Raw genomic sequence first — 54952 nt, 5'->3', positions numbered from 1 at the left:
CGGCACCGTGATGTTCATCAAGCGCTCGCTCGCGTCGGGTTATGCCGGCATCGACAACCCGCTGTTCTATCGCGACAACACCATGATGCTGCTCGGCGACGCCAAGAAGGTCACCGAGAACATCGTGAAGGCGATGTAGCGCCGGAGAGCCGGCGCAGCGATGACATTCCTGAAATGGATCGCCATCGTTGTTGCCGCCGGCTATCTCGCCGGTCTCGTCCTGCTCTATGTGAAGCAGCGGGACATGCTGTTTCCGATTCCGACGACTGAGCGCAAGGCGCCCGCCGTCGCGGGATTTCCGCAAGCCGAGGAACACATCCTCACCACGTCCGATGGCGAGAAGGTCATCGTCTGGCACGTGCCGGCCAGGCCCGGCCGGTCCGTGGTGCTGTTCTTTCCGGGCAACGGCGACTTTCTCGCCGGGCGCGTTAACCGTTTCAAGGGCGTCACTGCCGACGGCACCGGCCTTGTCGCGCTGTCCTATCGCGGCTATGCCGGCTCGACCGGTGCGCCGAGCGAACTGGGCCTCCTGCAGGACGCCGCGGCCGCTTACGCCTTTGCGACGGAGCGTTATGACCCGCAGCGCATCGTCGCCTGGGGCTTCTCGCTCGGGACCGGCGTTGCGGTTGCAGTCGTATCCCAGCATCCGGTCGGAAAATTGATTCTGGAGGCTCCCTACACGTCGACGGTCGACGTCGCAGCTTCGCTCTTTCGGTTCATTCCGGTTCGCCTGCTGATGCGCGACACGTTTCACTCGGATGAGCGGATCGCGCGCGTCACCGTGCCGCTGCTGATCATGCACGGCACGAGCGATCCGGCGATTCCCATTGCTTTCGGCGAGCGCTTGTTTGCGCTGGCGCGCGAGCCGAAGAAGCTGATGCGGCTTCCCGGCGGGGGACACGAAAATCTCGATGATTTCGGTGCCCTGGAAACGGCGCGACAATTCATCAACGGCCCCTGAGGGCTGACGGGCGCGATCTTCTCGCGCATAATCGCGCTCCCAGTTGAAGGAATCGCCTGCATGAGTGCACACGGACCGATGCCGCGGTCGTCATGGATCTTCCCCGCCTTGGCGGTGCTGCTGTTCCTGATCGTCACAGCGACCGGCTACGGCTTCACCCTGTCGGCCGGCGGGGCTGCCTTTGCGATCGTCCTGCTGGTGATCCTGTTCGGGACCGTGTTCGCGGCCGTGCATCACTCCGAGGTGATCGCGGAGCGCATCGGCGAGCCCTACGGCACGCTGCTGCTGACGCTGGCGGTCACCATCATCGAGGTGGCGCTGATCACCACGATCATGCTGGGCGACAAGCCGGCGCCTGAGCTCGCGCGCGATACCGTGTTCGCGGTCGTGATGATCGTCTGCAACGGCCTGGTCGGCCTCTGCGTCTTCATCGGCGGGCTGCGTTACCGCGAGCAGGGCTTTCAGGTCTCGGGCGCCAACGTCTATCTCAGCGTGCTGACTGCAATGGCAACCATCACGCTGATCATGCCCAACTACACGCTGACTGCCCCGGGCCCGATCTATTCGACCATTCAGCTCGGCTTCGTCGATCTCGTGACGATCGTGCTCTACGGCGTGTTCCTCTATACCCAGACCGTCCTGCACAAGGACTACTTCGTCCACGAGAGGGCGGAAGGCGAGACCGGGGAGGCTCATTTGCCGGGCAGGATGCTGGCGCTCAGCATCGTGCTGCTGCTGATTTCGCTGCTGGCCGTGGTCCTCCTCGCCAAGAAGTTCTCGCTGGTGGTCGACGCCGTCGCGGTCCAGATCGGGGCTCCGCCGGCGTTCGCGGGCCTGCTGGTCGCGCTTCTGATCCTGATGCCGGAGGGGGTCTCGGCGATCGCTGCGGCCCGCAAGAACGACCTCCAGAAGAGCATCAATCTGGCGCTGGGGTCCTCGCTTGCGACCATCGGGCTGACGATTCCCGCCGTCGGTCTCGCCACCTACGTGCTCGACCAGCCGCTGGTGCTGGGCCTCAATCCCCAGAATACGGCGCTGTTATTCCTGACATTCTTGCTGAGCATGCTGACCTTCGGCACGGGCAGGACCAATGTCCTGTTCGGGCTGGTCCATATGGTGGTATTTGCTGTCTATGTGTTCATGGTCTTCGTGCCCTGAAGCGATTCCCCAGGAGAGTTCCGATGCTTGCCGCCAAATCCGAGGTTCAGATCGATAACGAAGAGGTCCGGGTGACCGAATGGCGGCTCGCCCCGGGCAGCGCGACCGGGCATCACACCCACGGGATGGACTACGTGATTGTTCCCGTCGCTGCTGGCGAAATGACCATCGTGGCGCCCAGCGGCGACCGTTCCAAGGCGCAGCTCGCGGCCGGAAAATCTTACTTTCGCAAGGCCGGCGTCCAACACGACGTACTTAACGAAACCTCAACCGAGATCGTGTTCCTTGAGATCGAGCTGAAGCCGTAAGGCTGGCGTTACCGTTTGCCATCGATCCGTCGCAGTTGATCCCTTACAATGCCCCAAAGTTCCCGCATCTGATCGCGCGGGGAGTGGCCGAGAAATGCTGAAATACCTCGCTAAAATCTCGATGGATATCCTACCCTCGGTGCTCGCGACGATCATCGGGGCCTACATCGTTAATCACTATATCAACGCCAAGCCGGCGGCCGATACCCCTGCGGCCGTAGCGGCGCCTGCCCAGGCCGGCAGCGACGGCAAGCCGACGAATACCGCCAACCTTCCCGCGCCCGGCGTCAAGGCCAAGGGCGTCTCTGAAAAGGGCGTCTCTGAAAAGGGCGTCTCTGAAAAGGGCGTCTCTGAAAAGGGCGTTTCCGAGAAGAGCGTGTCGGACAAGGCTGCGTCCGAGAAGCCCGCCGACAAGTCCGAGACCAAGACTGCAGACACCAAGGCGGCGGACGTTGCGCCCACCGACACCGCAGCGCACGGCCGCCCCCCGGCGCGCGAGAAGGCGGCCGCGAAGTCGACCCCGGCAGCCGCCGTTCCAGTGGTGGACGCCAATTCGGCGCCGGCTGCCGCATCGCCTGCCGCGACCCCCGACGCCAACGATCTGGCGCGTGCCGCCATCGAGCGTCTGCGCAAATCGCCTGAGGGCAGATCTTCCGAAGCCAAAGCTGCTGAGGCCAAAGCTGCCGAAGCCAAGGCCGCTGAAGCCAAGGCCGCTGAAGCCAAGGCTGCCGAAGCCAAGGCCGCTGAGGCCAAATCCGCCGAAACCAAGCCGGTCGAGCGGACCCCCGAGACCCCGCGCGTCGTCACGACGGAGCCGTCCACGGTTCGCCCGCTGCCGCCGCCGATCACGGTGTCCACGCCCTCACCCGAGGCGTATGGCAATGGCGGTTCGTCGCCGTCCTACACGGCCTCGGTCGGCAACGACGACCCGAATCGGATCACGCCGCCGGCTGACATTCCCGTGCCGATGATCGCGCCGCCGCTCGACCTGCGTGCCGATGCCGGCGCAACCATGCCGCGGCCGAGGAAGACCAACGTCGCGGACGACATGCTGTCGGGCATGAAGTCGATGTTCCACTCCGTCCTGCCGAAGAGCTCCACCTCCGATTGAGGCGGTGCCTAGAGCGTTTTCGAGCCAAGTGGACGCCGGATCGCGTGAACAAAGCGCGTCGAAACAAGAATATCTAGCTGTCAGCCGCCGACGCGGGCGAGGCCGCTGCGGGCGGCATCGTCGCGTGGACGAAGCGCGACGGCCTTGTTGTAGGACGCTGCCGCCTTGGCCTTGTCGCCCAGCCGCTCATAGGCCTGTCCCCGCGCGGTCCAGATCTGGGCATTGTGCGGATCGGCATCGGAGGCCTCATCGAGATCGGCCGCCGCTTCCTTGACCTTGCCGAGGGCGAGATAGCTGATGGCACGGCCGAGCAGCGGCTCGGCCTTTTGCGGATTGAGCCCGCTCGCAGCGCTGAAATCGGTGACCGCGAAATCGTGCTCGTTATTGCTCTGATAGATCAGCGCGCGGCCATAGAGCGCCTGTGCATTGTAGGGATCGAGCGCGACAGCGCGACTGAACTCGTCCAGCGCTGCGGCCGTCTCGCCTGACTTGGCCAGGGCTTGGGCCTTGACGGTGTGGGCCTGGGCTTCGCCGACACTGCCGGCGCTGACCGCGCTCTCCGGGACGGCGGCCGCCTTGGGCGCCTCCTGCGGCTTGTCCTTCTCCGGCATCAACGATCCCAGGTCGAAGGAGCAGCCGCACAGCGCAAACCCCATCAAAGCCAATGCGAACGGCCGCTGCCAGATCCGGCATAGCCGCGCCAAGCCACGCTGGGGGAAAGGGGAGGCCATCTACGGTTCGCTCGCGCGCTGGTGCCGCATCGGTAGTGCCCCGTCCCAGAAAGGCACCGCTCACAAACAATAACGCGGGCCAGGGGCCCGCGTCATCGAAAACAAAGTCTTGGAAAACCGAGATCTCAAAAGTTCGGCAAATCAGCGCGGACCGCGCGGACCAGCACCCGGGCCGCTGCGGCCGCCACGCTCGCCACCGGGGCCAGCGCCGAACACCGGCTTCGGCTTCATCGGCAGCAGGCCTTCACGCTGCAGCTTCTTGCGGGCCAGCTTGCGCGCGCGGCGCACGGCTTCGGCCTTTTCGCGGGCCTTCTTCTCGGAGGGCTTTTCGTAGTGACCGCGGAGCTTCATCTCGCGGAAAATTCCCTCGCGCTGCATCTTCTTCTTCAGCGCCTTGAGAGCTTGATCGACATTGTTATCGCGAACGAGAACCTGCACGCGGCATCCTCTTCAGTGGACAGGATTTGAATTCTGGTAAGACAAAGGGGATGGCAAAACGCGCAAGCCCTTAACCTTGAGCGCGCCGATGTATCAGACAAAACCTGGGATGTCCACCTGGCAAGCGGGTTTTTGGGCCAAGTTCAGCCATTAAATGCGGCGAAAAGACCCCTGTGCAGCCCCGATTTGGGAGATTTGGCGTCTTTGGCGGGGCTGCGACCGGAGCCTTGTTCCGGAAACTTTGAAATTAGGGGACGACACATGGATATGAAGAAATATGCCGCCGAGGCCATCGGCACGTTCTGGCTCACATTCGCAGGCTGCGGCAGCGCGGTGATCGCGGCCGGCTTCCCGCAGGTCGGGATCGGTCTGGTCGGCGTGTCCCTGGCTTTCGGACTGAGCGTGGTCACCATGGCCTACGCGATCGGCCACATCTCGGGCTGTCATCTCAATCCCGCTGTCACGGTCGGCCTTGCCGCCGGCGGGCGCTTTCCGGCCGGCCAGATCCTGCCTTACGTGATCGCGCAGGTCTGCGGTGCGATCGTTGCCGCCGAACTGCTTTACATCATCGCCAGCGGCGCCCCCGGCTTCGACGTCACCAAGGGCTTTGCGTCGAACGGGTACGACGCGCATTCGCCGGGTCAGTACAGCATGGTCGTCTGCTTCGTCACCGAAGTCGTGATGACCATGATGTTCCTGTTCGTCATCATGGGCGCCACCCATGGCCGCGCGCCGGCGGGCTTCGCCCCGCTCGCGATCGGGCTCGCGCTGGTGATGATCCATCTCGTCAGCATTCCCGTGACCAACACGTCGGTGAACCCGGCGCGCAGCACGGGTCCGGCGCTGTTCGTCGGCGGCTGGGCGCTGTCGCAGCTCTGGCTGTTCTGGGTCGCGCCGCTGATCGGCGGTGCGCTGGGCGGGGTGATCTATCGCTGGCTCAGCGAGGAGCCGAGCGGTGTGGTCGCAGGCGCGAAGACGGCCTAATCAAAAGGCGGGATCGCAGCAGACGCTGCGGTCCCGCTACTCGCCTTTCGGCGGCCTGACTTCCGTGACGTGGCCCATCTTGCGGCCGGGGCGCGGCGCGCCCTTCCCGTAGAGATGCACGGTAGCGCCCGGGACGGTCAGCCACTTCTCGTAGTCGTTGATCTCGTCGCCGATCAGATTGGTCATGGTGACGATCTCGCCATGGCGAACCGGCTTGCCGAGTGGCCAGCCGGCAATGGCGCGGATGTGCTGCTCGAACTGCGAGACCGAGGCGCCGTCGAGCGTCCAGTGTCCGGAATTGTGCACGCGCGGGGCGATCTCGTTGACCAGCACCTTTGGTCCCGTGCCGTTGGCGAGCACGAACATCTCCACTGCCAGCACGCCGACATAGTCGAGTGCGCTCGCGATCTTGCCGGCGATGCTGCGTGCTTCCTCGGCGAGCGCGTCCGGTATCTGTGCCGGTGCGCGGGAGATCTTCAGAATGTGGTCGCGGTGCTCGTTCTCGGTGACGTCGAAGCACTCGACCTGGCCTGCGGCCGAGCGCGCGGCGATCACGGAGATCTCGCGCTCGTACGGGATGAAGGCTTCCAGGATCGCCGATTTGGTGGCGAGGCTGGTCCACACCTTGGCGATGTCGTCGCCCTCGCGGATGATGGCCTGGCCCTTGCCGTCATAGCCGAAGCGGCGGGTTTTCAGCACAGCCGGGAGTCCGATCCTGACGATCGCCTCGCGCAACGAAGCCACCGAGGTGACGTCGGCGTAAGCGGCCGTGCCGATACCGAGCCGCGAGACAAAATCCTTCTCGGCGAGCCGGTCCTGGGTGGTCTCGAGGATCTTGCGGTTGGGCAGCACCGGACGGCGGGCATCCAGTATCATTGCGGCGGCCGCCGGCACGTTCTCGAATTCGTAGGTGATGACGTCGACATCGTTGGCAAACAGCTCGAGCGCCTCGACGTCGGCATATTCGGCGCAGGTCGCGTTCAGGACGACGTCGAAAGCCGGCGAGTCCGGATCGGGTGAGAACACCTGGCAGCGCAGGCCGAGCCGCGCGGCAGCCATGGCCAGCATCCGTCCCAATTGTCCACCGCCGAGGATGCCGATGGTGTCGCCGGGCTTCAGCTTCACCTGCTTTGCGTCAGTCACGCCTTGTCCTCCGGGCGCTCCGCAACCGCCTCGGTCTGTGCCTTGCGCCAGGCGGCGAGGCGGTCGGACAAAGCGGGGTCGGACAGGGCCAGCACGGCGGCCGCAAGCAGCGCCGCGTTGATCGCGCCGGCCTTGCCGATGGCCAGGGTCCCGACCGGGATGCCCGCGGGCATCTGGACGATCGAATAGAGCGAATCGATGCCCTTGAGCGTCCTGGATTCGACGGGAACGCCGAACACCGGCAGTTCCGTCAGCGCCGCCGCCATGCCCGGCAGATGGGCAGCACCACCGGCGCCGGCGATGACGACCTTGTAACCTGCGGCCTTGGCGCCCTTGGCGAACGCAAACAGCCGGTCGGGGGTGCGGTGGGCCGAAACGATGCGGGTGTCGGCGGCGACGCCGAGCGCTGCAAGCGTATCGGCGGCATGCCGCATCGTGTCCCAGTCCGACTGGCTTCCCATGATGATGGCGATCGGCGCGGTCATGACGTCAATTGTGCCCGGAAAACAGAAAGATAGGCCAGATTAACGGTTCCGGCCGGCGGCTCGCAAGGCGGTGGCAAGGAGAAGGGAATGGACTATCCTGTCTTGGTGAATCCCCGCAAGCCTTCATTGAGCAGGATGCCCATGAAGAAACCAACAAGGGCGAGTGCTGCGAAGGCCAAAAAGGGCCGGAAGATCAGTGCCAGCCGATCCAAATCTGCCCCCCCGCGTCCGGCCAAGCCTCCGCCGCGTCAAGCGTCGGCCGCCGCCGACACCAAGGCGACGATCCGGGGCCTGCGGAGCAAGCTCAAGGCGGCTGAGCGACGGGTCGCGGAACTGGAAGCTGCCGCCGACACTGACTTCCTGCTCGAGATTCCGAACCGGCGCGGTTTCGAGCGCGAGCTCACGCGTGCCATCGCCTACATGAAGCGGTATCGCGCCAGTGGCGCACTGGTCGTGCTCGACGTCGACCGGCTGAAACCGATCAACGATTGCTTCGGTCATGGCGCCGGCGACGAGGTGCTGAAGGCGATCGCGGGCGCGCTGACGCGGCAGGTCCGCGCCTCGGACGTGGTCGGCCGGCTCGGCGGCGACGAGTTCGCGCTGTTGCTGTGGAATCTCAGCGAGACCGATGCGAAGGCGAAGGCCGCGATCTTCGAGCAGGCGATCGACGAATTATCCTTCGTCTTTCGTGGCCAGCATGTGACCGCGGGCGCCTCCGCCGGTGTCGCGCTGCTGGGTGCGCAGTCCGATCCCGGCCGCGCGCTGGAAGAAGCAGATGCCGCCATGTATGTGCGCAAGGCGAGCCGGCGGCACGAGCCGCGGATCAGGCTTGTGAGCAGCGAACGCTAGAGGGTCGCGAGATCTTCCGGCACGTTACCGAATTTGCGCAGCAGCGTGGCGTCGCCGAATTCGCCGGTCATGGGATCGCCGCTGCGACTGAACGCAATCGCGCCGATGTGGCCGGTGCCGCGTGACAGAATCTCGGCGCGCCGCAGCGCGGCCGTCGAACTCTGGCATTCCTCGGCGGCGCCCGCGACAGGTGATCCGTCGTCATCGATCAGGAAGGGCATTGCAACGTAGTAGGTGACGTCCGACATGGCGTTGCTCCGGTCATCGACATCAGGCGGCGCTGCTGCGCGCCTTGTTGCGTGAGGTCTCGGGAATGCAGCCGGCCGAAATCGCCGCCTGCAATTCTTCCAGTTCCGCCTCCAGATATTCGTTGGCCATGATCAGCGCCTTGATGGTGCTGCGCAGATTGCCGTCGCACATCGCGATCGCCTGATCGCAGGCCTGTTCATAATGGCTGTTGTCGAGAAGGGCGGTTGCCGACATTTGCGTTGTCCTTGTTGTCGTTCTTGGGCGTGTCCTTGGGCGCTGGGTGTCCAAATGTTCCTATTTTGTTCTTTTGGAGTCAAGCGGATTCGGATGCGCCGAGCTGCCGCGAAAAGCGCCTCGCGGATCAGGCGATGATGTCGGGCGTGATCTGGTCTTCGATGAACGCGATGCGGTCGCGCAACAACAGCTTGCGCTTCTTCAACCGCTGCAACCGCAATAGGTCGGGGGCGGGCGATTGATGCAGTGCATCGATCGCCGCATCGAGATCTCGGTGTTCCTGCTGCAACCGGGCGAGCTCGGATTCGAGTTCGCGCTCGTCTTCATTGGTCATGTCTGCGGTGGCCGAAAAACCGATAGGCGTGAGATTAAGGCTGTGGATGCCCTGTGGAAATTATCGTCCTTGCGCGGCGTGATCGCAAGCGATCTGCGACCTGTGCGCGCCGATCTCCCGCAACATATTTCTGCGGATCGCTGCGGCGCTGCGCAAGCGCATTGATATCATGGATTTTTCCAACGTGGTTCCCTTACTCACGCTTCGTTACATATGAATTTTCAAAAATGACACTGCGACGACGGATACCCATCGACAGAACGAATCGGTGATGTACACTTCCTCGTCCGGATCGAATCCAAGGTTCACCCCTACCGAGGAGGTTTCGAATGACAATTCAGGCACATCTGGTTGAATTGGAACGGAAGCACAAAACTCTCGAAAACGAATTGCACGAAGCTCTCGTGCACCTTTCAACAGACGACCTGCAAATTGTTGAGTTGAAGCGCCGGAAGTTGATGGTCAAGGACCAGATCGAGCGTCTGAAGCACACCGGCGACACGCTTCACTAGTAACCCCCGTATCAGCGTAGAGTTAGATCACACCCTTTCAGGCAGGGGTGAGCGGTGTTGCGCTCATCCCTGCGGAAAAGGTGCGAAACCGTGCAAAGATATTTGCGCGGCGTCTGGAGCTATCTCCGTTCCGATGGATCGGAGCGGAGATAGCTCCAGATTTTTGTTTGGACGCGTTTTCTTGACGCGAACCGGTATCCACTTCGCTTGAAAACGCTTTAAATATTCGCGAGTTCGGCAACGTGATCCGCGATCGCGAGCGAGGACGTCAGTCCCGGCGATTCGATGCCGAACAGGTTGATCAATCCTTCGACGCCGTGATCGCGCGGGCCCTGCATCAGGAAATCCTGCGTGGCCACCGCCGGCGGCACGATCTTCGGGCGGATGCCCGAATAGCTCGGCATCAACGCGCCGTCAGGCAGCGTCGGCCAGTATTTGCGGATCGCCGGATAGAAGCGCTCGGCGCGTGACGGGTCGACCTCGTAGTCGATGGTCTCGATCCACTCGACGTCGGGGCCGAAACGCGCCTGCCCCGCCATGTCCAGCGTCAGATGCACGCCGAGGCCGCCGGGCTCGGGCACCGGATAGATCAGGCGCGAGAACGGCGCCCTGGCGTTGCAGCTGAAGTAATTTCCCTTGGCAAGATAGGCCGGCGGAATCCGGTCCACCGGCATGCCGTCGATGTTGCGTGCCACTGTCGTTGCTGCGAGCCCCGCAGCGTTGACGAGGAGGCTGCATTGCAGCGTCATCGGTGCCTCGCCGCCGGCCTCGACCTCGATCACGCCGGCTGCAGCCTTGGCGCGGACCAGCGGGGTGTGAAACGCGAAGGCCGCGCCGGCGTCCTCAGCCTCGCCGCGGAGCGAGAGCATGTAGGCGTGGCTGTCGATGATGCCGGTCGAGGGCGAGAGCAGCGCGGCGTCGCAGGCGAGCGCCGGCTCAAGCGCGCGTGCGGCCTCGCCTGTGAGCAGCTGCATGTCGAGCACGCCATTGGCCTCGGCATGCGCCTTGATCGATTGCAGCTTCTCGGTCTCTTTCGGATTGGTCGCGACAATCAGCTTGCCGCAATTTTTATGGGGGACGCCGCGCTCGCTGCAGTAGCGGTAGAGCGCATGCTTGCCGTCGACGCACATGCGCGCCATCCAGCTCCCGGCGCGGTAATAGATCCCGGCATGGATCACCTCGCTGTTGCGCGAAGAGGTGATGGTGCCGATGGCTTCGGCCTCCTCGAGCACGATCACCTCGCGCCCGGCCTGTGCAAGCTTTCTGGCCACCGCGAGCCCGACCACGCCGGCTCCGATGACGATGCAATCGACCCTATCCATGGTTGTGCAGGCTGTCCGCTGGAAGCGCCGGTGGCACTGGAGCTGAGAACGAGGGCGCGGGGCCGTTTTCCATTAAGGAAGCATTTATCATGTCAGGGCAATTGCCGTATTTGACGTCACATTTTTCTGTTGCGCGTACAGGCGTTTACCCGATCCAAACCGGCGAGGCCAGACAATCCGACGTTGAAATCGCGGGTGGCTGATGGCTGAAAAGAACTGGCACGCGGGCGGCATGCTGCCGATTGCTGTACAGGCCGTTGTGTGCCTGGCCGGCGCGGTCGCGCCTGCGCGTGCCTTTGCGCTGTCGGACAGCTTCGAGGCGCCGAGCGCTCTCGGCAAGCTCGATCCCAATCTGATCTGGGAGGCCCTGATCGGGGGCATCGTCGTCTGCGCGTTCCTGGCGGCAGTTGCGCTGTGGGTTCATTCGGCGCTGCGCCGGACCAGGCGGTTGCAACTGCGGCGCAACGCCTTCGTCTCCTCCGCCATGAACAATCTCAACCAGGGCGTGGTGATGACCGATGCGCAGCGGCGCATCATCTTCTGCAACGACCGCTATCTCGAGATCTACAGCCTGTCGCGGTCGGATCTGTGGGCCGACATGGACGGCTACGATATCCTCGAACTCAGGCGCAAGCGCGGCGTCCTCGGCGGCGTCTCCGACGAAGAGTTCTACGAGAAGGCGGCAAGCCCCAACGGTCTGATCACCGAGCTGCCTGATGGCCGCGCCATCCTGGTCAAATATTTCGTGCTGCCGAACGGCGGCTCGGTGGCGACGCATCTCGACGTCAGCGAGCAGCGCAGGCTGTCGCGGCAGCTCGCCTCGACCAAGCAGTTCCTGGAAACCGTGCTGGACAACGTGCCGGCCTGCGTTGCCGCCAAGAACATCGAGGACGGCTGCTACATCTTCGCCAACAGCGCCTATGAGCGCTTCTGGGGTTTCTCGCGGGACCAGGTCGTCGGCAAGAACGCGCGCCAGCTGTTTGCGCCGGTCTCGGCGGCCAGCATCGAGGCGACCGACAAGGCGGCGCTCAATTCGCCCGACGGCCAGTTCCGCAACGAGTTCGAGGTCGACCGCGGCGGCACGCGGCGCATGGTCGCCTCGATCCGGATCGTGGTCCGCAACGAGAACAACAAGCCGGAATTCCTGATGCTTGTGTTCGAGGACATCACAGACCGCCGCTCGCTGTCGCAGGAGCTGGAGAGCACGAAGAAGTTCCTGGAGCTCGTGGTCGACAACATCCCGGTCGCGCTGATCGTGGAGCAGGTCAAGGATGGTCGCTATCTGCTCGCCAACCGCAGCGCCGAGACCATCCTCAACCGCCGGCGCGAGGAAGCCACGGGCCTCACAGCGTCCGACATCTTCAATCCCAAGGAAGCCAAGCTGATCATCGCGCGCGACGAGGCCGCGATCAAGAAGCGCGGCATGATCACCGAGGAGCATCCGATCTCCACCAAGGACGGCCTGCGGCTGTTCCTGACCCGTCGCGCCACCGTGCTCAGCGATGCTGGCGAGCCGCAATATCTGATCAAGACCCACGAAGACGTCACTGACCGCCGGCAGACCGAGTCGCGCATGGCGCACATGGCCTATCATGACGGCCTGACCGATCTGCCGAACCGCGCCGCCTTCCTGCAGGCGCTGACCCAGATGATCGAGGCCTGCGAAGGCACCGGCGAGGAGTTCGCCGTGCTCTGCGTCGACCTCGACGGCCTCAAGGAGGTCAACGACGTCTTCGGCCATGCGCTCGGCGACAAGCTCCTGATCGAGGTGGCCCAGCGGCTCCAGGATTCCGCGCGCGGCGGCGTGGTGGCGCGCCTCTCCGGCGACGAGTTCGGCCTGATCATCGACGGCAAGCAGCCGGAGGCGGGTCTTTCACTGGCGCAGCAGCTCGGCGAGGCCGTGGCCCGGGAATTCCAGATCGACGGCCGGCCGGTCCGTGCCGGCGTCACCACCGGCATGTCGGTCTTCCCGCACAATGGCGCTGATGCCGCCTCGCTGCTCGCCAATGCCGGCGCGGCGCTGTTCCGCGCCAAGCAGAAGTCGCGCGGCACGATCAGCCTCTACCAGCCGGAGATGGACCAGCAGATTCGCGATCGCCGCGTGCTGCATCAGGACCTCTCGATGGCGATCAAGAACGGCGAGCTCTCGCTGGCCTTCCAGCCGCAGGGCGCCGCGGGCCACAGCGTTGCCGAGAGCGAGATCATCGGCTTCGAGGCCTTGGCGCGCTGGCAGCATCCGGTGCGCGGCCAGGTTTCGCCGGCCGAATTCATCCCGATCGCGGAGGAAAGCGGCCTGATCGTCGAGATGGGCGAGTGGATATTGCGGCAGGCCTGCCGCGAGGCGGCGTCCTGGCCGAAGCCGCTCCAGGTCGCGGTCAATCTGTCGCCGGCGCAGTTCATGCACGGCGACGTCGTCGGGCTGGTCCATTCCATCCTGATCGAAACCGGGCTCGCGCCCGGCCGGCTCGAGCTTGAGATCACCGAGGGCGTGCTGATCGAGGATTTCGACAGGGGTCTTGCACTGCTGCGCCGGCTGAAGGCGCTCGGCGTGCGCATCTCCATGGACGATTTCGGCAGCGGCTATTCCTCGCTGAGCTATCTCCAGGCGTTCCCGTTCGACAAGATCAAGATCGATCGCGCCTTCATCATCAATCTCGGCCGCAACCCGCAATCGGCGGCGATCGTGCGCGCCGTGATCGACCTCGGCCACGGCCTGGAAATGTCGATCGTCGCCGAAGGCGTCGAGACGGTCGAGCAGCTCACCTTCCTCGCCAGGGAGGGTTGTGACGGCGTGCAGGGCTATCTGCTCGGCAAGCCGCTGCCGATCGGGAAATATGCCGACCTCGTCGGCCGCACCGAGACCATGGAGCTTGCGCTCAAGACCGGCTAGGGATGAGAGCGTTACGTTTCGCTCCCTTTCGACGGTTTCATGGCGGATTACGATCTTGCGATCATCGGCGGCGGCCTGAACGGTGTCAGCCTCGCCCGCGATGCGGCCGGCCGCGGCCTGCGCGTGATCCTGTTCGAGCAGGGCGATCTCGGTGGCGCGGCCTCGTCGGCGACGCCGCGTCTGATCCACGGTGATCTCTCGGTGCTGGAGCGCCGCGGCTTCTGGCGGGTGCGCCGGGCGCTGGCCGAGCGCCGGATCTGGCTTCGGATCGCGCCGCATCTGGTCCGGCCGATGCGCTTTGCGATCCCCGCCCATTCCGATGAGCGGCCGCCATGGCTGCTGCGCGCCGGCCTCTATGTCTATGACGGCCTCACCAACCGGGGCGGCCTGCCGCCGTCAGTGACCCTGGACATCACGCATCATCCGGTCGGCGACGCGCTGAAGCGCCCGTTCGGCATGGCGTTCGAATATTCGGACTGCGTGGTCGACGATTCCCGTCTTGTGGTCCTCACGGCGTTGGATGCCGCCGAACGCGGCGCCGCGATCCGTACCGGGGCGCGCTGCGTCCGTGCCGATCGCACCGACACTTGGCGTCTTGCGGTTGTCGATCGCGGTCACCGCCGCACCATCACGACGCGGGCGCTCGCCAACGCCACCGGCGGCTGGACCGCGATGGTCGCCGACACCGTGCTGCGCCAGCCGCAGGCCGCGATGGCGGCAACGCAGATGAGCCAGATCGTCGTGCCAAAGCTGTTCGAGTCCGGGAATGTCTACGTCTTCCAGAACAATGATGGGCGGCTGATCTTCGCCCGGCCGTTCGAGCGCGACTTCACGCTGATCGGCACGGTCACGCACGCTTTCACCGGCGATCCCGCCATCGTCGCGATGCCCGGCGCCGACGTCAGCTATCTCTGCGACGCCGCCAGCCGCTATTTCCGTGAGCGCGTCACACCGACCGACGTGGTCCGGACGGTCTCCGGCGTCAACCTGACGCTGGCGTCCGCGCGCGAGCGCGACGGCACGACGCTGTTCCATGCGCGCCGGCGCAAGGCGCCGCTGATCACGATGTTTGGCGGCGATGTCACCACCTCGCGCCTGCGCGCGGAGCGGGCGGTGACGCGGCTGACGCCGTTCTATCCGATGTCGCCGCCCTGGACCGCCGGCGCAGCGTTGCCCGGCGGAGATTTCGCCTGGGATCGTTTCGACACCGAAGTCGACCTTGCCCGCGACCGCTGGCGCTTTCTGTCGGAGCCGGAGGCCCAGCGGCTGGTCGCGGCCTATGGCTCGCGATTGCCCACCGTTCTGGGCGAGGCCAAGACCCGTGACGAGCTAGGCCCGGCCTTCGGCCCCGAACTGACCGGTGCCGAGGTGCGCTATCTCATGGCCCACGAATGGGCGCGTTTTCCGGAGGACATCCTGTGGCGCCGCTCCAAGCTTGGCCTGACCATGTCCGCGGCGGACCGTGACGCGCTGGCGACGTTCATGGCGGATATCAGCTAGACAGCGGTAGCCCGGATGGAGCGAAGCGCAATCCGGGGAAGTCTCACCATCGACGGACCGCCCCGGATTACGCTCCGCTCCATCCGGGCTACGGGGCTGCAATGGAAGTTGCCTCCGAACCGGTTGAGCTAGGGACGATCGGCCGCTAGCGTGCGGCGGAATCGGGGTTGGCAGGGACCATGACTGACGAGTTGCCCAGGACAGACGTCGCAGCTGATGCGGCCGGCGCGGATGCGCATCCGGCGGCGGGCCAGCCGTTGCTGCGCATCGAGGGCGTGGCCAAGACCTTCGGGACGTTCCGCGCCGTGGACGGCGTGTCGCTCGAGATCAAGGCCGGCGAGTTTTTTGCACTGCTCGGGCCCAGCGGCTGCGGCAAGACCACGCTGCTGCGCATGCTCGCCGGCTTCGAAGCGCCGGACGAGGGACGGATCCTGCTCGGGGATAAGGACATCGCGCAGGCGCTGCCGCATGAGCGTCCGATCAACATGATGTTCCAGAACTACGCGTTGTTTCCGCATCTCTCCGTGCGCGACAACATCGCGTTCGGCCTGAAGCGCGCCGGCATGGCGCGCGCCGACATCGCCACGCGCGTTGCGGAAATGGTCGCGCTGGTGAAGCTGGAGGGGCTGGAGAAGCGCAAGCCCGACCAGCTCTCCGGCGGCCAGCGCCAGCGGGTGGCGCTGGCGCGTGCGTTGGCGCGCCGGCCGCAGCTGCTGCTGCTCGACGAGCCGCTCGCCGCACTGGACAAGAAGCTGCGCGAGAGCACGCAGGGCGAGCTGATGGAGCTCCAGCGCCGGCTCGGCATGACTTTCATCATCGTCACTCACGACCAGGAGGAGGCGATGACGATGGCGAGCCGGATTGGTGTGATGAAGGACGGCAAGCTGGCTCAGGTCGCGAGCCCGCGCGAGCTCTACGAGGCGCCACGCTCGCGCTGGATCGCGGAGTTCGTCGGTGACATCAATCTGTTCGACGGCGAGTCCAGATTGCGCGACGGTCATCGTCTGGTCATTGGCACGCGCGATGCGGGTCCATTGGTGGTGGCCGAGCCGCGCGAACAGGTCGGCGCGGGAAAATTTGCGGTCGCGATCCGCCCCGAAAAGGTCAAGCTGTCGCGCCGCGGTCCCGTCAGCGAGGCCGGTCATGAAACCGCGCTCAACCGGCTGGACGGCGTGATCGCCGACATCTGCTATCTCGGCGGCACCACCACCTACAAGGTGAAGCTCGATACCGGCGGAATGGTGCAGGCCACCGTCGCCAACAGTGCGCGCCTCGACGTCGACGCCTACAGCCTGAACCAGCATGTCGTCGCCTGGTTCGCGCCCGACGACTGCGTGGTGCTGCCGTCATGAGCGGACGTCGCATCTTCGCGCGGCCGGCGCGCTTCGCCGCGATCGCGCCCTATCTCTGGATGGTGCTGTTCTTCCTGGTGCCGTTCGCCTTCGTGCTCAAGATCAGCCTGTCGCAGACGGCGATCGCGCAGCCGCCTTACGAGCCGGTGTTCGACCTGACGGCGGGATGGGAGGCGCTGAGGGCAGCCTTTGCCGCGCTGTCGATCGACAATTTCAGGCTGCTCGCCTCCGACGACATCTATCTGTTCGCTTATGTGCGCAGCCTCACGGTCGCTCTCACCGCGACGGCGCTGCTGCTGTTGATCGGCTACCCCATCGCCTATGGCATGGCGCGATTGCCAAAACGCTGGCAGGCGGTGGCGATGGTGCTGGTGATCGTGCCGTTCTGGACGTCGTTCCTGATCCGCATCTATGCCTGGATCAACATCCTCCAGCACGACGGCCTGCTCAACCAGATCCTGCTGGCGCTGCATCTGGTCAGCCAGCCGGTGGTGTGGCTCTCCACCGACACCGCGATGTATATCGGCATCGTCTACTCTTATCTTCCGTTCATGATCCTGCCGCTTTACGCGACCCTCGCCAAGATGGAGCCGGTGCTGGAAGAGGCGGCCTCTGATCTCGGCGCGCCGCCATGGCAGGTGTTCTGGCTTGTCACCTTTCCGCTGTCGCTGCCCGGTGTCGGGGCAGGCGTGCTCTTGTGCTTCATCCCCATCGTTGGCGAGTTCGTGATTCCGGATCTGCTGGCTGGCTCCAATTCGCTGATGATCGGCCAGACCCTGTGGCTCGAATTCTTCACCAACAAGGATTGGCCGGTCGCCTCCGCGGCAGCCATCGTGCTGCTCGTCGTGCTGCTGGTGCCGCTGCTGCTGTACGAGCGGCTGCAGAAGCGGCAGCTGGAACAGGGGCGCTGAGGCGATGCGCGAGGTCTCCCGGCTGTCCCGCTTCAACATCGCCTCGCTCGCGCTGGGGATGGCGTTCCTCTATCTGCCGATCCTGATCCTCGTCATCTATTCGTTCAATGCTTCGCGGCTGGTGACGGTGTGGGGCGGCTGGTCGCTGCGCTGGTATCACGAGTTTTTCAACGACCGCGCGATGATCGAGGCGGCCTGGATGAGCCTGCGGGTTGCAGTCTCCTCCGCGACCATTGCGACGCTGCTTGGTACGCTGGCGGCAGTGGCGTTGGCGCGCGGTGAGCGCTTTCGCGGCCAGACGCTGTTCTCCGGCATGCTCTATGCGCCGCTGGTGATGCCGGAGGTGATCACCGGTCTGTCGCTGCTGCTGCTGTTCGTGGCGCTGAATGCCGAGCGCGGCTTCTGGACGGTGACGATCGCCCACACCACGCTGACGATGTGCTTCGTCGCGGTGGTCGTGCAGTCGCGCCTCGGCTCGCTCGACCGCTCGCTGGAGGAGGCGGCGATGGACCTCGGCTGCAATCCGGTCCGCGCGTTCGTCGCCGTCACGCTGCCGCTGATCGCGCCCGCGATTGTCGCCGGCTGGATGCTGGCCTTCACGCTGTCGCTCGACGATCTCGTGATCGCGAGCTTCACCACCGGCCCCGGCTCGGCGACGCTGCCGATCCGGATCTATTCGGAGGTGCGGCTCGGCGTGAAGCCCGAGATCAACGCGATCTGCACGCTGGTGATTGCCCTGATAGCGGCCGTCATCGTCATCGCCTCGCTCGCCTCGAAGCTGTCGAGTTCGCAGGGCGAGAGCGCGGCGCCGCTATGAACCGAGGGCGATCATGACATTCGCCTACCAGATTTTTACCCACACGCCGCTCTGGGTCTTCGTACTGTTCGCCTATCTGGTGTGGCAGGGTATCCAGGCGATGCAGCCGCGCACGACGCCGATCTGGCGCGCGTTGATCGTGCCGGTCGTGTTTATCGTCTGGGGAATGTCGCGGCTCGGGTTCGGACATCAGGCCATCGCATGGCCGCTGGTGGCTTGGCTTGCGGCCGCGTTTGTGCTGTTGCCGCTTGGCGTGCTGACGCCACGTCCGTTCGACGTGGATCACGTCACCGGACAGATCATCCGTCCTGGCAGCGCCTTTGCCCTGATCCGCAATCTCGTCGTGTTTGCCCTGCAATACGCGGTCGGTGTGATCTCGGCGATCGACGCGAGCGACCGCGCGCTCGCGATCATCATCGGGCGAGCTATCTCCGGCGCCACCGCCGGCTATTTCATCGGTTCGACGATCGCACTGCTGATCGCATATCGACGCAAACGCGCGGAAGGATGATCAGTGTGCGCGGTGCTCGGGCACCGCCTGGAATCTAGGTTAACAATTCATATAGTTTATCTCGCTATCGTCGCATCGCTTGGGGAAGAGGGGCGATGAGGCGGCTTTATATTGGTGTGGCCAGCACGGTTCTGGCGTTGTTCTGTCTGGCCGTTCGGCCGTCGGCTGGCGCGACGCAGATGGTGTCGCTGGTGTACAACGGCTCGCCGCAGTCGCCGCAGCAGATCGGCTCGGACGAATTCCGCCGTAAGCTCGCCGAGATCGCACAAGGCCGTATCATCCTCGATGAACGCGCCGGCAACGCGATGGGCAGCGAGACGGCGATCCTTGCCGCGATGCGCAGTGGTGTGGTCGACATGGCAACGCTGTCTGGCTCGGTCGTCAGCTCCGCCGTTCCGGAATTCGGCGTCTTCGACGTTCCGTTCCTGTTCCGTGATGCTGCGCAAGCCAAGGCGGTTGCGGATGGGCCGGTCGGCGCCCTGTTCGCCAAGCATTTCGCCGACAAGGGACTGGTGCTGCTCGCGATCGGCAAGCAGGGCTTTCGCAACGTCACCAATTCGAAGCGGCCGATTCAGTCTCCCGCAGACCTCCGCGGCCTGAAGATCCGCGTGCTGCCGAACGACGTCTATCAGATGACCTTCAAGGCGCTCGGCGCCGAGGTCGTGCCGATGGAGTTCACGCTGGTGTATTCCGCACTGAAGGACGGCCGCATCGACGGTCAGGAAAACCCGGTCGCGACGATCGCCGCCAGCCATCTCGAGGAAGTGCAGAAATATGCCAGCCTGACCGGCCATTTCTTCGCGCCGATCGCCTTCGTCGCCAATCGCGACGTGTTCCAGACCCTGAAGCCCGCCGACCAGGCCGCCATCATCGCCGCAGCCAAGGCCGGCGCGGAGGCGACCTGGAAGAGTGGCGTCGCGGAGGAGACGAAGAAGCTGGAGGACCTGCGCAAGGGCGGCATGGAGATCATCGAGAAGGTCGACCGCCAACCCTTCATCGACGCCGTGAAACCCCTGGAACCCGAATTCGAGAAGCGCTTCGGCAAGGATCTGCTCGCCCGGATCCGGGCTACGCCGTAATTCTCCGGGAAACATCATGAACCTGTCACTGCTTCTGTCGCGCATCGGTATCCGCCCGCGCATCTTCGGCGGCTTCGCATTGGTCCTGGGTTTCCTCTGCGTGCTGGCCCTGCTCGCCGTCATGCGGCTGTCCGAGATCGGCGGCACCGTCGGAGAGCTCGTCACCAGCGCCGATGGCGATGCCGGCATGGCGAGGGTGCATGCCGCGTTGCTTTCGTCGAACGTCACCGTCGAGAAATTCATCCGGACGCGCAATCTGGGCGACCGCGACAGCGCCATGAAGGCAATCGACGGCTTTGGCCAGACCTTCGATCAGGTCGACCAGCAATTCGCTCGCCTGCCGGCGATTGCCGCCGGCCGGAGCGCGCTGGTGGATGCTCTCGGGACCTATCGGAAATCCTTCACGGCGGTTGCTGCCGCGGTCGATCGTCTGCGCAACGCGAGCACCAAGAGCGAGGCGCTCGGCGCCTCGGCAGGCCTCGCCGTCGGTGCGGTCAATGTGACGCTCGCCAACCAGCCCGACCGTCTGCTCCAGCCGCTGCGCCTGGCCGGCACGGTGGATGCGACACGCGTCGCGATTCTGCGTTTCACCATCACCCAGGCCCAGGTCGACGCCGACGATGCCGGGCTGACGATCGGTTATGCGCTCGCCGCGGTGGCCGATAGCGAGGCAGAGATCGCCGATGCCGAGGCGCCACGATTGAAAAGTCTGATCGCGGCGCTGAAGAAGGTGCTCGCCGATCAATCGGCGACGTTGACGGAGCTCTCCGCCGCGATCGGCGAGCTGCGCAAGGCGCAGGCCGATCTCGTCAAATCCAGCAGCGCAATCGACGCCAAGGCGGCCGAGATCAGCCGGGCCCTCGGCGCGATGCGTACTGAGCAGAGCCGGCTGACGGCCGGATCGGTCGATCAAACCCGCAATCTCGTGTTCACGGTGGCCGCGTTCGCGCTCGTCCTGGGCGCATTGCTGGCCTGGCTGATTGGACGCAGCGTGTCGCGCCCGATCGGTCAGATGACCTTGCGCATGCAGAGCTTAGCTGCGGGCGAGCTCGATGATGCGATCCCTGGCGGCGGGCGCGGCGACGAAATTGGTCATATGGCTGGCGCGGTCGAGGTGTTCCGCCAGAATGCACAGACCGTCCGGCGCATGGAGCAGGATGCTGCCGCGCAGCGTGCCGCAGCCGAGACAGAACGTGCCGCGATGATGGCTCAGCTTGCCGATCGCTTCGATCGCGGCATGGAGGGCGTCATTGGCGGCGTCTCGAGCCGTGCCGAGGAGATGGGACATAGCGCCCAAAGTCTCGCCCGCGTTGCCGAGCGCGGCCGCTCGCTTGCCGAGCAGGTCGCCGCGACATCGGCCCAGGCATCCTCGAACGTGCAGACCGTCGCGGCGGCGACGCATCAGCTCGCCGCCTCGATCAAGGAAATTTCGAGCCAGGTCTCGCGCTCCGTATCGGTGTCGGACCAGGCCAAGGAAGAGGCGTCCCGTACCGAGGCGCTGATGCGCGCGCTGTCGGATTCCGCCGAGCGGATTGGTACCGTGGTCCAGCTGATCCAGGCGATCGCGAGCCAGACCAATCTTCTGGCGCTCAATGCCACGATCGAGTCGGCGCGGGCCGGCGATGCCGGCAAGGGCTTTGCCGTGGTCGCAAACGAGGTGAAGAGCCTTGCAACCCAGACCGCGCGTGCCACCGAGGAGATCGCCGGCCTTGTCAGCGAGATCCAGGGCTCGACCGGACAGTCGGTCGCCGCGATCGGCCAGATCGGCAAAACCATCGCCGAGATGACGGAGATCGCGACGACGATCGCCTCCGCCGTCGAGGAGCAGGGTGCAGCAACCAGCGAGATCGCGCGCAACGTCGAGCAGGCCGCGAACGGCACAGCGGCCGTGACCGACCAGGTCGGCGCCGTCCGCACCGTGGCCGGGGAGACCGATGCCGGCGCTGAAGCGACGCTTACGGCGGCTTCGGCATTGCAGGATCAAGCGCGCGCACTCAAGAAAGACGTCGCAGAGTTTCTGCAGACGGTGCGCAAGGCGGGGTGAAGACATCTCCCCGCGGCCGTCCTTCTACGGGCGTACCGCGGGAAGTGCTCGGCTGAGCATCAGGACTTCACCGCACCCGCCGTGAGCCCGCCCACCATGTAGCGGCGGAAGGCGTAGTAGACCGCGGCCGGCGGCAGCGCGTAGATGAAGCCGGTGGTCATCAACAGCTCCCAGGGCGAGTCGTCGGCAGCGAGGAAGTTGCCGAGCGCGACGGGCAGCGTGATCTCGCGATCGTTCGAGAGCAGCAGGAACGCGTAGAGATATTCGTTCCAGGCCAGCAGCACCGCATAGGTGCCGATCGCGACCAGCGAGGGCATCATCAGCGGCAGGTAGACCATGCGGAAGATCTGGAGCGTCGTCGCGCCGTCCATCACGGCGGCCTCGTCGAGCTCGACCGGCAGCTTGTCCGAGGCCTGCTTGAGCACCCAGATGGCGTAGGGGCTCGCGATCGTCACCATCGCCAGGATCAGCGACCAGTGATTGTTGAGCAGGCCGTAATTGCCCATGGTGCGGTACATCGGCACGGCGAGGAACGCGGCGGGGATGAAATAGGTGAAGAGCGCGAGGTTCAGCACGATGCGGCCGCCGGGCACCCGAAGCCGAGAGATCGAGAACGCCGCGGCGGTTGCGATGACCAATGTCAGCACGCCGACGGCCGCGGCGATCACCATCGAATTCCAGAACTGCGCGTAGAAGTCGCGCAGGAAATAATGCTGCTGCTTGAACACGATCTCGAAATTATGCAGCGTCGGATGGTCCGGCCACAGCTTGCCCGAGAACGCGTCCTCCTTCGGCGAGATCGCGAACAGGAACATGTGGTAGATCGGGATCATCGTCCACAGGAAGACGGGAATGCCGATCAGGAGCAGCCGCGCTTCGGTCGCGACGTCGCGCCAGGAAAATTCGCTCAACCCGGGAAGCTTCATCGCGACAACCGTTTCATCATGAAATACACGAGCGGCAGGACGAACGGCATCGCGCAGACGATGGAGGCCATCGCGAGCGAGAGCTGGTCGAGCCGGAGATAGCGGATACCGAGCGTCGACAGCACATGCGTGAGGTCGGCCGGGCCACCGCCGGTGAGCAGGTAGACGCTGTTGAAGTCGCCGAGCGTCCAGATCATCGAGAGCAGCGTGCAGGTGATATAGAGCGTCTGCATCGACGGCCAGGTGATGAAGCGGAATTTTTGCCACCAGCTCGCGCCATCCACCTCGGCGGCCTCGAACAGATCTTGCGCGATCGCAAGGCGGCCGGTGATCAGGATCAGCGTCCAGAACGGCAGCGACTTCCAGATGTGCACGCCGATCGCCATGGTCAGCGCCACGGTCGGGTCGTTCAGCCAGTTCGGGCCGTCATCGCCGGTGAAGGAGAAGATGAGGTGGTTGATCACGCCCCATTCGGGATTGAACATGAAGCGCACCGACAGGATGGTCGGGATCGACGGCACCGCCCAGGGCAGGATGAAGATCACCGAAAGCCATTTGATCCAGGGGCGCTGCTGCGCGAAGAAGCCGGACAGGAACAGCGCGATCAGCATCTTGATGTTGATGCCGATGACCAGGAAGATCAGCGTGTTGACCGCGGCGCGCGCGAAGATCGGATCGTGATAGAGCGCGACATAATTCGACGGGGCCCGCGCCAGCCAGAGCCCGTAGCAGACGGGATAGACCACGAAGGCGAGGAAAACCAAGAGATAGGGCGCGAGCAGCACGATGCCCCAGACCTGCGCCGGGGTCAGCCGAGGCGACAAGGGCGGAGAAGGGATCGCATGATCGTCAGAGAGCGTGATCGCCATTCTTTTCGACTCTTTGATCTTAACCTCTCTCCGCTTGCGGGGAGAGGTCGGATCGCCCTCGGCGATCCGGGTGAGGGGGTACAGGACTCACAGCGCGCGCAACTCGCGGAGAGAGCCCCTCACCCCGACCCTCTCCCCGTGAAGAACGGGGAGAGGGAGGGGATCGACCTTAGCCTGCAACCTGCTTGATGCGGGCGATCAGCTCGTCGACGGCCTTGTCGACCGGAACCTTCTCGCTGACGACCCGGTTCATCGCCTTGGCCCAGACGTTCTCGTTGTTGAGGATCGTGAACTTCCAGTTCTTGGTGAAGTCGAACGCCGCGGTGCCGCCGGTGAACTGGGCATGGACCGCCTTGCGATGCTTGTCGGCCTGCCAGAACGGGCTCTCCTGGCTCGCCTTGGTCACCGGGAACCAGCGGCCGAGCGCACCCTCGATGTAGGGACGAACGTTTTCTTCCTGGAGCAGGAAGGCGATGAACTGCTTGGCCTCGGCCTTGTTCTTCGCCGCGGTGAACACCAGCCCGGTCTTGACGTCGGAACGGTAGCGGATGGTCGAACCGTCCGGCGCCTTCGGGAAGGACGCCGTAACGATGTCCTGCTCATAGGCCTTCTTGCCGGCGTCACGCTGCTCCTGCGTCAGAGCCTGATTCTGCGAATCCTCGAACCACTTCGCCGCGATCGAGATCGTGAAGTTGTGGGTCATCACGATGGTCTTGTTGTGGAAGGCGACGTTGTTGTCCGGATCCTTCCAGGTCGTGGAGGAGGGCGGCGTGCAGCCCTTGATATAGGTGTCGGTGTAGTCCTTCAGCGCGCTGATCAGGTTCTCGCGCACCTTGGGATCGTCGACCGTGAGCTTGCCGTCGTCGTCGACCAGCTTGACGTGATAGGCATCCATGAAGGTGTAGAACGACTGGAAGGCGTCGGTGGATTCCACGCCCATCGGCTGACCGACACCGTAGACGCGCTGGCCGGTGGCCTTGCGGATTCCCGGCTGCACCTTGTCGCACCAGAACGTCCAGTAGCCGGCCCAGTCGGTCGGGATGTCGGCGAGCTTGAAGCCGGCCTTCTCCAGCATGTCGTTCCAGATCTCGACATGCATGCTCTGCTGCTTCAGCGGGAAGCCGTAATAGGCCTTCTTCTTGGTGACGTCGTTGTAGAGGATCGACGCATCCAGCGTGTTCTGCACGAAGCGATCCTTGATCGGCTCCATGATGTCGGAGAGGTCCTCGAGTTTGCCCTCATAGGCCCACTTGCCCTGCGCCTGCACGTCGTAGCTGTCGGAATAGGCAACGTCGGGCACGGTGCCGGCGTCGAGGGCTGCGACCGTCTTCGGAATCATGTCCTGGATCGCGTACTGCGACAATTCGACCTTGATGCCGGTCTTGGCTTCGAACTTCTTGATCGTATCGAGCAATGCGTCGTCTTCGGAGCGGTAGAAGCCTTTGCCCCACCAGACCGTAATCGTCTTCTGCTGCGCAAATGCGGGTGCAGCGGCTGCGAACAGCCCCGCCGCAGCGACCGCCAGTGTGACTGCGCCAATAACCTTGGATTTCACGTTTTTCTCCCTCAAGCCGCCGGTGTTTTAACCGGTCGGAAAAAACACTAGCGCATGGTGGTAGCGCAATCAACGCATCTTGTCGGATCTGGGTCGTGGGGTGTCGGGCCGAAGGAGATGCTTAATTCGCGCATCGATCCAATCGCCGCATCAATTCGCCCCGATCAATTCGCGCCTGATCGGCCGGTGCCGGCCGATCCGTCCTCAATAGGACTTGAGGCCAGTTGGGCTTGGCGCCAGTTGGACTTGGAGCTAGTTCGATTTCGCGTTCTCTTTGGCGTTCTCCGCCGTCGGCGAGTCCGCCGGTGCGGGACGCTTTCCGCTGCCGGTGATGCGCTCGATCGCGGAGCGCACGGCGTCGCCCGCCTTGCGGTCCTTCAGCATGTCGAGCAGGGGCGCGGAGGCAGGGGAGCGGCGGATCAGGCTCTCCGGATCGGGGAAGATCAGCGGATCATCCCAGGGGCCCTGCACCACGAAGGGCAATTCGAAGCCCGAGGCGCTGTTGAGGCTCGCCACGCCCTTCATGTCGTATTCGCGCGTCGGCACCGAGGCGGTGCCGGTCATGGTGATCTTCGCCGCGGACCCTTCGAGGCGGATGTCCTCGGCGGTTGCGACCCCGTCGGAGAATTTCACCGCGATGGTGAGGTTGTCGTAAGGGGTCGAGCCGCTGCGGAAATTGCCGCCGCCCGACAGCGGCCGCCGCTCCAGCCGCTTCAAGAGCTGCTCGGCGTTGAAGCCCGAGATCGCACCGTCATGCCCGGTGATGGTGGCGCTGCCGTCGAGCGACTGCACGAGGCCGAACGGGCTCGAGCCGGAGGCGAACAGGGAGACGTTGATGTTGCCGCGGCCGGACAGCTTGTTGAGGCCGAACAGTTCGGAGGCGCAGGCCTGGAGGTCGACGTCGGTGAACTGGAATTGCGCCTTGATGTCGGCGACGGTGTCGGAGCGCGCGATGCCGAATGAGCCCTTGGCGATGCCGCCATAGACCTGGGCTTCGCCCACCGAGAGCGCCAGCGTGCCGTTGCGCAAATTGGCGCCGATCGCGGTGCGGCCGAGCTTCGTCGGCCCGACCGTCAGCTTGGCTGCCGACAGGCGCATGTCGAGGTCGGTGGTCGACAGCCCGTTGAGATCGAACAATTGCCTGTTCCAGTCGCGCGCGCCGCTGGCGAGCAGGCGAAAGGTCGAGATATAGGGCGTGAAGTCGAGCGCGTCGGCGGCGAGTGTCGCCTGCAGCGTCTGCCGACCGTTATTGGCGTAGGTCATCACGCCCTCGGCGGTGTTGCCGTCGAGCTCGACATTGACGTTGGTGAGCGCGATCGAGGCGCCGACGACGTTGGCGCGCGCCTTCAGCGCGAAACGGCCGAAGCCGCCGCTGGCGGGCTGCGGCTGGCCGGTCCAGCGCAGCGCGCTGCGCAAGGACGGGCTGTCGATCGTCAGCGTGCCTTCCATCATCGGGCTGGTGCGGTTGGCGACGCTGCCGTCGAAGGCAACCTTGAGCGGGGCGCTGGCGATCCGCGCCTTCAACCCGGAACGGTCGCCGGAGAGGGCGGCGACGAAGTCGGAAAAGCTGATCGAGCCGTCGACGCGTTCGCCGCGCCAGTCGAACTGTCCGGTCGCGGCGAAGGAGCGCGAGATCGAGGGCCAGGCCAGCGACAGGTCGATGTCGTCGAACTGCTCGGTCGCGTGGGTGGCGGCGTCCTCGTAATTGAGCACGCCGTCCTGGATCCTGATCTCGGAGAACGACACCTGGCTGTCGGCCCCGGGCTTCATGGTGCGCGCGATGGTCTGGATGAAGGGCGTCCAGTTGCTCTCGCCGTCCGGCTTCAGGCTGACATGGATGCGCGGCCGCAGCAGCGTCAGATCGGCGATCTCGAACCGCTGCAGCAGCAGCGGCAGGAGCCTGAGATTGGCGGTGAGCACGTCGACATGCAGTGCAGGATCGCTGGTGCCGCCGCCCTTCAGGCCGACGTCATGGAAGGAGATGTAGCTCGCCGGTAGCACCGAGATGTCGATGTTGCCTGCGACGCTGAGCTCGAGCCCGGTGACGTCGCGGATCTGGGCTTCGACCGCCTTGCGCAGTGCGTCGCGGTTGATGAGCCAGGAGGTCGCGATCAGGGCGATCAGCGCCACGCCGAGCAGCGCCGCGATCGGCGTCCCGAGGCGCTTCATTCCTTGGGCCATGGTCAATGGCATGTCCTGATCGGGTTGGTCGTGGGAGCCTGAAAAGCGGGCCGGAGAGTTGCACGCCTCACGCCCAGTTTCCTTACGTAAAGTCCTTTTACGTTAAGTCCCGCAACTTGATGGGTTTTCTTGTCGCTTTCAAGGCCGCGGACGGTTCTGCCCACGGCGTGGGCAGCTTCTAGCACCACCCAGCGAAGCGGAGAACCCCCGTATCATTGACGGCTTTGGCGGATTTCGCCTAATAATCGCCGCCAATCAGGCGCGACGCCTCCAAGCCGAAGGTTTCCTGTATGAACAAGGTCTATCCCGACGCCAAGTCGGCCCTCGACGGCATCCTGAAAGACAACATGATGATCATGTCGGGCGGCTTCGGCCTCTGCGGCATCGCCGAGGAACTGTCGGACGCGATCCGCGAGTCCGGCGTCAAGGGTCTGACGGTCGTCTCCAACAATGCCGGCGTCGATGGCATCGGGCTCAGCCGCCTGCTCGAAACCCGCCAGATCAAGAAGATGATCTCGTCCTATGTCGGCGAGAACAAGCTGTTCGCCCAGCAATTCCTCGCCGGCGAGCTGGAACTCGAATTCAACCCGCAGGGCACGCTGGCCGAGCGCATCCGCGCCGGCGGCGCCGGCATCCCGGCCTTCTACACCAAGACCGGCGTCGGCACGCTGATCGCCGAAGGCAAGGAAGTGAAGGAATTCGACGGCGAGAAGTATCTGATGGAGCGCGGCCTGTTCGCCGATCTCGCCATCGTCCACGCCTGGAAGGGCGATACCGCCGGCAACCTGATCTACCGCAAGACCGCGCGCAACTTTAACCCGATGATGGCGACCGCCGCCAAGATGACGGTGGCCGAGGTCGAGCATCTGGTTCCCGCCGGTGAACTCAATCCCGACCACATCCATACGCCCGGCATCTTCGTGAAGCGCATCGTCGAGGTCGGCTCGGCCAAGAAGCGCATCGAATTCCGCAACACCCGCCCGCGTACCGCCGCTTAAGCGCATCAGGAGACTCACATGGCCTGGACTCGTGAACAGATGGCTGCGCGCGCCGCGAAGGAACTGCGTGACGGCTACTACGTCAATCTCGGCATCGGCATCCCGACGCTGGTCTCGAACTACATCCCCGATGGCGTCGACGTCAGCCTGCAGAGCGAGAACGGCATGCTCGGCATGGGCCCGTTCCCCTATGAGGGCGAGGAAGACGCCGACCTCATCAACGCCGGCAAGCAGACCGTGAGCGAGCTGCCCTCGACCAGCTATTTCTCGAGCGCGGATTCCTTCGGCATGATCCGCGGCGGCCACATGGACCTGTCGATCCTCGGCGCCATGCAGGTGGCCCAGAACGGCGATCTCGCCAACTGGATGATCCCCGGCAAGATGGTCAAGGGCATGGGCGGCGCGATGGATCTCGTCGCCGGCGTCAAGCGCGTCGTGGTGGTGATGGAGCACTCCGCCAAGGACGGCTCGAAGCTGCTGAAGAAGTGCAATTTGCCGCTGACCGGCGAGCGCGTCGTCGACATGGTCGTCACCGATCTCGCCGTCTTCACCATCGACAAGCACGGCGACGGCGGCATGGCGCTGATCGAGCTCGCCGACGGCGTCTCGCTCGACGAGGTCAAGGCCAAGACCGAAGCCGAATTCCGCGTCGCGCTGAAGAATACGTAAGGCAGCAGTCGCGAACGATTGCGAAATGGCTGGGCTTCGTCCCGGCCATTTTCGTTTTGCACCGGCGTTGGCTTTGCCGGTGGGAGCTTTTGGGAGCGCCGATATATCCACATCGTCATTGCGAGCGCAGCGAAGCAATCCAGAGTCTTTCCGCGGAGGGATTCTGGATTGCTTCGCTGCGCTCGCAATGATGGAGTGTGAGGCTACGCCGTCGGCTGAGCCACTACGACCTCGCCGTCCACATTTTGCCCCAACGTGCCGACACGCTCGCCACCCATGACGGCTCCTCGCGCACCAGGCGGAAGCCGAGATTGGCGGGCGGTGTGCCTTGGGCGCAGCCGCCGGCGCGGGCGTCGCGAATGAAATCGGTGACATAGGCGCGGTGCGCGCCTTCGGCGACGCGGACGCCGCAGTTCACGGTCGGTTTGCCGGCGTTGCCGGCCTCGTCGGTGCGCGAGCGCACGAAGCAGGTCGAGGTCCATTCCCAGACATTCCCGGCGATATCTTCGATGCCGTGCTCGTTCAGACCGAACTTGCCGAATGGATAGGCCGTGGTGTCGGAGAGGTCGCGTTCGGATTCGCGCTCATAGCGGCTGAGCCAGCGTCTTGAGGGATCGTCTGCGTCCACCGCCGCGCCATCATCCTTGAATCTGGAGCCTGCCGCAAAGGCCCATTCCGCATCGCTCGGCAGGCGCCACGTCTTGCCGGTCTTGTGCGACAGCCATCCCGCATAGGCCTGCGCATCGTGCCAGTTCACCTGCACAGCGGGGCGATCGGTGGCAATCGCGACGCCACGATCGAGCGCGTGGCAGGCGCCGTCCTGCACACAAAGCTGATAGTCCGATGAGGAGACCTGCTCGCGCATGATGTGCAGCGGCTTCGTGAAACGCATCGCGCGCAGCGGCGCTTCCGCCTGCTGCCCGCCACGCGTGAAATCGCCGGCCTCGCGATAGGAGAAATTGCCCGGCGCGACTCTGACGATCGCAGGCTCCGCGGCCGTGCCGCGCACGGCCACGTCCGAGACCAGCGGGACGACAGCGATCGGCCCTGCGAGCCCGGCGGCGCAGGCGAGTAGCAGCTTCAGTTTGAATGCGATCAGCATGGTCGTCCCCGAAAGTAAGAAGGGGCCGGTGATGGCCGGCCCCTTGTCGCGTCTAGTTGGTGGTGGCCGGGATGTCCGCAGGTGCCTTCACCTGGGTCATCAGATCGTCGTTCCACTTGCCTTCGACCTTGAAGTGCGCGGTGGCGCCGAGATCGGCGGCCTCGATCAGATTGTGCGTGACATAGGCGTAGATGCCGGGTTGCAGGAACTTGTACATTGCAGCTCCCGCCGAGCCGCCGCGGATGAACCAGGTCTCGAGCCCGGTCTCCGGTGCGTTGGAGAATTTGCCGGTCTCCCAGACATAGTCGCCATGGCCGCCGATCAGATGCGGACGGCTGTCGCGGTTGGCCTGCGAATGCACGATCAGCACGTTCTCGCCGACATTGGCGGTCAGCGCGTTCTTGCCGGTGAGTGCGCCGACCTTGCCGTTGAACACGACATGGGAGGGGATCAGCTTCTTCATCACCTCTTCAGTGTCGGTGAAGGCTTCGCCCGGCGAGTCGTAGGACTTGAAATTGCCCTTCTCGTCACGCGGCACATACATGTCCTGCTCGCCGATATAGTAGACCTTGTCGTATTTCAGCGCGTGGCCCTTGCCGTCGTTGAGGCCGTCGCGCGGCAGCACCATCACGGCACCGTTCATGCCGGAGACGACGTGCCAGGGAATCATCGGGCCCCCCGGCGCGCAGTGATAGACGAACACGCCGGTCCTGGTCGCCTTCCAGCGCAGCACGACCTGCTCGCCGGGATTGATCAGCGTCAGCGCACCGCCGCCGAGCGCACCGGTCGCGGAATGGAAGTCGATATTGTGCGGCATGGTGTTGGTCGCGGGATTGACCAGCGTCGTCTCGACGTAGTCGCCCTCATGCACCACCATCAGAGGTCCCGGCATCGAGCCGTTGAAGGTCATGGCCTGGAAGGTGGTGCCCTTCTCGTCGATGACGACCTTCTTCTCCTCGATCGTGAGCTTGAATTCGATGATCTTGGGGCCCTGCCTGGTTGCCTGCTCGTGCGCGTGCACGAAGGGCGGAGCGACCAGCTCCACTTTTTGGCGCGGCAGTTTGAGATCCTCGGCGGCGAAAGCGGGTGTCGCCAGCATCAGGGCGGTCGCGGCGGCGCTGATCAATGCGGCTCTGCGGGTGAACATCGGAAGCATCCTTCATCTGAAAGGGTTTTGATGACGGATGCAGTGTGCGCCGATCGCGGCAAGCGTGTTTGTGCTGCGACAAGCTTCTGCCGGATTCGCCTCCGGTAAAATCTTCAGGAAGGTCGAGATCCGACCCCGGCGCCCGGACTTTGAGCGAGCGCAAGGTCGGCGCCCCGAAAGCGGGTAAGTTGAAGATGATCCGGCACTCGCCGCGATCGGGATTTACGAATGGGTAAGATATGAGGCTTGATCTCGCAGCGAGCTATGGCGAGGAACGTCTGCCGCGGTATACGAGCTATCCCACCGCACCGCATTTTTCGCCTTCGGTCGGTGCTGACACTTATGCAAAATGGTTGTCCGAGCTTCCCTCCGGGGCCAGCGCGTCGCTCTATCTGCACGTGCCGTTCTGCCGCGAGATGTGCTGGTATTGCGGTTGCCATACCCAGATCGTCCGGCGCGACGATCTGATCGCGGCCTATCAGCGGACGCTGCACAGCGAGATCGCGCATGTCGCCGAGACCATCGGACGGCGCATCAAGGTCGAGCACATTCATTTCGGCGGCGGTACGCCGACGATCATGGGGCCGGAGGCTTTTGCCGAGTTGATGGCGGCGATGCGCCAAGCATTCTTCGTGCTGCCTTCGGCCGAGATCGCGGTCGAGATCGATCCCCGCACGCTGACATCGGACATGGTCGAGGCCATGCGGCTCTCCGGCGTCAATCGCGCGAGCCTGGGCGTGCAGAGTTTCGATCCCGTCGTACAGCGCGCAATCAATCGTGTGCAGAGCTTCGAGCAGACGGCTGATGTCGTCGAGATGCTCAGGCACGCCGGCATCAAGGGAATCAATTTCGACCTGATCTACGGGCTGCCGCACCAGACCGTCGCCTCGTGCCTGGACACCGTGCGGCGCAGCCTCACGCTCGCGCCCGACCGTTTCTCGGTGTTCGGCTATGCTCACGTGCCTGACTTCAAGAAACACCAGCGCATGATCAGCCAGGGCATTCTGCCGGACGGCCTCTCGCGTCACGACCAGGCCTGCGCGATCGCCAATGCGCTGAAGGAGGCGGGCTACGTCCAGATCGGGCTCGATCATTTCGCGCGACCCGGCGATGCCATGGCCGTCGCCTTCGAGGAGGGGACGCTGCGGCGCAATTTCCAGGGCTATACCACCGACAAGGGCGAAGTCCTGCTCGGCTTCGGTGCCAGCGCCATCGGACATCTGCCGCAGGGATATGTCCAGAACGAGGTGCAGATCGGCGCCTATGCGCAGAGCATTGCCAATGGCCACCTTGCCACCGCGAAGGGCTATGGGCTCACCGATGACGACCGGCTGCGTGCCGACATCATCGAGCGCATCATGTGCGAGTTCAGCGCCGATCTCGGCGACATCTGTGCGCGCCATGGCGCACGGCCCGAGGCGATGCTGAGTTCGGCGTCGCGTCTGAAGCCGCTGATCTCGGACGGCGTCGTGAGGCTGGACGGCGACCGGATCGCGGTTGCGAACGACTCGCGCTTCCTCGTCCGCAGCGTCGCCGCCGCGTTCGACGCACATCTGGATCCGGGAAAGCAGTTGCATAGCCGGGCGGTGTGAGGTCACCTCGCCCCGCTTGCGGGGAGAGGTCGGAATTCAAGCTAGCTTGAATTCCGGGTGAGGGGGACTCTCCGCGAGTCCAACTCTCACCGTGAATGCGGAGGTAGCCCCTCACCCCAACCTTCTCAGCGCGAGCGAAGCTCGTCGCGTCCCCGTAAGAACGGGGAGAGGGAGAAGAAGTAGCCAGCTTGTGCTCCAACAAAGAAACTCAGCCTCGTTCCACTATCGTCGCTTCGGAACGGAGTTGTCCATGCCCTTTCGATCCGACGATCTGGTCGATGACATCATGCGTACGGCGCCGCACACGATCCGCGTGTTTCTCGCTTTCAGGATGGTCTGCGTCGGCTGTCCGATCGCGACCTTCCACACGGTGGAGGACGCCTGCCGCGAGCACAGCCTCGATCGCGATAAATTCCTCGCCGCGCTCAGCGACTGCGTGCCGGCGTGAAACGGTCTGGAATTCGCGCGGGTGGCGCGCGGATTCCCGGGTGAGGGCGGGCTTGCGCCGTAAGCGGAAGCGGCTCTCACCCCTGCTTTCCTTCTTCACCTCTCCCCGTAAGAACGGAGAGAGGGAGAAGAGCTAAGCCGCGCCGCTGTCCGGGTTGCGCTCCGCCAGCACGACGATCCCATGCGGATTGCGCAGGATGATGCGCTGACGGCCGCTCTCGACGAGGCCCTGGCCTTCCCAGTTGCTCAGGATGCGGCTCACGGTGTGCAGCGTGGTGCCGGTCATCTGCGCGATGTCCTGGCGGCTGATCGGGAAGTCGATCTCGATGCCACGGTCGAGCTTCTTGCCGGACTGTTTTGCGAGTCGCAGCAGCGCATGCGCGACGCGCTGCTCGACCTGCTGGGTCGACATTTCAAGGATGCGGGTGTGGCTCTCCTGAAGCCGCGCGCCGACGGTCTGGAGCGTGTTGGCGGCAATTGCTGGAAACCGCTCGACCAGCCGCGGCCAGGCGGAGGTCGGCCAGATCAGCGCGACGCTGTCGTCGACCGCCATCGCGGTTGCCGGGTAGTGCGCGGCGCCGATCGCCATCGCGAGCCCGAAGGTTTCGCCGGGTGCAACATAGCGCACCACAATCTGCTCGCCGGTCGGCGTGGTCTTGGCTGCGCGGACATGGCCGTGCAGCAGCAGGAAGAAGGATTGTGCGTCCGCGCCCTGCTCGAAAATGGCGGTGTTCCTGGGGTAGCGCGCTGAGCGGGCCTCACGCAGGATCTCCTCGAGGTCATCAGGCTTGACGCCTTCGAACAGCGGCAAGTGCGCAACCAGCGATGTGTCGACCTTGGCCATTCCGCCTCCTTGGCGCTCGGGAGTGTGATGGCACCTGCAATCGTCCGGATGTTTGCGATAGCGCAAAACCGGCCAGTCGCGGCGGCAGTATTTTTCCAGGCAACGGACTGAATTGACAGGAGTTGCCCCATGGCTGGCGCCCGATCCCGCAACTTTGAGGGCTGGCCGCTGTTTGCGAACAGCTTTCGGCCCTTCTTCCTGCTCGCCGCCATCCAGGCCGGGCTGTCGATCCTGGTCTGGCTGCCGATGTTCTATGGCGAGCTGTCGGTGACATCGGCCTTCGCGCCGCGCGACTGGCACGTCCATGAGATGCTCTATGGCTTCCTGCCGGCCGTCATCACCGGGTTCCTGTTCACGGCGTTTCCGAACTGGACCGGGCGGCTGCCGATCCAGGGGACGTCGCTGGGCGCGCTGCTGGTGGTCTGGCTCGCCGGGCGTGCCGCGGTGACCTTGTCCGCCGAGCTTGGCTGGACGTTTGCACTTGTGGTCGACGCCGCCTTCCTGACTCTGGTCGTCGCCGCCGCGGCGCGCGAAATCATCGCGGGCGGTAATTGGCGCAATCTGCCCGTGGTGGCGCTCGTGCTCGTGCTGCTCGCCGGTAACGTCGGCTTCCATCTCGAAGCGCATTATGCAGGCGCGGCCGATGTCAGCATCCCCGTCGGCATCGGCGTGGTCGTGCTCATGATCTCGCTGATCGGCGGCCGCATCATCCCGAGCTTCACCCGCAACTGGCTGGTCAAGTGCAATCCCGGCCGCCTGCCGGTGCCGTTTGGCCGCTTCGACGGTGCGGTGGTCGGATCGAGCGCGCTGGCGCTGATCGCGTGGATCGTGGCGCCGTTGAACACGATCACCGCCGCAATGATGGCGCTGGTCGGCGCGCTGCATCTGGTCCGGTTCGCACGCTGGGCCGGCGACCGCACCTCGCGCGAACGGCTGCTGCTGGTCCTGCACGTCGGCTATGTCTTCGTGCCGCTGGGCTTCCTCCTGCATGCCATGGCCGGGTTCGGCGTGTTACCGCCGAGTGCGGGCATTCATGCCTGGATGGCGGGCGCTGCCGGAACCATGACGCTTGCGGTGATGACGCGCGCGAGCCTTGGTCACACCGGACAGGCGCTGACGGCTTCACCGGCGACGCAGGCCATCTATGTCGCGATTGTCGTCGCGGCGTTGGCGCGGGTCGCTGCCGTGGCGTGGCCTGTGCATAGCGATGCACTGCTGCACATCGCGGCCTGCGGCTGGGTCCTGGCCTTCCTCGGCTTTGCGATTGCGTTCGGCCCGCTGCTCGCCGGCAGCAACCGGCGCGCACTTGCCATCATGGGCGTGCCGGCTCCGGCACGCTAAAAGTTCTTGCTGGCGTAACAAGCGCCGTTGTCGATCCGAAACTATCATTCGAGGCGCGCCTGCTGTTGGCCGGCGTGGAAACGCGTTTGAGGAATGGATCGAAAATGATCGGCGAAGTCGTTGTGATTGGCGGCCTGAATCTGCGGGATGGCGTCTCGCTCGAGGAATATGGCCGACTGGGCGAGCGCATGTACAATATTGTGAGCGGGCTTCCGGGCTTTCTGTCGGTCAAGTCGTTCAAGGCCGACGACGGTGAGGAACTGACCGTGTTCCGCTTTGCGTCTGAGGCGGCACTCGAAGCCTGGCGCACGCATCCGGAGCATATCGAGGCGATGAAACGGGGGCATGCCGAATTCTATGCCAGCGGCCTATTGCAGATTTGCAAGGTCATCCGCGAAGTCGGCCCCTTCGAGCATGCATGATTTGAGTGTGAGCTAGGCCGCAGTCGCCGACGGCACCGCGTCCGGCTTTGCCAACGGCCGCACGCCCTTGCGCCATTGCGTGATGGTGCAGCCGAAGCGGCCGCGGAACCAGCGGGCCATCGCGCTTTGCGCGGAGAAGCCGAGCTGCGCGGCGATATCGGCCAGCGGCCGGTCGGGATCGTCGATCAACTGGATCACGAGATCGGCGCGTTGCGCGTCGAGGATGGCCGAGAAGCTGGTGCCGGCTTCGGACAGATGGCGGTGGATGGTGCGGCGGGTGCAGGCGAGGTGTTCGGCCACCCGCTCGACGGTGCAGTCGCCCGTGGCCAGCAAGGCCCGCACGACCTCGTCGACCTTCCCCTCCCAGCTCGCCGGCCGGGTCTCGATCGCCTCGATCCGCTTGCGCAGATAGTTCGCGATCAGCGGATGCGCGCTCGGGATCCGGCGCTCCATGTCATGCGCTGACAGCATGATCGCATCGTCCTCTGCGTTGAACGTCACGCGGCAACCGTAGAATTCGCGGTAGCGCTTGCGATCGTGCGGCGGCGGATAATGCAGATGCACTTCCAGTGGCCGCCAATCGCTGCCGAACAGCGACTGGATGATGCGGTGGACGCTGCCGAGCGCCATGTCGATCGATTGCCGTGGCGCGCTCGGCTGACGGCCGCGCAGATGCAGCGCGATGGCCACGGTCTGCTTGTCCCTGATGACGTCGAGCCGCATGCCGTCATGATGGATATGGATGAAGCGGGAGAACGCTTCGATTGCCTCGCCAACCGTGGCTTGTTCGCGCACGATCAGGCCGACCGCGCCGAAATTGGTCAGGCCGCCGCGCTCGGCCAGGCGCAAGCCGAAATCTTCGGCACCCGAGCTCTCTGCCGAGAGTTCGAGCAGGCGGCGCAGGCCTGTGACGGCAATGGGGGTATCCGGCTTGTCGAGGCAGGCCAGCGGCAGCCTGACCTTGCGCATCATCTGTTTGGGGTCGAGCCCGACCGACCGGGCGACCTCCGGGTAATAGCTCAAGCCTGCGCTGCGAATGAGGTCGGTCATGCCAACCGTTCCTGCCAGCCATTCCCGCAGATGTCCCCAAATGTAAAGTTTCTGTCCCGATCCGTCAAATCCGGGAACGGGGTGGAACATACATAAGTGAAACCGAAGCACTGGCGCGAATGCCGTGCGCACGACGGCGGGGCGCGATGGGGCCCCCGGCCGTCTCGGACCATTTGACCAAGACATTATTGGAACGGGATTATGCCGGGAAACATGCTTTCCAAGGGTGAGGTATTCGTCATCGACACTGACGCGGCCTCCCGCGAACAACTCTCCAACGCGCTCCAGCACAGCGCCTATGACGTGATCTGCTTCGCCGACGGCGCGTCACTGCTGTCGGAGGCCAAGGCGCGGATGCCGGCCTGCGTGCTGCTGGAGATGCCGCCGGATCGCTCCGGCCTCGACGTGCTCAAGCGATTGCGCGAGGAAAATTGCATGGCGCCGGTGCTGGTGACCTCGGCGAACGGCAGCATCGCCATGGCGGTCGACGCAATCAAGAGCGGCGCGACCGACTTCATCGAGAAGCCGTTTCGCACCCACGACATCGTCGGCCGGATCGATGCCGCCATCGACGAGTTCGGCCAGCCCGGTTCGAGCCGGCAGCGCTGGCTGCCCGGTTGCGAACCCCTGACGGGACGCGAAGGCGACGTGCTCGAGCATCTTGCCGCCGGCCTCACCAACAAGGAAATCGCCCGGCGCATGCATCTGAGCGCGCGCACGGTCGAGGGCTATCGCGCCAGCATCCTGAGGAAGGCCGGCGCCAAGAATGTGACAGATCTGCTTCGCCGCATCTTCGGGCAGGGTTCGCCCGCTCAGGCTTAAAGGCTTCGCCGCGGGACGACCACACGTTCCGCGGCCATGGTGCCGCCGCGGCGGCGCCCCACGGAAACCCCAATCGAACCAGTTCCTTGCCTGCCGCGTCCAATCATGTTGGCGAGGCATTTGATCGCGCGTCCGGCTGGCGGCGCCGCGATATCGGCAGGAGGGACTTTGATGCGCATCACCGCAAAATGTTTGGCAACGACGAGCCTGGTCCTGGTGACCACGGCATTCGCACTGCCGTCATGGGCCGCCGATGTGGACGCCACATCGGCCATCGATACCGTCACCGTTTATCCGGATGGCGCGACCGTTACCCGCGTCATTTCGGTGGACCTGCCGTCCGGTGACTCGACGCTGATCGCCAAGGACTTCCCGCTTGGTCTCGACACCTCCTCGATCCGGGTGGAAGGTGAGGGCGGAGCCAAGCTCACCATCGGCACGATCGACGCGCGGACGCCGCGTGCGGCGCCGGTCAATCTGCCCGAGCTGGACAAGCGCATCGAGGCGCTGAACGATCAGCGCGCCGACCTGCAAGGCGCGATCGACTCGGCCAATGCGCGGCGCAAATTTGCGGAGCACTTTGCGGAGGCGTCCCCTGCGGGCATCGGCGACAAGGGCGAGGCGCGGCCGATCGCCGAATGGCGCACGGCTTTTGCCGCGGTGGGCGAGGAAATTGCGAGCGCCGATACCGCCGTTCGCGACGCCACGCGCAAGATGCGCGAGATCGATCGGCAGATCGCCCAGCTTGACGTCGAGCGCAAGGCCAAGCCGCCGAGCAAGCTCGAAGTCCGCATGGACATCGCCGCGCCGGCCGCCACCAAGGCGATGTTGCGGGTCACTTACAATGTGCGCAACGCACGCTGGCTGCCGCTCTACGACGCCCGGCTGGATACCGGCGCGAAGGATCGCAAGCCGCAGCTCGAGCTGGTCCGCCGCGCCGAGGTTACGCAATCGACTGGTGAGGACTGGTCGAATGTTACGCTCGGTGTCTCGACGGTCCGTATCAGTCGCGGTGGCAGCGCGCCGGAGCTGAATTCATTGGTGGCGCAATATCCGCAAGTGCCGAAGCCGCGGGCGCTGGGGTCACTCTCCGACTCGGCGTTGCCTGCGCCAGCTCAGATGCAGCGAAAGGTGGAAGCTCCAGCCTACGCTAGCCGATCCAGGGAAGATCTTGCGGAACGCGCCGAAGAGCAGCAGGCGGTCGCCGAAATCGGCGATTTCCAGGCCACCTTCAAAATTCCCGGCCGCGTCAGCCTCGGCGCCGCCGAAGGCGCCAAGGCCTTGCGCATTGCTGCGATGACCGTGCCTGCCGACCTTGCGGTTCGCGCCGCGCCTGTGATGGATCCCACCGCCTTCCTCGAAGCCAGCTTCAAGCAGACCGACGACACGACGCTGCTGCCGGGCAAGGTCGCGATCTATCGCGACGGCGTCTTCGTCGGTCGCGGCAAGCTTTCGGCCTCGGCCAAGGACGACATCGTGCGGCTCGGCTTCGGCGCCGACGACAAGGTTAGAATCGAGCGCTCTGTGCTCAAGCGCAACGAAGGTTCGGCCGGCCTGCTGGTCACGACGTCGAAGACCGACGAACGTTCGTTCAAGACGACGATCCGCAACGGTCACGACTTCCCGATCAAGGTCGCAATCGAGGATCAGCTGCCGGTCAGCGAGAACGAGGACATCGTCGTCGAGATGCTGCCGTCGAGCACGCAGCCGACCGCGAGCAACATCCGCGACAGACGCGGCGTGCTGGAATGGTCGTTCGACGCCAAGCCCGGCGAGGTCCGCGACATCAACTTCGCCTGGCGCATCCGCTGGCCGAAGGACAAGAGCATGGTGATCGCGCCGGCGGGGTAGGTTGCTTGCCACGCAGGAAGTGCGCTCCCTCTCCCGCTTGCGGGAGAGGGTTGGGGTGAGGGCTCTCTCCTCTGGGGGAGAGTCTTCGTTGTTGAGATACCCTCTCCCCAGCCCTCCCCCGCAAGCGGGGGAGGGAGCGGACCTTCACTGCGGCGCAGGCGGCGCCGCCCGCATCGACTGCGGCAGCACATACGGCACGCCGTCGGCCTGATGGACCACGGCGTCGATCTCGAAGATGTCGCGGATGATCTCGCGCGTGACGATTTCCGCGCGCGGGCCGTCGGCGGCGAGCTTGCCACCGTTCAGCACGACCAGCCGGTCGGCGAAGCGGATCGCGAGGTTGAGGTCGTGCAGGATCGCGATCACCGCGGTGCCGCCGGCTGCGCGGCGTCGCGCCGCTTCGACCAGGTCGATCTGGTGGCGCAGATCGAGGCTCGAGGTCGGCTCGTCCAGCAGCAGGAGCCCCGGTCCATGCTCGGCCTCGCCGCAGGCGAGCTGCACCAGCACGCGGGCGAAATGGGTGCGCTGCTGCTCGCCGCCGGACAATGTCGGCAATTGCCGCTCGCGGAAATGCGATAGGCCAACCTCGTCGAGCGCAGCGTCGACGAGCGCGCCGGCGTCGCGCGGACTGCGATCGCCCGCGCCCATCAGCACGATCTCCTCGACCGTAAAGGGGAAGGTGACGTTGATGTGCTGGGACAGCATCGCCCGGCGCGCGGCAAGCTCGCGCGGCGTATAGAGGCTGATGTCGCGCTGCTTCAGCCGCACCTCGCCTTTGCTCGGGCGGAGATCGCCGGAGAGCAGCCGCAGCAAGGTCGACTTGCCGGCGCCGTTCGGACCGATGATGGCGACCATCTCGCCGGCTTGAACCGTCAGGCCGACGCCATCAAGCAGCGTCGCGCGACCGGCGCGTCTGCTTAAAGCCCGTGCCTCGATCACGGCGCTCATAGCGATGCGAGCCCGCGTTGCCGCAGCAAAATCCCGAGGAAGACCGGCGCGCCGACGGCCGCGGTCAAGATGCCGATCGGCATCTCCGCGGGCGCCACGACGGTGCGCGCCAGCGTGTCGGCACCGACCATCAGGATGGCGCCGAGCAGCACGGAAGCCGGCAGGAGCAGCCGGTGTGTCGGGCCGATGACAAGGCGCAGCAGATGCGGCACGACGATCCCGACGAAGCCGATGACGCCGCTGATGGAGACCGCAACCCCGGTCATGGCGGAGACCATCACGATCGAGATCCGCTTGAGACGCTCGACATCGACCCCGCCGTGAAAGGCGTCGGCCTCGCCGAGCACCAGCAGATCGAGGCCGCGGGCAATGTACACGCAGGCGCCAAGCCCGATGACGAGGATCGGCGCGAGCACGGCGGCCTTGGTCCAGGTCGCGCCGCTCATCGAGCCCAGCATCCAGAATGTGATGTCGCGGAGCTGGCGATCATCGGCGATGAACACGAGCAAGCCGATGCCGGCATTGGTGATCGCGGTGATGGCGATGCCGGCGAGCAGGAAGATCGCGATCGAGGTTCGCCCGGCGCGGCTGGAGATGCCATAGAGGATCGCGGTTGTTGCGAGCGAGCCTGCGAAGGCCGCAAGCGGCAGCAGCTCGGTCTGGAGGAAACGCAGCGTCTCGCCGAAGCGCGAATCGGTGAAGACGATCGCGCTTGCGGCCGCCAGCGCGCCGCCGCTGGAGACGCCGACCAGCGCGGGATCGGCGAGCGGATTGCGGAACAGGCCCTGCATGATCGCGCCGGCCGCGGCGAGAAGTCCGCCGACCATCGCTGTCGCCGCAATCCGGGGAATCCGGATCGACCACAGCACGAGCTGGTCGCGTACCGTCATGGCATCGGCGGCGGCGTTGCCTGCGAGGCCAAGCGCGGCGGGCAGGCGAGAGAGGGGAATGCCGGCTGCGCCGACCGTCAGCGCGATGATCGCGGTGACTGCGAGCACAGCGAGGAGCAGCGGAATGGCAATCGACGTAAATCGCCGTGCCGCGCCCACTCGTCGCGGGCTCCGCGCGTCGGTCCCGACCGCCACGCTCATTGCCGGCAGTTCGCCGCCGACAGCGCCGAATTGAATGCGCCGCCATCGGCCAGTGCCGGATAGAGCTTGACGGAGAGATCGCGCGCGGCCGCGGCCGTGCGCGGCCCGAAGCCGAGTAAATAAAGCCCGTCCATCGTAATGAAACTCTTGTTGGCCGCGACGGGCGTCAGCGCAAAACCGGGATGGCTATAGACCGCGCCGGCCTGGAGCGAGTCCTTGCCGCGTTCGATCGACAGCACGACATCGGGCCTGGCCGCGACGATCGCCTCGTCGCCAATGATCTTGTAGCCGTCGTAATCCTCGACCGCGTTGGCGGCGCCGGCGAGCTGGATGATCTCGTCGGCCGCGGTCTTGTGGCCCGCGACCATCGCGCGGCCGTTCTGGAGCGACATCACGAACATTACGCGCACCGGCTTCTTCACCTGGGCGCGCAGCGCGCGGAGTTGCGCAAGATCGGCGCCGACGGCGGTGCTGAGGCACTCGGCGCGCGCATCGACGCCCATGGCGTGCCCGACCAGCCTGATCTTCTCGATCAGGCCATCCTCGGAGAAGGTCTCGGGCACCAGCACCAGCGGCACCTTCGCCGTCTCCAGCAGGTCCATGGTCTCGCGCGGGCCTGATCCCTGGATCGCCAGGATCAGCGTCGGGTTGAGGCCGAGCACGCCCTCGGCCGAGATCTGGCGCATGTAGCCGACATTGGGTTTGTCGTGCAGCGCCGCCGCCGGATAGAGGCTGGTGGTGTCCACGCCGACCAGCCGGCTCTCCAGTCCCAGCGCATAGAGGATTTCGGTGATGGCGCCGCCGATCGAGACCGTGCGGGCAAAGTCGGCAACAGTGACGTCGCGATTGCGCGCGTCGTGCACGGTGATGCCGGCCGCGTGCGCGGTCGACGCAAGCGCGGTCGTGCCGGCGATCAGGAGATGTGCGAGGGTGCGACAAAATGTCATTGCAGGTTACTTCGTCAGGATCAGCTTGTTCTGTGAGGTGAGGCGGAGGCGATAGGCATCCTCGCCATGTGCGATGATGATCTCGCGCTCATGTGCAAACAGCTCGCGGCTGTCGATCCGGCTCCCTCGCACGGTCAAAGTTCTCGTTATTGCAGAAGGGCTTTGTATCGGCCCCGCCGCATTGCCGCTGTCGTCCCCTGATGTCGCTGACATTGTAAGTGTGATGCGCTTTCGAAATTTCAGATGCTGCCTGTTTGTACAGGCGGCATCAGGCGCATTCCAACGGCGGCGATTTACAATTGATATAAACTGCAACCTTGTGACATTGACCGCCCGAGTGTTGCCACGTAACCAATTGTGGCGGTGAAAAGTATGTCCGCGTCTTGAGAAGATTAGCCAGCCAGTCGTCCGCTTTGCGAACGCACGCCAGCCAGAAGACTCCAAAAACTAAAGTGAAGTGCAGGCTGGGGCTGATATGGCTGACGGGGCTAGGTATTCGCGCGCGCTGATTTTGGGCGCGTCGGTGGTTTCAATCGCGGCAGTGATGACGGAGAGCGGTCTTGCGCAGACGGCTGCGCCGCAAGCCGAAAATGCGTCCTCGGATCGGCCGAAGCAGGCCAAGCGCAAGCCGGCGAAGCCGCTGGCCACGCAGCAAGCAACCCCTGCGGCCTTGAATGCCAATGCCCAGGCCGGCGGCACGACGTCCTATCAGGTGCTCGATACCATCACGGCCGCTGCGACCAAGACCAAGGAGCGTGCGATCGACTCGCTCGCGCCGGTCAGCTCGATTTCGCTCGACCAGATCCAGGGGCTTCAGCCGAACCGGCTGTCCGGCATCTTCTATGCGGTGCCCGGCGTGTCGTTCCAGGAGCGCGGCGACGATCCTGCGACGGTCATCAATATCCGCGGCTTGCAGGATTTCGGCCGCGTCGCGGTCGTCGTCGACGGCGCGCGGCAGAACTACCAGCGCACCGGCCACAACGCCAATGGCTCCTTCTTCCTCGATCCCGAATTGATCGGCGGCGTCGACGTCGTGCGCGGTCCGACCGCGAATATCTACGGCTCCGGCGCGATCGGTGGCCTGGTCTCGTTCCGCACCAAGGACATCAATGACGTGCTGCGTCCCGGCGAGCGCTGGGGCGTCGATCTCTCCGGCACCTACGGCTCCAACAACAATCGCGGCCTCGGCTCGGTGTTCGGCGGTGTGCGCGCCACGCCCGATGTCGATATTTTTGGCGGCGCGGTCTACCGCACCCAGGGCAATTACAAGGACGGCAACGGCACCGAGATCGGCAACACCGGCAACCAGGTCGAGAGCGGCCTGCTCAAGCTCACGGTGCGACCGGCTCTCGGGCACGAGGTCAAGCTCGGTGCCGTGTTCCAGGACTATCAATACAACATCGGTCAGATCAATCGCGGTCCGACGACGACCCCGGCGTTGATCGCGCTGAACCGCGGTTCGTCGGTCTACGCGTCCGATGCCAAAAACTACACCGGTACCGTCACCTGGAACTATTCGCTGCCAAGCGACAATCTGTTCGACTCGCACGTATCGGTCTACGGCAACCGCACCCAGAATGACCAGACCAAGACCTACGATTACGGCGCTCCCACGACCTACTGCAATGGCGGTCTCGGAAACAACATTTCGGGCTGCGTCGGTACCAGCCGTGCGTACACGCTGGATACCTATGGCTTCGATGCCAACAACACCACGCGATTCAACGTCGGCGACTGGCGCAATGCCGTCACCTACGGCGCCGATGCGTTCCAGGACGACGTGATCACGACCGACAGCCGCGGCAACTCCAACATCACGACGCCGAGCGGCATCCGCACCGTGTCGGGCGGCTTCATCCAGTTGAAGCAGAACTACAACACCTGGTTCGAGGCGGTGAGTGCGATCCGCTACGACCGCTACAACCTGCAATCAGGCGGCACCAATTCGAGCGGCGATCGCTTCTCGCCCAAGATCACCCTCGGCGTGACGCCGGTCCCGGGCTTCCAGCCTTATGTGAGCTACGCCGAAGGTTACCGTGCGCCGTCGATCACCGAGACGGTGATTTCGGGTGCACATGCGACCGGTGGCGGACCGGCCCTGTTTACCTGTCCCAATGGGACCTCCGGCGTATTTTGCTTCCTGCCCAATCCGAATCTTCGTCCCGAGGTTGGCCGGAACAAGGAAGTCGGCTTCAACTTGAAGTACGACAACATCTTCACTGCGTCCGACTCTTTCCGCGGCAAGATCAACCTGTTCCGCAACGACGTCAGCGACTACATCGACGCCGTCTCGTTCGGGTTCGTGACGTTCCCGGGTTTCGGTTCGTACCCTCAATTCTACCAGTACCAGAACATCACCAAAGCCCGGATCGAGGGCTTCGAGGCGGAGACGATGTACGATGCCGGCACTTGGTTCGTCGGTGTCGCCGGTCACTACATCCAGGGCAAGAACGTCGCGACCAATATCGGGCTCGCAACCATCACGCCACGCAAGGTCGTCACGACCGGTGGTGTCCGCCTGCTCGACCGCTCTCTGATCCTGACGGCGCAGTGGGCCTCGTTCGGTCCCAACAACGATGTGCCCGCAGGCTATTTGCCTGCGACCGGATACGAACTCGTCAATCTGTACCTGACCTACAATGCGACCAAGGACATCGTGTTCTCGGCCTCGATCGACAACCTCCTGAACCAGTATTACCGGCCCTACGCCATTCCCGGCAGCTCTGTGGACGGCACCACGCAGAACGACGTGCTGTGGTCGAGCCCCGGACCGGGCAGGGTCTACAAGGCCGGCATGAAGATCCACTTTGGAGGTGCGTGAGCCGAACAGGGCATCGCAACACCGTCGATCTCCGCCGGGCCGCGCTGATGCTCCAGCGCGGCTTTGGCGCGCTTTCGTTTTTAATCAGAAGGAGAGACTTCCATGTTCATCGCAATGAACCGCTTCCAGGTGAAGAAGGGCGCGGAGACCGCGTTCGAGACCGTCTGGGCGACGCGCGAATCCTATCTCGGCAGCATGCCGGGCTTTGTCGAGTTTCATCTGTTGAAGGGCCCGGAGGCCGAGGACCACACGCTCTATTCCTCGCACACCACCTGGGTCGACAAGGCGGCGTTCGAAGCCTGGACGCGCTCGGACCAGTTTCGCCGCGCCCATGCCCGCGCCGACAACCCGACCGGCGAGAGCCTCTATCTCGGTCATCCCAAGTTCGAGGGCTTCGAGGTGATCCAGAGCGAGCGCAAGGCTGCGGCCGCCTGAGACGGCGGGCTTGATGAGGAGCTGCATATGTTGAGCACCGACCTTGCCGATCTCAAGGCGTATATGGCTGACAATCCCGGCGCGGTGATCGAGGACGTCGCGCGCGAGCGCAAGGTCACCGCGCGCGCGGTGGTCGAGGCACTGCCGCCGTCGATGGTGCGCATGGGAGGCGGCGAGCATTTCGCCGCCGCCATGCAGGACATCGCGGTGTGGGGCGAGGTCACCCTGATCGTCCACACCGATGACGCGATCTTCGAGTTCACAGGCAGCATTCCCGCAGGCGAGATCGGCCGCGGCTATTTCAATCTGATGCAGCCGAAGGGATTGCACGGCCATCTCCGCCACGAGCGCTGCGCAGGCGTTGCTTTCGTCGAGCGTCCGTTCATGGGCAAGAGTTCGGCCTTCATCGCCTTCGTCAATGCCGACGGCGGCATCATGTTCAAGGTCTTCGTCGGCCGCGACGAGACCCGGGCGTTGCGGGCGGATCAGCTCGTGCGGTTCCGGCAACTCGCGGACCGGATCGCGACGCAGGGCGCGGCATAACTTCCTTCTGTCTGTCGGGAGATCAGGATGCAGGGCAATTTTGGGCTTCGGCATGTGATCCTAACCATCGCGGTGGCGCTCGCGCCGGCGCCGGCCTTCGCGATCGACGAGGCGCTGTTGCCGCGCAATTTGTCGCCCTGGGGCATGTTCCTCGGTGCCGACATTGTCGTGAAGACGGTGATGGTGGGGCTCGCCGTCGCCTCGCTGGTGACGTGGACGGTGTGGCTGGCCAAGAGCATCGAGCTGCGCCGCAAGAGCAAGCTCGCCGTCGCGCGCACGCGCGCGCTCGAGGGCAGGATGAAGCTCGCGGAAGCCGCGGAGCGGACCGGCGATGCGCATGATGCGGTGGCACAGCTCATCCAGGCCTGCGCCAGGGAGGCGGAGCTTTCCGGCGGCATCGTCGACGACGGCCTGCAGGAGCGCGTCGCGCTGCGGTTGGAGCGGGTCGAGGCGGCGATGTCCAGGCAGATCGCGCGCGGCACCGGCGTGCTCGCGACCATCGGCGCCACTGCCCCGTTCGTCGGCCTGTTCGGCACGGTCTGGGGCATCATGAACGCCTTCATCGGCATCTCCGAGAGCCACACCACGAGCCTTGCCGTGGTCGCGCCCGGCATCGCGGAGGCGCTGCTCGCCACCGCGCTCGGCCTCGTCGCCGCCATTCCGGCGGTCGTGATTTACAACCATCTGGTCCGCGGCATCGCCAATTACCGCGCGCTGCTCGGCGACGCCTCGGCGCAGCTCATGCTGCTGGTCAGCCGGCAGCGCGACAACAGAGAGTTCCGCCTGGCGCGGGCGGCGGAGTAGGCCATGGCTGCGAAGCTCGGCGCACGCGGGGGATCGCCGCTGAGGCGCGGTGACCCCGGCGATCTCGACGTCGTCAATGAGATCAACGTCACGCCGTTCATCGACGTGATGCTGGTGCTGCTGATCATCTTCATGGTGGCAGCCCCGCTCGCCACGGTCGATATCGGCGTCGAATTGCCGGCGAGCGCGGCCGAGCCGGCGCCGCGGCCGGACAAGCCGACCTTCGTGACGGTGAAGCCGGATCTCACCGTCGCCGTCGGCGAGGACACGATGGCGCGCGACGGCCTCGCCGCAGCCCTTGATGCCGCCACCAAAGGCCGCAAGGACGAGCGCATTTATCTGCGCGCCGACAAGGCGGTGAGCTATGGCGATTTGATGGAGGTGATGAACACCTTGCGCAGCGCCGGCTATCTCAAGGTCGCCCTCGTCGGCCTCGACGGACGCAACTGATGGCCGCAAACGCCTTTGCCCTTCACGAGCCGCTTCGAGAGCGCGAGACCGCGCGCTGGGGCGTATCGGGCGCGGTGATCGTGGCGTTGCACATCGCCGCTGCGCTGCTGGCGATGAGCTGGATCAAGGCGCCGCCGGAGCAGGGCGTCAGCGTGCCGGCGATCATGGTCGACATGTCCCCGGTCAACTCCGCGCCGCAGTCGACGCCGGAAGAGGCCGCGCCGGGGCCGGTGATGCAGGAAGCCGATGCCTCGCCGCCGGAGCCGGTGCAGCAGCAGACGGTCGAGGAGACCATCGCGCCGACACCGCCGCAGGAGAAGCCCGAGGTCGTCGCGCCGCCGGAGCAGAAGCTGGAGCCGCAACCGGCCAAGCCGGAGCCCGCGAAGATCGTGCCGGTCGAAAGGCCCGCGCCGGAGAAGCCGAAGGTGGTTCGCCGCGAAGCCAAGAAGCCGACGGACGCGCCGCCTGCGCCGCGCACCAGCGCGCCGCCGCGGGCCGAGCGCGAGGCGCCAATGGCGTCGGCCCCGAGTGCGGGCGCTGTAGCCTCCGCGGTCGCGTCCTACAATCAACGCGTCCGGGCGCATCTGATGCGCTTTCACTCTTATCCATCCAGCGGTGGCGGTCAGCGCGGTGTCGCAAGGGTGAGCTTCACCGTCAACCGCAGCGGCCAGGTCACATCCAGCCGTCTCGCCGGTTCGTCCGGCGTCGCCGCCTTCGATGCCCTGGCGATGTCGGAGGTCCGTCAGGCCTCGCCATTCCCGCCGATCCCGGACGAGATCAAGAGCGGCGCGATGGGGTTCACGATCCCGGTGGAGTTTACGGTGCGGTGAGGGACCGCCGCCGCGAACTCCTCGTGAGTGCGGGAATGCAGTCCTATCCTCGTCATTGCGAGCGCAGCGAAGCAATCCAGACTGTCTCCGCGGAAAGAGTCCGGATTGCTTCGCTGCGCTCGCAATGACGGTGGGTGAAGCACCGCCGTCGCCTTCAACTCTCTCCCCGCGTGCGGGGAGAGAGAAGAGCGTCGTTTTACTTCGCCTTCAGGAAGTCCGCGACTTCGAGCAGCATGAACTCGTCGTCGTCGGCCTTGTTGGGATCGCGGCTGGACGAGAACGGCAGATTGTTGTCGTTGCCGACGATGATGTGGGTGTCGTCGACGCGGTCGACGTTCTCGATGGTGAAGAACGGGAAGGTGTAGACGCCGTCATTGAGCGGCTTGCGGGCCTTCTTGTCGGGATCCCTGATCTTCAGGAGGTCGATATAGCCGATCTTGCGGACGGGCTTGCCGACATTGGCGTCCGTGAGCTCGATCTTGTAGACGCGCTTGAACTTGGCGACGTCGGGGAAGCAGTTCTCGCCGCGGGTGCCTTGCGGGCAGGCCTTGTCGGGCGTGCCTTCGCCATTGTCGCGCTCGATGATGAGGCCGGCCGTCGGGTCGATCATGTTGAAGTCGCCGATGGCATTGCCGTTCTGCTCGAACACATATTGCCAGTAGCGGCCGGTGAATTTTTCGGCAGCGACGTCGAATTCGAGGATGCGGGAGGCTTCCTTGCCGTCGACCTTCTCCCAATCCTTCTTGTCGGCATCCCACAGCGGCCCCTCGAGCAGGCCGTAGAGGAACTTGCCGTCCTTCGACGAGGCAAAGCCCTCAAAACCCTTGGAGCGGCGGAGGTTGACGTTGGTGTAGGTCGCGCCGGGCGCGCCCGGCGTCGCCACGGCCCAATGATCCGGCGAGCGCACCGGCTTGCCGTCGGCGATGGTCTCGAACACGCCGAGGATCTTGCCGGTCTTGTCGGCCTTCAGGATATAGGGGCCGAACTCGTCGCCGATCCAGAAGGTGTCGCCGATGATCTGGAAGCCTTCGGTGTCGAAGTCGGAGCCGGTGAGGTAACGCTTCTGCGTGTCTTCGTGTACGATGCGGAACGGCACCTTCTTGTCGGGATCGTGCAGGAAGATGGTCTGCTGGCGCTCGATCTTGCCGCTGGCCCAATCCATCTTGTAGTGGTTGAGGTACAGCATCGAATCCGGCGAGTTGGCGCGCGCGCCCATGCCGTTGTCGGTGATCACCCAGTAGCTGCCGTCGGGCATGTGCTTGATGCCGGAATGGCCCTGGAGCGGCTGGCCCTTGAACGGCAGCGACACGCCGGTCGGCCGCTCATAGGATTTGCCCATCACGGTGCCGAGCGCGTCGACGCGCTTTCCGGTGGTGTATTTCCCCGAGGTCTTGAGATCGGCGGGAGCGTCGGCCGGCGCGTCGATGAAAGTCGCGGCCGGCATCACGACGTGGCCGGCGAGCTTGGCGGGGAATTCGCCTTCGCTCTGCGCGAGCGCGGTGCTCGCGGTGAGAATGATTGTTGCGACGGAGGCAAGAAAGGTCGCGCGCATGTGCGTCTCCTGTGAGCGGAGGCCGTCTTATGCGGATTGCATGTTGCAGTTTTGTGAAGCCGGGCCAAAAGCCGCAGTCGCCGCTATTTTTTCGGCGGTGTCGGCGTAGGCGCCGGTATCTCGAATCTGATGGTCTTGCTGTCGATCACGTGGTCCGTGGGATCGGCCAGTTCGAACAGGACCTTGTGCGGCCCCGGGGGCAGTCCGACCACGATCACGGTCTCACCACTGGCATCGACGAAATGCCAGGGCGCGTCGTCGACCGTGATGTGGACGTGGCCGATGCGCGGCGACACGTCGAGCGCGCCCTTGCCGAACACCGGCACGACACGAAGATTCTCCGTGGCGTACTGGATGAAGACCAGCCCGTGCGCCAGTTGTTCGGCCAGCGGCGGATCCACGATCAGGCGGGCGGGCGCCTGATTCTCGATCGCAACCAGTGCAGAGGGCCCGCGCACGTCGCGGGCGCTCTGGGCGATCGACGCTGATGCAAACACGGTAGAGGCCGCCAGAACGGCCATGACGTCGAGGGCGAGACTCATGATCGTTCCTTCGGAGCCATCAGGCAATCTTGCGGGCGAGGAAGTCGCGGATCAGGGGAGTGACCTCGTCGAACCTGTCCTCGAGCAGGAAATGGCCTGAGTTGACCAGATGAAACTCCACCTGCGGCAGGTCGCGCTTGTAGGGATGGGCGCCGTCGGCGGGGAAGATGAAATCGTTCTTGCCCCAGACGATCAGCGTCGGCGGATTGTGCTTGCGGAAGTACGCCTGCACCGCGGGATACAGCGGCAGATTGGCCCGGTAGTCGTAGAGCATGTCCAGCTGGATGTCGCCGTTGCCGGGACGGTCGAGCAGCGCCTGATCGTGAATCCAGTTGTCGGGTGAGATGCGGCTGACGTCGGACATGCCGTCGGTGTACTGGAATTTCGTGATCTCCAGCGTGACCAGCTTCTTCAACGCCTGCCGGCTCGCATCCGCCCCGTCGGCCCAATATGTCTTGATCGGATCCCAGAACTCCTTCAGCCCTTCGTCATAGGCGTTGCCGTTCTGCACGATCAGCCCGGTGATGCGCTCGGGATGTTTGAGCGCCAGTCGCCAGCCGACCGGAGCGCCGTAATCCATGACATACATCGCGTATCGTTTGACGCCGACCTGGTCGAGCAGGCCGTCAATGAGTTCGCCGAAGCGGTCGAAGGTGTAATTGAACGACGCGCGCGGCGGCATGTCGCTCTGACCGTAGCCGGGATAGTCCGGAGCGATCACGTGGTAGCGGTCGGCGAGCGCCGGGATCAGGTTGCGGAACATGTGCGAGGAGGTTGGAAAGCCGTGCAGCAGCAGCACGACCGGTGCGTCCTTCGGCCCGGCTTCGCGGTAGAAGATCTTGATGCCGTCGACGGTCGCGGTTCGATGGTAGGTGACCGGATAGGCGCTGGCGGCATCGCTCTCACTTTGCGGTTTCGCCGACGCCGTCGATGAAACGGCGGCGATTGCCAGTCCGGACAATCCGGCAACGAGGTGACGACGATCGAGGCGGATTGGAGGTGTGACGTTGGTGCTGTTCATGTCGATCTCCTGTCAGGAATTGATGGTTCGCGGACATCAGTGTTCCGCGCTGTTTCAAACGCCCTGGTAGACCAGCCGGGTGAAGAAGCCGGGATCGATGACGAACTGACCCCATATGGCGTCGAAGGCGGCGGTCGGCTTCGCCGCAACGGCTTCGTCCCGCGTTCGTCCCTGCTTCTTGAGCCGGGCGACGTTGTCGCGGCATCCGACGAGCATGTCGCGGAAAGCCTGGAATTCGACTTTGTTGCCGACCGCCTTGCCATGCCCGGCGATGACGATGGTGTCATTGTCCAAGGCCGCGAGACTGGCGTCGCATGCCGCGATCATCCCGTCGATGCTGCCGCCGGTCGAATGGTCGATGAACGGATAGATGCCGTTCCAGAACATATCGGCGACGTGAACGATGTTGGCGTCTGCGAAGGTGACGGTGATGTCGCTGTCGGTGTGCGCGGGTCCGAAATATTTCAGGCCGATCGAGGTTCCGTTGAGCTTGAGCGCGTGGCTACTCGAAAAGACTTCGCTCGGGATTCCGCCCGCGCCGAGCGGAAGGAAATTGTAGTCCCAGTCCTCGACCCGCTGCACTTCGGCAAGATGTTTCCGGGTGTTTTCCTGCGCAATGATTTTGGCGCCGGCTGAATGCAGCCATTCATTGCCGTCGGCGTGGTCGAAATGCCAGTGGGTATTGACGAGGTGGGTGACGGGATCGGCGCCCAGATCGGCCAGCGCCTTGGTGAGCTGGGGACGCGAGACACCGATGCCCGCATCGATAAGCACCTTGCCGTCAGGTCCGGTCAGAACGGCGATGTTGCCTCCGGAGCCTTCGAGCACGCTGATATTGCCGCGCAGCTTGTAGGTCGTGATGGGCGATGTCGCCGCGCTGTCCTTGATCAGGCTGACGATGCCTCGCGCCTCGGCGTAGGCTTGCCTCGGGGTAAGCCACCCCGAAGTGGTGGCGGACGCCGCAGCGCCGACACAACACAGGCAGAAACCGCGCCGGGATAGTGATGGGAGCTTTGGCGAACGCATGCAATTCTCGCTTTCTCGAGCGACAACCGACGGCGCCAATGATCGACCCCGCTGTCAGGATGCAGCGTGAGGCCAATGCAACGAGCAGTCTATCACGATAGCACGATCGACCGCGCTCGCGCGCAGCCGCCGGCTACTCCTTCACCGCGCCGGTGAGCGAGGACACGTAGTAGTCCACGAACAGCGAGTAGAACACCGCGACCGGCAGCGAGCCGAGCAGCGAGCCCGCCATCAGTGCGCCCCACTGATAGACGTCGCCGGTGACGAGCTCGGTCAGGATCGCGACCGGCACGGTCTTGTTGGCGCCGCTCTGGATGAAGGCGAGCGCGTAGATGAACTCGTTCCAGGACAGCGTGAACGAGAAGATGCCGGCCGAGATCAGGCCGGGCACCGCGAGCGGCAATGTAATCCGTCGCAGGATCTGCAGCCGCGTGGCGCCGTCCACCAGCGCGCATTCCTCGAGCTCGTAGGGGATCGACTTGAAATAGCCGATCAGGAGCCAGGTGCAGAACGGCACCAGGAAGGTTGGGTAGACCAGGATCAGGGCGAGCGGCGAGTCGAACAGGCCGAACTGCACCACGACGGTGGCGAGCGGGATGAACAGGATCGACGGTGGCACGAGATAAGCGAGATAGATGCCGAGGCCCACATAAGGGCTGCCGCGAAAGCGCAGGCGTTCGATCGCATAGGCCGCCAGCGTGCTCGCGATCAGCGACAGCGTGGTCGAGCCGATCGCAACCAGCATCGTCGTCCACAGCCAGCGCGGATAGGCGGTGTTGAACAGAAGATGCTTGATGTGCGCCAGCGTCGGCGAGGAGATCCAGAACGGGTTGTGCTCCTTGTAGTTCATCAGCTCGGCGTTCGGCTTGAACGACGTGATCGCCATCCAGTAGAACGGGAACAGCAGGATCAGCACGAAGCAGCCGAGCGGCAGATAGATCATCATCAGCCGCCGCAGCCCGGAATCCCAGGCCATGGTGTCGGGTGCCGCCTTTGCGTCGGCGACGGCAGCCGGTTGCGCGACGGTATCAGTCATTGCTCTCTCCCTGCTGCCATTTGCGGCGCGCCAGGCCGAAATAGGAAAACAGCGTCGCGAACACCAGGAACGGGATCATCGACACCGCGATTGCGGCACCCTCGCCGAGCTCGCCGCCGGCGATGCCGCGCTGGAACGCCAGCGTCGCCAGCAGATGGGTCGAGTTGCCGGGGCCGCCGCGGGTGATGGCGTAGACCAGCTGGAAGTCGGTGAAGGTGAAGATGATCGAGAAGGTCATGACGATGGCGAGGATCGGCATCATCATCGGGAAGGTGATGTAGCGGAAGCGCTGCCAGGCGCTGGCGCCGTCGAGCATCGCGGCCTCGTAGAGCGAGGGCGAGATGGTCTGCAGGCCGGCCAGCAGCGAGATCGCGACGAAGGGGATGCCGCGCCAGATGTTGGCGGCGATCAGCGAGAAGCGCGCCGGCCAGGGCGAGCCGAGGAAGTCGATGTTGCTCGTTCGCCAGTGCAGCACGTCGACCAGCAGATAGGAGATGATCGAGAATTGCGGATCGTAGATCCACCAGAACGCCAGCGCCGAAAGCACCGTCGGCACGATCCAGGGCAACAGGATGATCGCCCGCAGCAGGCTCTTGAACGGAAAATGGTTGTTGAGCAGCAGCGCCAGCCAGAAGCCGAGCGCGAATTTCCCGAAGGTCGCCACGCCCGTGTAGACCACGCTGTAGAACACCGCGTTCCACCACAGGGGGTCGGTGAGCAGATACTGGAAGTTTTCAAGGCCGACATAGACGCCCTTCCGCCCGATCGTGGTGTCGGTGAAGGCGAGCCAGATGCCGAGGCCGAGCGGATAGGTCAGGAACACCGCGAGCAGCCCGAGCGCTGGCGCAAGGCACATCACGATCAGGAACGGCTTGTAGTCGAACAGCCGGACCAGCCAGGATTGCTGCCGGTGTATCAGGGCCGGAGAAGTAAGCGTCGTCACGGACATTGGGTGGTTGTCCTGTCTGTGAAAGTCACCACACCCGTCATTGCGAGGAGCCCTTGCGACGAAGCAATCCAGACTGCAACTGCGGAGACAGACTGGATTGCTTCGCTTCGCTCGCAATGACGGCTGCGCCGTCGGCCGCTACTTCTGCCGCCGAAAATATCGCTTGCAGCGCTGCTCGGCTTCCGCGGCCGCGGCTTCCGGCGTGGCGGCGCCGGTCG

57 protein-coding genes (2 of these 57 cut by a window edge) are annotated in these 54952 nt (G+C 64.6%); 30 read left to right on the top strand and 27 right to left on the bottom strand.

Annotated features, from left to right (window positions below; genetic code table 11):
* From AC1RR3_RS02715 to AC1RR3_RS02695, 5 genes are all read left to right on the top strand, one after another.
* Positions 1-139: the final stretch of an NAD(P)(+) transhydrogenase (Re/Si-specific) subunit beta gene (locus tag AC1RR3_RS02715; RefSeq protein WP_492819073.1), read on the top strand. The gene continues 1259 nt to the left of window position 1, outside the view; the window shows 139 of its 1398 coding nt (coding positions 1260-1398); its start codon lies off the left edge, out of view; the stop codon is at positions 137-139.
* 21 nt (positions 140-160) lie between these two features.
* Entirely contained in the window at positions 161-961 is an 801-nt protein-coding gene (locus AC1RR3_RS02710; protein WP_492819071.1) for an alpha/beta hydrolase, read from the top strand.
* Between the two features lie 60 nt (positions 962-1021).
* Entirely contained in the window at positions 1022-2119 is a 1098-nt protein-coding gene (locus AC1RR3_RS02705) for a calcium:cation antiporter (RefSeq protein WP_492819069.1), read from the top strand.
* 23 nt (positions 2120-2142) lie between these two features.
* Positions 2143-2427 (top strand): cupin domain-containing protein, encoded by a 285-nt coding sequence (locus AC1RR3_RS02700; RefSeq protein ID WP_492819067.1) that lies wholly within the window; start codon positions 2143-2145, stop codon positions 2425-2427.
* 94 nt (positions 2428-2521) lie between these two features.
* Positions 2522-3538: a hypothetical protein gene (locus AC1RR3_RS02695; RefSeq protein WP_492819065.1), complete on the top strand. Its 1017-nt coding sequence runs from the start codon at positions 2522-2524 to the stop codon at positions 3536-3538.
* Positions 3539-3618: 80 nt separating this feature from the next.
* On the opposite strand, the gene AC1RR3_RS02690 is transcribed toward AC1RR3_RS02695, so the two are convergent.
* Positions 3619-4269, bottom strand: coding sequence for a tetratricopeptide repeat protein (locus AC1RR3_RS02690; RefSeq protein WP_492819063.1), 651 nt, complete (start codon positions 4267-4269; stop codon positions 3619-3621).
* A gap of 141 nt (positions 4270-4410) precedes the next feature.
* A complete protein-coding gene (gene rpsU / locus AC1RR3_RS02685) occupies positions 4411-4707 on the bottom strand; it encodes a 30S ribosomal protein S21 (RefSeq protein ID WP_092291984.1) in 297 nt (98 codons plus the stop codon).
* A gap of 261 nt (positions 4708-4968) precedes the next feature.
* Between rpsU and aqpZ the strand changes: the two genes are divergently transcribed.
* Positions 4969-5691 (top strand): aquaporin Z, encoded by a 723-nt coding sequence (gene aqpZ / locus AC1RR3_RS02680; protein ID WP_008131185.1) that lies wholly within the window; start codon positions 4969-4971, stop codon positions 5689-5691.
* A 36-nt stretch (positions 5692-5727) separates the two neighbouring features.
* Here the strand turns inward: aqpZ and AC1RR3_RS02675 are convergent, their stop codons facing one another.
* Positions 5728-6834, bottom strand: a complete 1107-nt coding sequence (locus AC1RR3_RS02675) for a 5-(carboxyamino)imidazole ribonucleotide synthase (RefSeq protein ID WP_492819060.1) — start codon at positions 6832-6834, stop codon at positions 5728-5730.
* Entirely contained in the window at positions 6831-7319 is a 489-nt protein-coding gene (gene purE / locus AC1RR3_RS02670) for a 5-(carboxyamino)imidazole ribonucleotide mutase (protein WP_492819058.1), read from the bottom strand. Before purE ends, AC1RR3_RS02675 begins: the two co-directional genes overlap by 4 nt.
* Before the next feature lie 141 nt (positions 7320-7460).
* On the opposite strand from purE, the gene AC1RR3_RS02665 reads away from it, so the two are divergent.
* Positions 7461-8168 carry a GGDEF domain-containing protein gene (locus AC1RR3_RS02665; protein ID WP_492819056.1) on the top strand — a complete coding sequence of 236 codons (708 nt, stop codon included), beginning with the start codon at positions 7461-7463 and terminating at the stop codon, positions 8166-8168.
* On the opposite strand, the gene AC1RR3_RS02660 is transcribed toward AC1RR3_RS02665, so the two are convergent.
* The 3 genes from AC1RR3_RS02660 to AC1RR3_RS02650 form a co-directional block, all read right to left on the bottom strand.
* Complete coding sequence (locus AC1RR3_RS02660; protein WP_492819054.1) at positions 8165-8416, bottom strand: hypothetical protein; 252 nt, start codon at positions 8414-8416, stop codon at positions 8165-8167. The genes AC1RR3_RS02665 and AC1RR3_RS02660 overlap by 4 nt on opposite strands.
* A gap of 22 nt (positions 8417-8438) precedes the next feature.
* On the bottom strand, positions 8439-8651 hold the full coding sequence (locus AC1RR3_RS02655) for a hypothetical protein (protein ID WP_492819052.1): 213 nt from the start codon (positions 8649-8651) through the stop codon (positions 8439-8441).
* Positions 8652-8778: 127 nt separating this feature from the next.
* On the bottom strand, positions 8779-8985 hold the full coding sequence (locus AC1RR3_RS02650; RefSeq protein ID WP_247319678.1) for a YdcH family protein: 207 nt from the start codon (positions 8983-8985) through the stop codon (positions 8779-8781).
* A gap of 329 nt (positions 8986-9314) precedes the next feature.
* On the opposite strand from AC1RR3_RS02650, the gene AC1RR3_RS02645 reads away from it, so the two are divergent.
* On the top strand, positions 9315-9497 hold the full coding sequence (locus AC1RR3_RS02645; RefSeq protein WP_008131172.1) for a YdcH family protein: 183 nt from the start codon (positions 9315-9317) through the stop codon (positions 9495-9497).
* Between the two features lie 218 nt (positions 9498-9715).
* Here AC1RR3_RS02645 and AC1RR3_RS02640 read toward each other — a convergent pair whose 3' ends face one another.
* Entirely contained in the window at positions 9716-10819 is a 1104-nt protein-coding gene (locus tag AC1RR3_RS02640; protein ID WP_492819049.1) for an NAD(P)/FAD-dependent oxidoreductase, read from the bottom strand.
* 202 nt (positions 10820-11021) lie between these two features.
* Here AC1RR3_RS02640 and AC1RR3_RS02635 point away from each other — a divergent pair, with 202 nt between their 5' ends.
* The 8 genes from AC1RR3_RS02635 (at position 11022) to AC1RR3_RS02600 (ending at position 21923) form a co-directional block, all read left to right on the top strand.
* Complete coding sequence (locus tag AC1RR3_RS02635) at positions 11022-13709, top strand: sensor domain-containing protein (RefSeq protein ID WP_492819047.1); 2688 nt, start codon at positions 11022-11024, stop codon at positions 13707-13709.
* 39 nt (positions 13710-13748) lie between these two features.
* On the top strand, positions 13749-15209 hold the full coding sequence (locus AC1RR3_RS02630; protein ID WP_492819045.1) for a glycerol-3-phosphate dehydrogenase: 1461 nt from the start codon (positions 13749-13751) through the stop codon (positions 15207-15209).
* A gap of 179 nt (positions 15210-15388) precedes the next feature.
* The gene (locus tag AC1RR3_RS02625) at positions 15389-16561 is read left to right on the top strand and encodes an ABC transporter ATP-binding protein (RefSeq protein WP_492819043.1); all 1173 of its coding nucleotides are present in this window, start codon (positions 15389-15391) and stop codon (positions 16559-16561) included.
* Complete coding sequence (locus AC1RR3_RS02620) at positions 16558-17472, top strand: ABC transporter permease (RefSeq protein WP_492819041.1); 915 nt, start codon at positions 16558-16560, stop codon at positions 17470-17472. The genes AC1RR3_RS02625 and AC1RR3_RS02620 overlap by 4 nt, the downstream gene beginning before the upstream one ends.
* Positions 17473-17476: 4 nt before the next feature.
* On the top strand, positions 17477-18289 hold the full coding sequence (locus AC1RR3_RS02615) for an ABC transporter permease (protein WP_492819039.1): 813 nt from the start codon (positions 17477-17479) through the stop codon (positions 18287-18289).
* Positions 18290-18302: 13 nt separating this feature from the next.
* Positions 18303-18800, top strand: coding sequence for a DUF6622 family protein (locus AC1RR3_RS02610; protein ID WP_492819037.1), 498 nt, complete (start codon positions 18303-18305; stop codon positions 18798-18800).
* Positions 18801-18895: 95 nt separating this feature from the next.
* Complete coding sequence (locus tag AC1RR3_RS02605) at positions 18896-19879, top strand: TRAP transporter substrate-binding protein (RefSeq protein ID WP_492819035.1); 984 nt, start codon at positions 18896-18898, stop codon at positions 19877-19879.
* 16 nt (positions 19880-19895) lie between these two features.
* The gene (locus AC1RR3_RS02600; protein ID WP_492819033.1) at positions 19896-21923 is read left to right on the top strand and encodes a methyl-accepting chemotaxis protein; all 2028 of its coding nucleotides are present in this window, start codon (positions 19896-19898) and stop codon (positions 21921-21923) included.
* A 59-nt stretch (positions 21924-21982) separates the two neighbouring features.
* Here the strand turns inward: AC1RR3_RS02600 and AC1RR3_RS02595 are convergent, their stop codons facing one another.
* The 4 genes from AC1RR3_RS02595 to AC1RR3_RS02580 all read right to left on the bottom strand — a co-directional run bounded on the left by AC1RR3_RS02595 (position 21983) and on the right by AC1RR3_RS02580 (position 27454).
* Positions 21983-22849 carry a carbohydrate ABC transporter permease gene (locus AC1RR3_RS02595; protein ID WP_492819031.1) on the bottom strand — a complete coding sequence of 289 codons (867 nt, stop codon included), beginning with the start codon at positions 22847-22849 and terminating at the stop codon, positions 21983-21985.
* A complete protein-coding gene (locus AC1RR3_RS02590; protein ID WP_492819029.1) occupies positions 22846-23718 on the bottom strand; it encodes a carbohydrate ABC transporter permease in 873 nt (290 codons plus the stop codon). Before AC1RR3_RS02590 ends, AC1RR3_RS02595 begins: the two co-directional genes overlap by 4 nt.
* A gap of 169 nt (positions 23719-23887) precedes the next feature.
* Entirely contained in the window at positions 23888-25273 is a 1386-nt protein-coding gene (locus tag AC1RR3_RS02585) for an ABC transporter substrate-binding protein (protein ID WP_492819027.1), read from the bottom strand.
* 252 nt (positions 25274-25525) lie between these two features.
* Positions 25526-27454, bottom strand: a complete 1929-nt coding sequence (locus AC1RR3_RS02580) for an AsmA family protein (RefSeq protein WP_492819782.1) — start codon at positions 27452-27454, stop codon at positions 25526-25528.
* A 290-nt stretch (positions 27455-27744) separates the two neighbouring features.
* Here AC1RR3_RS02580 and AC1RR3_RS02575 point away from each other — a divergent pair, with 290 nt between their 5' ends.
* Both AC1RR3_RS02575 and AC1RR3_RS02570 read left to right on the top strand, forming a co-directional pair.
* Positions 27745-28452: a CoA transferase subunit A gene (locus AC1RR3_RS02575; protein ID WP_492819025.1), complete on the top strand. Its 708-nt coding sequence runs from the start codon at positions 27745-27747 to the stop codon at positions 28450-28452.
* 18 nt (positions 28453-28470) lie between these two features.
* The gene (locus AC1RR3_RS02570; protein ID WP_128927797.1) at positions 28471-29121 is read left to right on the top strand and encodes a CoA transferase subunit B; all 651 of its coding nucleotides are present in this window, start codon (positions 28471-28473) and stop codon (positions 29119-29121) included.
* 223 nt (positions 29122-29344) lie between these two features.
* On the opposite strand, the gene AC1RR3_RS02565 is transcribed toward AC1RR3_RS02570, so the two are convergent.
* Both AC1RR3_RS02565 and nirK read right to left on the bottom strand, forming a co-directional pair.
* Positions 29345-30223, bottom strand: coding sequence for a formylglycine-generating enzyme family protein (locus AC1RR3_RS02565; protein ID WP_492819023.1), 879 nt, complete (start codon positions 30221-30223; stop codon positions 29345-29347).
* 52 nt (positions 30224-30275) lie between these two features.
* The gene (gene nirK, locus AC1RR3_RS02560) at positions 30276-31370 is read right to left on the bottom strand and encodes a copper-containing nitrite reductase (protein ID WP_492819021.1); all 1095 of its coding nucleotides are present in this window, start codon (positions 31368-31370) and stop codon (positions 30276-30278) included.
* A gap of 239 nt (positions 31371-31609) precedes the next feature.
* Between nirK and hemN the strand changes: the two genes are divergently transcribed.
* Both hemN and AC1RR3_RS02550 read left to right on the top strand, forming a co-directional pair.
* Complete coding sequence (gene hemN, locus AC1RR3_RS02555) at positions 31610-32962, top strand: oxygen-independent coproporphyrinogen III oxidase (RefSeq protein ID WP_492819019.1); 1353 nt, start codon at positions 31610-31612, stop codon at positions 32960-32962.
* A 250-nt stretch (positions 32963-33212) separates the two neighbouring features.
* Positions 33213-33410, top strand: a complete 198-nt coding sequence (locus tag AC1RR3_RS02550) for a DUF1858 domain-containing protein (protein WP_492819017.1) — start codon at positions 33213-33215, stop codon at positions 33408-33410.
* A gap of 132 nt (positions 33411-33542) precedes the next feature.
* On the opposite strand, the gene AC1RR3_RS02545 is transcribed toward AC1RR3_RS02550, so the two are convergent.
* Entirely contained in the window at positions 33543-34253 is a 711-nt protein-coding gene (locus AC1RR3_RS02545) for a Crp/Fnr family transcriptional regulator (RefSeq protein WP_492819015.1), read from the bottom strand.
* Positions 34254-34382: 129 nt separating this feature from the next.
* On the opposite strand from AC1RR3_RS02545, the gene AC1RR3_RS02540 reads away from it, so the two are divergent.
* Both AC1RR3_RS02540 and AC1RR3_RS02535 read left to right on the top strand, forming a co-directional pair.
* Positions 34383-35594: an NnrS family protein gene (locus tag AC1RR3_RS02540; protein ID WP_492819013.1), complete on the top strand. Its 1212-nt coding sequence runs from the start codon at positions 34383-34385 to the stop codon at positions 35592-35594.
* Positions 35595-35698: 104 nt separating this feature from the next.
* A complete protein-coding gene (locus AC1RR3_RS02535; protein WP_492819011.1) occupies positions 35699-36016 on the top strand; it encodes an antibiotic biosynthesis monooxygenase family protein in 318 nt (105 codons plus the stop codon).
* A 12-nt stretch (positions 36017-36028) separates the two neighbouring features.
* Here the strand turns inward: AC1RR3_RS02535 and AC1RR3_RS02530 are convergent, their stop codons facing one another.
* Positions 36029-37066 carry an AraC family transcriptional regulator gene (locus tag AC1RR3_RS02530; RefSeq protein WP_492819009.1) on the bottom strand — a complete coding sequence of 346 codons (1038 nt, stop codon included), beginning with the start codon at positions 37064-37066 and terminating at the stop codon, positions 36029-36031.
* A gap of 201 nt (positions 37067-37267) precedes the next feature.
* Here AC1RR3_RS02530 and AC1RR3_RS02525 point away from each other — a divergent pair, with 201 nt between their 5' ends.
* Positions 37268-37888 (top strand): response regulator transcription factor, encoded by a 621-nt coding sequence (locus tag AC1RR3_RS02525; RefSeq protein ID WP_492819007.1) that lies wholly within the window; start codon positions 37268-37270, stop codon positions 37886-37888.
* A 171-nt stretch (positions 37889-38059) separates the two neighbouring features.
* Complete coding sequence (locus tag AC1RR3_RS02520; RefSeq protein WP_492819005.1) at positions 38060-39739, top strand: mucoidy inhibitor MuiA family protein; 1680 nt, start codon at positions 38060-38062, stop codon at positions 39737-39739.
* A 144-nt stretch (positions 39740-39883) separates the two neighbouring features.
* Here AC1RR3_RS02520 and AC1RR3_RS02515 read toward each other — a convergent pair whose 3' ends face one another.
* Genes AC1RR3_RS02515 through hemP form a run of 4 tightly spaced genes read right to left on the bottom strand, consistent with a single transcriptional unit; the run spans position 39884 to position 42857 of the window.
* On the bottom strand, positions 39884-40687 hold the full coding sequence (locus AC1RR3_RS02515; RefSeq protein WP_492819003.1) for a heme ABC transporter ATP-binding protein: 804 nt from the start codon (positions 40685-40687) through the stop codon (positions 39884-39886).
* The gene (locus tag AC1RR3_RS02510) at positions 40684-41778 is read right to left on the bottom strand and encodes a FecCD family ABC transporter permease (RefSeq protein ID WP_492819001.1); all 1095 of its coding nucleotides are present in this window, start codon (positions 41776-41778) and stop codon (positions 40684-40686) included. The genes AC1RR3_RS02515 and AC1RR3_RS02510 overlap by 4 nt, the downstream gene beginning before the upstream one ends.
* Positions 41775-42725, bottom strand: coding sequence for a heme/hemin ABC transporter substrate-binding protein (locus AC1RR3_RS02505; protein WP_492818999.1), 951 nt, complete (start codon positions 42723-42725; stop codon positions 41775-41777). The genes AC1RR3_RS02510 and AC1RR3_RS02505 overlap by 4 nt, the downstream gene beginning before the upstream one ends.
* Before the next feature lie 6 nt (positions 42726-42731).
* A complete protein-coding gene (hemP, locus tag AC1RR3_RS02500; RefSeq protein ID WP_092186888.1) occupies positions 42732-42857 on the bottom strand; it encodes a hemin uptake protein HemP in 126 nt (41 codons plus the stop codon).
* A gap of 343 nt (positions 42858-43200) precedes the next feature.
* Between hemP and AC1RR3_RS02495 the strand changes: the two genes are divergently transcribed.
* The 6 genes from AC1RR3_RS02495 to AC1RR3_RS02470 all read left to right on the top strand — a co-directional run bounded on the left by AC1RR3_RS02495 (position 43201) and on the right by AC1RR3_RS02470 (position 48608).
* On the top strand, positions 43201-45546 hold the full coding sequence (locus tag AC1RR3_RS02495) for a TonB-dependent hemoglobin/transferrin/lactoferrin family receptor (RefSeq protein ID WP_492818996.1): 2346 nt from the start codon (positions 43201-43203) through the stop codon (positions 45544-45546).
* Between the two features lie 102 nt (positions 45547-45648).
* A complete protein-coding gene (gene hmuQ / locus AC1RR3_RS02490) occupies positions 45649-45981 on the top strand; it encodes a heme-degrading protein HmuQ (RefSeq protein WP_045002782.1) in 333 nt (110 codons plus the stop codon).
* A gap of 27 nt (positions 45982-46008) precedes the next feature.
* Positions 46009-46524 (top strand): heme utilization cystosolic carrier protein HutX, encoded by a 516-nt coding sequence (gene hutX, locus AC1RR3_RS02485; RefSeq protein ID WP_492818994.1) that lies wholly within the window; start codon positions 46009-46011, stop codon positions 46522-46524.
* A 27-nt stretch (positions 46525-46551) separates the two neighbouring features.
* On the top strand, positions 46552-47328 hold the full coding sequence (gene exbB / locus AC1RR3_RS02480) for a tonB-system energizer ExbB (protein ID WP_492818992.1): 777 nt from the start codon (positions 46552-46554) through the stop codon (positions 47326-47328).
* Between the two features lie 3 nt (positions 47329-47331).
* A complete protein-coding gene (gene exbD, locus AC1RR3_RS02475) occupies positions 47332-47778 on the top strand; it encodes a TonB system transport protein ExbD (RefSeq protein WP_492818990.1) in 447 nt (148 codons plus the stop codon).
* On the top strand, positions 47778-48608 hold the full coding sequence (locus AC1RR3_RS02470; RefSeq protein ID WP_492818988.1) for an energy transducer TonB family protein: 831 nt from the start codon (positions 47778-47780) through the stop codon (positions 48606-48608). Before exbD ends, AC1RR3_RS02470 begins: the two co-directional genes overlap by 1 nt.
* Positions 48609-48804: 196 nt before the next feature.
* Here AC1RR3_RS02470 and AC1RR3_RS02465 read toward each other — a convergent pair whose 3' ends face one another.
* From AC1RR3_RS02465 to AC1RR3_RS02435, 7 genes are all read right to left on the bottom strand, one after another.
* The gene (locus tag AC1RR3_RS02465; RefSeq protein ID WP_492818986.1) at positions 48805-50160 is read right to left on the bottom strand and encodes an esterase-like activity of phytase family protein; all 1356 of its coding nucleotides are present in this window, start codon (positions 50158-50160) and stop codon (positions 48805-48807) included.
* A gap of 83 nt (positions 50161-50243) precedes the next feature.
* Complete coding sequence (locus AC1RR3_RS02460; RefSeq protein WP_492818984.1) at positions 50244-50702, bottom strand: DUF6130 family protein; 459 nt, start codon at positions 50700-50702, stop codon at positions 50244-50246.
* Positions 50703-50721: 19 nt separating this feature from the next.
* Positions 50722-51723 (bottom strand): alpha/beta fold hydrolase, encoded by a 1002-nt coding sequence (locus tag AC1RR3_RS02455; RefSeq protein ID WP_492818982.1) that lies wholly within the window; start codon positions 51721-51723, stop codon positions 50722-50724.
* Between the two features lie 54 nt (positions 51724-51777).
* A complete protein-coding gene (locus AC1RR3_RS02450) occupies positions 51778-52749 on the bottom strand; it encodes an MBL fold metallo-hydrolase (protein WP_492818980.1) in 972 nt (323 codons plus the stop codon).
* 133 nt (positions 52750-52882) lie between these two features.
* A complete protein-coding gene (locus AC1RR3_RS02445; protein ID WP_492818978.1) occupies positions 52883-53785 on the bottom strand; it encodes a carbohydrate ABC transporter permease in 903 nt (300 codons plus the stop codon).
* Entirely contained in the window at positions 53778-54734 is a 957-nt protein-coding gene (locus AC1RR3_RS02440; protein ID WP_492818976.1) for a carbohydrate ABC transporter permease, read from the bottom strand. The genes AC1RR3_RS02445 and AC1RR3_RS02440 overlap by 8 nt, the downstream gene beginning before the upstream one ends.
* A gap of 138 nt (positions 54735-54872) precedes the next feature.
* Positions 54873-54952, bottom strand: the 3' portion of a protein-coding gene (locus AC1RR3_RS02435; RefSeq protein ID WP_492818974.1) for an ABC transporter substrate-binding protein. 1264 nt of this gene lie beyond the right edge of the window; 80 of the gene's 1344 nt are visible here — the last part of the coding sequence; its start codon lies beyond the right edge, outside the window; it ends in the stop codon at positions 54873-54875.

Source organism: Bradyrhizobium sp. GW821-FHT13H05, from assembly GCF_058804065.1.
This window is presented reverse-complemented; position numbering and strand designations above follow the sequence as displayed.

Excerpts from the sequence above, each read along its gene's own strand:
- AC1RR3_RS02710 (WP_492819071.1), top strand. The coding sequence starts at position 161 with ATGACATTCCTGAAATGGATCGCCATCGTTGTTGCCGCCGGCTATCTC.
- AC1RR3_RS02705 (WP_492819069.1), top strand. The coding sequence starts at position 1,022 with ATGAGTGCACACGGACCGATGCCGCGGTCGTCATGGATCTTCCCCGCC.
- AC1RR3_RS02700 (WP_492819067.1), top strand. The coding sequence starts at position 2,143 with ATGCTTGCCGCCAAATCCGAGGTTCAGATCGATAACGAAGAGGTCCGG.
- AC1RR3_RS02695 (WP_492819065.1), top strand. The coding sequence starts at position 2,522 with ATGCTGAAATACCTCGCTAAAATCTCGATGGATATCCTACCCTCGGTG.
- AC1RR3_RS02690 (WP_492819063.1), bottom strand. The coding sequence starts at position 4,269 with ATGGCCTCCCCTTTCCCCCAGCGTGGCTTGGCGCGGCTATGCCGGATC.
- aqpZ (WP_008131185.1), top strand. The coding sequence starts at position 4,969 with ATGGATATGAAGAAATATGCCGCCGAGGCCATCGGCACGTTCTGGCTC.
- purE (WP_492819058.1), bottom strand. The coding sequence starts at position 7,319 with ATGACCGCGCCGATCGCCATCATCATGGGAAGCCAGTCGGACTGGGAC.
- AC1RR3_RS02665 (WP_492819056.1), top strand. The coding sequence starts at position 7,461 with ATGAAGAAACCAACAAGGGCGAGTGCTGCGAAGGCCAAAAAGGGCCGG.
- AC1RR3_RS02660 (WP_492819054.1), bottom strand. The coding sequence starts at position 8,416 with ATGTCGGACGTCACCTACTACGTTGCAATGCCCTTCCTGATCGATGAC.
- AC1RR3_RS02655 (WP_492819052.1), bottom strand. The coding sequence starts at position 8,651 with ATGTCGGCAACCGCCCTTCTCGACAACAGCCATTATGAACAGGCCTGC.
- AC1RR3_RS02650 (WP_247319678.1), bottom strand. The coding sequence starts at position 8,985 with ATGACCAATGAAGACGAGCGCGAACTCGAATCCGAGCTCGCCCGGTTG.
- AC1RR3_RS02645 (WP_008131172.1), top strand. The coding sequence starts at position 9,315 with ATGACAATTCAGGCACATCTGGTTGAATTGGAACGGAAGCACAAAACT.
- AC1RR3_RS02640 (WP_492819049.1), bottom strand. The coding sequence starts at position 10,819 with ATGGATAGGGTCGATTGCATCGTCATCGGAGCCGGCGTGGTCGGGCTC.
- AC1RR3_RS02635 (WP_492819047.1), top strand. The coding sequence starts at position 11,022 with ATGGCTGAAAAGAACTGGCACGCGGGCGGCATGCTGCCGATTGCTGTA.
- AC1RR3_RS02630 (WP_492819045.1), top strand. The coding sequence starts at position 13,749 with ATGGCGGATTACGATCTTGCGATCATCGGCGGCGGCCTGAACGGTGTC.
- AC1RR3_RS02625 (WP_492819043.1), top strand. The coding sequence starts at position 15,389 with ATGACTGACGAGTTGCCCAGGACAGACGTCGCAGCTGATGCGGCCGGC.
- AC1RR3_RS02620 (WP_492819041.1), top strand. The coding sequence starts at position 16,558 with ATGAGCGGACGTCGCATCTTCGCGCGGCCGGCGCGCTTCGCCGCGATC.
- AC1RR3_RS02615 (WP_492819039.1), top strand. The coding sequence starts at position 17,477 with ATGCGCGAGGTCTCCCGGCTGTCCCGCTTCAACATCGCCTCGCTCGCG.
- AC1RR3_RS02610 (WP_492819037.1), top strand. The coding sequence starts at position 18,303 with ATGACATTCGCCTACCAGATTTTTACCCACACGCCGCTCTGGGTCTTC.
- AC1RR3_RS02605 (WP_492819035.1), top strand. The coding sequence starts at position 18,896 with ATGAGGCGGCTTTATATTGGTGTGGCCAGCACGGTTCTGGCGTTGTTC.
- AC1RR3_RS02600 (WP_492819033.1), top strand. The coding sequence starts at position 19,896 with ATGAACCTGTCACTGCTTCTGTCGCGCATCGGTATCCGCCCGCGCATC.
- AC1RR3_RS02595 (WP_492819031.1), bottom strand. The coding sequence starts at position 22,849 with ATGAAGCTTCCCGGGTTGAGCGAATTTTCCTGGCGCGACGTCGCGACC.
- AC1RR3_RS02590 (WP_492819029.1), bottom strand. The coding sequence starts at position 23,718 with ATGGCGATCACGCTCTCTGACGATCATGCGATCCCTTCTCCGCCCTTG.
- AC1RR3_RS02580 (WP_492819782.1), bottom strand. The coding sequence starts at position 27,454 with ATGGCCCAAGGAATGAAGCGCCTCGGGACGCCGATCGCGGCGCTGCTC.
- AC1RR3_RS02575 (WP_492819025.1), top strand. The coding sequence starts at position 27,745 with ATGAACAAGGTCTATCCCGACGCCAAGTCGGCCCTCGACGGCATCCTG.
- AC1RR3_RS02570 (WP_128927797.1), top strand. The coding sequence starts at position 28,471 with ATGGCCTGGACTCGTGAACAGATGGCTGCGCGCGCCGCGAAGGAACTG.
- AC1RR3_RS02565 (WP_492819023.1), bottom strand. The coding sequence starts at position 30,223 with ATGCTGATCGCATTCAAACTGAAGCTGCTACTCGCCTGCGCCGCCGGG.
- nirK (WP_492819021.1), bottom strand. The coding sequence starts at position 31,370 with ATGTTCACCCGCAGAGCCGCATTGATCAGCGCCGCCGCGACCGCCCTG.
- hemN (WP_492819019.1), top strand. The coding sequence starts at position 31,610 with ATGAGGCTTGATCTCGCAGCGAGCTATGGCGAGGAACGTCTGCCGCGG.
- AC1RR3_RS02550 (WP_492819017.1), top strand. The coding sequence starts at position 33,213 with ATGCCCTTTCGATCCGACGATCTGGTCGATGACATCATGCGTACGGCG.
- AC1RR3_RS02545 (WP_492819015.1), bottom strand. The coding sequence starts at position 34,253 with ATGGCCAAGGTCGACACATCGCTGGTTGCGCACTTGCCGCTGTTCGAA.
- AC1RR3_RS02540 (WP_492819013.1), top strand. The coding sequence starts at position 34,383 with ATGGCTGGCGCCCGATCCCGCAACTTTGAGGGCTGGCCGCTGTTTGCG.
- AC1RR3_RS02535 (WP_492819011.1), top strand. The coding sequence starts at position 35,699 with ATGATCGGCGAAGTCGTTGTGATTGGCGGCCTGAATCTGCGGGATGGC.
- AC1RR3_RS02530 (WP_492819009.1), bottom strand. The coding sequence starts at position 37,066 with ATGACCGACCTCATTCGCAGCGCAGGCTTGAGCTATTACCCGGAGGTC.
- AC1RR3_RS02525 (WP_492819007.1), top strand. The coding sequence starts at position 37,268 with ATGCCGGGAAACATGCTTTCCAAGGGTGAGGTATTCGTCATCGACACT.
- AC1RR3_RS02520 (WP_492819005.1), top strand. The coding sequence starts at position 38,060 with ATGCGCATCACCGCAAAATGTTTGGCAACGACGAGCCTGGTCCTGGTG.
- AC1RR3_RS02515 (WP_492819003.1), bottom strand. The coding sequence starts at position 40,687 with ATGAGCGCCGTGATCGAGGCACGGGCTTTAAGCAGACGCGCCGGTCGC.
- AC1RR3_RS02510 (WP_492819001.1), bottom strand. The coding sequence starts at position 41,778 with ATGAGCGTGGCGGTCGGGACCGACGCGCGGAGCCCGCGACGAGTGGGC.
- AC1RR3_RS02505 (WP_492818999.1), bottom strand. The coding sequence starts at position 42,725 with ATGACATTTTGTCGCACCCTCGCACATCTCCTGATCGCCGGCACGACC.
- AC1RR3_RS02495 (WP_492818996.1), top strand. The coding sequence starts at position 43,201 with ATGGCTGACGGGGCTAGGTATTCGCGCGCGCTGATTTTGGGCGCGTCG.
- hmuQ (WP_045002782.1), top strand. The coding sequence starts at position 45,649 with ATGTTCATCGCAATGAACCGCTTCCAGGTGAAGAAGGGCGCGGAGACC.
- hutX (WP_492818994.1), top strand. The coding sequence starts at position 46,009 with ATGTTGAGCACCGACCTTGCCGATCTCAAGGCGTATATGGCTGACAAT.
- exbB (WP_492818992.1), top strand. The coding sequence starts at position 46,552 with ATGCAGGGCAATTTTGGGCTTCGGCATGTGATCCTAACCATCGCGGTG.
- exbD (WP_492818990.1), top strand. The coding sequence starts at position 47,332 with ATGGCTGCGAAGCTCGGCGCACGCGGGGGATCGCCGCTGAGGCGCGGT.
- AC1RR3_RS02470 (WP_492818988.1), top strand. The coding sequence starts at position 47,778 with ATGGCCGCAAACGCCTTTGCCCTTCACGAGCCGCTTCGAGAGCGCGAG.
- AC1RR3_RS02465 (WP_492818986.1), bottom strand. The coding sequence starts at position 50,160 with ATGCGCGCGACCTTTCTTGCCTCCGTCGCAACAATCATTCTCACCGCG.
- AC1RR3_RS02460 (WP_492818984.1), bottom strand. The coding sequence starts at position 50,702 with ATGAGTCTCGCCCTCGACGTCATGGCCGTTCTGGCGGCCTCTACCGTG.
- AC1RR3_RS02455 (WP_492818982.1), bottom strand. The coding sequence starts at position 51,723 with ATGAACAGCACCAACGTCACACCTCCAATCCGCCTCGATCGTCGTCAC.
- AC1RR3_RS02450 (WP_492818980.1), bottom strand. The coding sequence starts at position 52,749 with ATGCGTTCGCCAAAGCTCCCATCACTATCCCGGCGCGGTTTCTGCCTG.
- AC1RR3_RS02445 (WP_492818978.1), bottom strand. The coding sequence starts at position 53,785 with ATGACTGATACCGTCGCGCAACCGGCTGCCGTCGCCGACGCAAAGGCG.
- AC1RR3_RS02440 (WP_492818976.1), bottom strand. The coding sequence starts at position 54,734 with ATGTCCGTGACGACGCTTACTTCTCCGGCCCTGATACACCGGCAGCAA.